This is a genomic window from Streptomyces sp. NPDC079020 (assembly GCF_044542225.1).
In the GTDB taxonomy this organism is placed as follows: Bacteria; Actinomycetota; Actinomycetes; order Streptomycetales; family Streptomycetaceae; genus Streptomyces.
On record NZ_JBITUB010000018.1, the window covers coordinates 1 to 57,671 of the forward strand.

General features: G+C 68.8%; 49 protein-coding genes and 1 pseudogene (1 of these 50 running past the window's edge). 24 read left to right on the plus strand and 26 right to left on the minus strand.

Annotated elements, in window-relative coordinates; all coding sequences use genetic code 11:
- The first annotated feature begins 1,696 nt into the window (after nt 1–1,696).
- From ACIGJO_RS29875 to ACIGJO_RS29900, 6 genes are all read left to right on the plus strand, one after another.
- Nucleotides 1,697–2,446 carry a hypothetical protein gene (locus tag ACIGJO_RS29875; protein ID WP_399963421.1) on the plus strand — a complete coding sequence of 250 codons (750 nt, stop codon included), beginning with the start codon at nt 1,697–1,699 and terminating at the stop codon, nt 2,444–2,446.
- A 715-nt stretch (nt 2,447–3,161) separates the two neighbouring features.
- Nucleotides 3,162–3,992 carry an IS5 family transposase gene (locus ACIGJO_RS29880; protein WP_399963423.1) on the plus strand — a complete coding sequence of 277 codons (831 nt, stop codon included), beginning with the start codon at nt 3,162–3,164 and terminating at the stop codon, nt 3,990–3,992.
- 189 nt (nt 3,993–4,181) lie between these two features.
- Nucleotides 4,182–4,412: a hypothetical protein gene (locus ACIGJO_RS29885; RefSeq protein WP_399963425.1), complete on the plus strand. Its 231-nt coding sequence runs from the start codon at nt 4,182–4,184 to the stop codon at nt 4,410–4,412.
- A 304-nt stretch (nt 4,413–4,716) separates the two neighbouring features.
- A complete protein-coding gene (locus ACIGJO_RS29890; RefSeq protein WP_399963427.1) occupies nt 4,717–5,556 on the plus strand; it encodes an IS5 family transposase in 840 nt (279 codons plus the stop codon).
- Nucleotides 5,557–6,132: 576 nt separating this feature from the next.
- On the plus strand, nt 6,133–6,645 hold the full coding sequence (locus tag ACIGJO_RS29895; RefSeq protein ID WP_399963429.1) for a DUF6232 family protein: 513 nt from the start codon (nt 6,133–6,135) through the stop codon (nt 6,643–6,645).
- Nucleotides 6,642–6,992, plus strand: a complete 351-nt coding sequence (locus tag ACIGJO_RS29900; RefSeq protein WP_399963431.1) for a hypothetical protein — start codon at nt 6,642–6,644, stop codon at nt 6,990–6,992. Before ACIGJO_RS29895 ends, ACIGJO_RS29900 begins: the two co-directional genes overlap by 4 nt.
- Here the strand turns inward: ACIGJO_RS29900 and ACIGJO_RS29905 are convergent.
- The 3 genes from ACIGJO_RS29905 to ACIGJO_RS29915 all read right to left on the minus strand — a co-directional run bounded on the left by ACIGJO_RS29905 (nt 6,952) and on the right by ACIGJO_RS29915 (nt 8,241).
- Complete coding sequence (locus tag ACIGJO_RS29905) at nt 6,952–7,455, minus strand: DUF2264 domain-containing protein (protein WP_399963433.1); 504 nt, start codon at nt 7,453–7,455, stop codon at nt 6,952–6,954. The genes ACIGJO_RS29900 and ACIGJO_RS29905 overlap by 41 nt on opposite strands.
- A 271-nt stretch (nt 7,456–7,726) precedes the next feature.
- Entirely contained in the window at nt 7,727–7,918 is a 192-nt protein-coding gene (locus ACIGJO_RS29910) for a hypothetical protein (protein WP_399963435.1), read from the minus strand.
- Nucleotides 7,919–7,968: 50 nt separating this feature from the next.
- A complete protein-coding gene (locus ACIGJO_RS29915; protein WP_399963437.1) occupies nt 7,969–8,241 on the minus strand; it encodes a hypothetical protein in 273 nt (90 codons plus the stop codon).
- Nucleotides 8,242–8,935: 694 nt separating this feature from the next.
- Here ACIGJO_RS29915 and ACIGJO_RS29920 point away from each other — a divergent pair.
- Together ACIGJO_RS29920 and ACIGJO_RS29925 are read left to right on the plus strand one after the other, a co-directional pair.
- Nucleotides 8,936–9,202: a hypothetical protein gene (locus ACIGJO_RS29920; RefSeq protein WP_399963439.1), complete on the plus strand. Its 267-nt coding sequence runs from the start codon at nt 8,936–8,938 to the stop codon at nt 9,200–9,202.
- 141 nt (nt 9,203–9,343) lie between these two features.
- On the plus strand, nt 9,344–10,324 hold the full coding sequence (locus tag ACIGJO_RS29925) for a CehA/McbA family metallohydrolase (RefSeq protein WP_399963441.1): 981 nt from the start codon (nt 9,344–9,346) through the stop codon (nt 10,322–10,324).
- A gap of 8 nt (nt 10,325–10,332) precedes the next feature.
- On the opposite strand, the pseudogene ACIGJO_RS29930 reads toward ACIGJO_RS29925, so the two are convergent.
- Both ACIGJO_RS29930 and ACIGJO_RS29935 read right to left on the minus strand, forming a co-directional pair.
- A pseudogene (locus ACIGJO_RS29930) lies at nt 10,333–10,626 on the minus strand (IS5/IS1182 family transposase); the annotation flags it as partial.
- A gap of 764 nt (nt 10,627–11,390) precedes the next feature.
- On the minus strand, nt 11,391–11,609 hold the full coding sequence (locus ACIGJO_RS29935) for a hypothetical protein (RefSeq protein ID WP_399963443.1): 219 nt from the start codon (nt 11,607–11,609) through the stop codon (nt 11,391–11,393).
- A gap of 758 nt (nt 11,610–12,367) precedes the next feature.
- On the opposite strand from ACIGJO_RS29935, the gene ACIGJO_RS29940 reads away from it, so the two are divergent.
- Together ACIGJO_RS29940 and ACIGJO_RS29945 are read left to right on the plus strand one after the other, a co-directional pair.
- Nucleotides 12,368–12,943: an RNA polymerase sigma factor gene (locus tag ACIGJO_RS29940; RefSeq protein WP_399963445.1), complete on the plus strand. Its 576-nt coding sequence runs from the start codon at nt 12,368–12,370 to the stop codon at nt 12,941–12,943.
- Nucleotides 12,940–13,893: a hypothetical protein gene (locus ACIGJO_RS29945; RefSeq protein WP_399963447.1), complete on the plus strand. Its 954-nt coding sequence runs from the start codon at nt 12,940–12,942 to the stop codon at nt 13,891–13,893. The genes ACIGJO_RS29940 and ACIGJO_RS29945 overlap by 4 nt, the downstream gene beginning before the upstream one ends.
- A gap of 381 nt (nt 13,894–14,274) precedes the next feature.
- Here ACIGJO_RS29945 and ACIGJO_RS29950 read toward each other — a convergent pair whose 3' ends face one another.
- Nucleotides 14,275–15,012 (minus strand): VOC family protein, encoded by a 738-nt coding sequence (locus tag ACIGJO_RS29950; protein WP_399963449.1) that lies wholly within the window; start codon nt 15,010–15,012, stop codon nt 14,275–14,277.
- A gap of 624 nt (nt 15,013–15,636) precedes the next feature.
- Between ACIGJO_RS29950 and ACIGJO_RS29955 the strand changes: the two genes are divergently transcribed.
- Nucleotides 15,637–17,322: a CocE/NonD family hydrolase gene (locus ACIGJO_RS29955; RefSeq protein WP_399963451.1), complete on the plus strand. Its 1,686-nt coding sequence runs from the start codon at nt 15,637–15,639 to the stop codon at nt 17,320–17,322.
- Between the two features lie 314 nt (nt 17,323–17,636).
- Nucleotides 17,637–18,605, plus strand: coding sequence for a WD40 repeat domain-containing protein (locus ACIGJO_RS29960; RefSeq protein WP_399963453.1), 969 nt, complete (start codon nt 17,637–17,639; stop codon nt 18,603–18,605).
- Nucleotides 18,606–19,074: 469 nt separating this feature from the next.
- Here the strand turns inward: ACIGJO_RS29960 and ACIGJO_RS29965 are convergent, their stop codons facing one another.
- Nucleotides 19,075–19,668 (minus strand): helix-turn-helix domain-containing protein, encoded by a 594-nt coding sequence (locus tag ACIGJO_RS29965; RefSeq protein WP_399963455.1) that lies wholly within the window; start codon nt 19,666–19,668, stop codon nt 19,075–19,077.
- Between the two features lie 99 nt (nt 19,669–19,767).
- On the opposite strand from ACIGJO_RS29965, the gene ACIGJO_RS29970 reads away from it, so the two are divergent.
- Nucleotides 19,768–20,508, plus strand: coding sequence for a nitroreductase family protein (locus ACIGJO_RS29970; protein WP_399963457.1), 741 nt, complete (start codon nt 19,768–19,770; stop codon nt 20,506–20,508).
- 37 nt (nt 20,509–20,545) lie between these two features.
- A complete protein-coding gene (locus tag ACIGJO_RS29975) occupies nt 20,546–21,157 on the plus strand; it encodes a group II intron maturase-specific domain-containing protein (protein WP_399963459.1) in 612 nt (203 codons plus the stop codon).
- Here the strand turns inward: ACIGJO_RS29975 and ACIGJO_RS29980 are convergent.
- From ACIGJO_RS29980 to ACIGJO_RS29995, 4 genes are all read right to left on the minus strand, one after another.
- Nucleotides 21,147–22,088: an IS5 family transposase gene (locus ACIGJO_RS29980; RefSeq protein WP_399963461.1), complete on the minus strand. Its 942-nt coding sequence runs from the start codon at nt 22,086–22,088 to the stop codon at nt 21,147–21,149. The two genes, ACIGJO_RS29975 and ACIGJO_RS29980, sit on opposite strands and share 11 nt — an antisense overlap.
- Nucleotides 22,089–22,441: 353 nt before the next feature.
- The gene (locus ACIGJO_RS29985; protein ID WP_399963463.1) at nt 22,442–23,008 is read right to left on the minus strand and encodes a dihydrofolate reductase family protein; all 567 of its coding nucleotides are present in this window, start codon (nt 23,006–23,008) and stop codon (nt 22,442–22,444) included.
- Nucleotides 23,009–23,420: 412 nt separating this feature from the next.
- Nucleotides 23,421–23,768, minus strand: coding sequence for a DUF6233 domain-containing protein (locus ACIGJO_RS29990; RefSeq protein WP_399963465.1), 348 nt, complete (start codon nt 23,766–23,768; stop codon nt 23,421–23,423).
- A gap of 41 nt (nt 23,769–23,809) precedes the next feature.
- Entirely contained in the window at nt 23,810–24,010 is a 201-nt protein-coding gene (locus ACIGJO_RS29995; RefSeq protein WP_399963467.1) for a hypothetical protein, read from the minus strand.
- A gap of 580 nt (nt 24,011–24,590) precedes the next feature.
- Between ACIGJO_RS29995 and uvrA the strand changes: the two genes are divergently transcribed.
- Nucleotides 24,591–27,437, plus strand: coding sequence for an excinuclease ABC subunit UvrA (gene uvrA / locus ACIGJO_RS30000; protein ID WP_399963469.1), 2,847 nt, complete (start codon nt 24,591–24,593; stop codon nt 27,435–27,437).
- Nucleotides 27,434–28,441: an RNA polymerase sigma factor gene (locus ACIGJO_RS30005; RefSeq protein ID WP_399963471.1), complete on the plus strand. Its 1,008-nt coding sequence runs from the start codon at nt 27,434–27,436 to the stop codon at nt 28,439–28,441. Before uvrA ends, ACIGJO_RS30005 begins: the two co-directional genes overlap by 4 nt.
- Nucleotides 28,442–28,841: 400 nt before the next feature.
- Here the strand turns inward: ACIGJO_RS30005 and ACIGJO_RS30010 are convergent, their stop codons facing one another.
- The 6 genes from ACIGJO_RS30010 to ACIGJO_RS30035 all read right to left on the minus strand — a co-directional run bounded on the left by ACIGJO_RS30010 (nt 28,842) and on the right by ACIGJO_RS30035 (nt 33,809).
- Complete coding sequence (locus ACIGJO_RS30010; protein ID WP_399963473.1) at nt 28,842–29,603, minus strand: aminoglycoside adenylyltransferase family protein; 762 nt, start codon at nt 29,601–29,603, stop codon at nt 28,842–28,844.
- 475 nt (nt 29,604–30,078) lie between these two features.
- A complete protein-coding gene (locus ACIGJO_RS30015) occupies nt 30,079–30,342 on the minus strand; it encodes a metal-sensitive transcriptional regulator (RefSeq protein ID WP_399963475.1) in 264 nt (87 codons plus the stop codon).
- Between the two features lie 46 nt (nt 30,343–30,388).
- Nucleotides 30,389–31,315, minus strand: a complete 927-nt coding sequence (locus tag ACIGJO_RS30020) for a sulfite exporter TauE/SafE family protein (RefSeq protein ID WP_399963477.1) — start codon at nt 31,313–31,315, stop codon at nt 30,389–30,391.
- The gene (locus ACIGJO_RS30025) at nt 31,312–31,896 is read right to left on the minus strand and encodes a rhodanese-like domain-containing protein (RefSeq protein ID WP_399963479.1); all 585 of its coding nucleotides are present in this window, start codon (nt 31,894–31,896) and stop codon (nt 31,312–31,314) included. The genes ACIGJO_RS30020 and ACIGJO_RS30025 overlap by 4 nt, the downstream gene beginning before the upstream one ends.
- Nucleotides 31,897–31,994: 98 nt before the next feature.
- On the minus strand, nt 31,995–33,383 hold the full coding sequence (locus ACIGJO_RS30030) for a rhodanese-like domain-containing protein (protein ID WP_399963481.1): 1,389 nt from the start codon (nt 33,381–33,383) through the stop codon (nt 31,995–31,997).
- 102 nt (nt 33,384–33,485) lie between these two features.
- Nucleotides 33,486–33,809, minus strand: coding sequence for a rhodanese-like domain-containing protein (locus ACIGJO_RS30035; RefSeq protein WP_399963483.1), 324 nt, complete (start codon nt 33,807–33,809; stop codon nt 33,486–33,488).
- A 235-nt stretch (nt 33,810–34,044) separates the two neighbouring features.
- Here ACIGJO_RS30035 and ACIGJO_RS30040 point away from each other — a divergent pair, with 235 nt between their 5' ends.
- Nucleotides 34,045–35,328, plus strand: a complete 1,284-nt coding sequence (locus ACIGJO_RS30040; RefSeq protein ID WP_399963485.1) for an MFS transporter — start codon at nt 34,045–34,047, stop codon at nt 35,326–35,328.
- Nucleotides 35,329–35,859: 531 nt separating this feature from the next.
- On the opposite strand, the gene ACIGJO_RS30045 is transcribed toward ACIGJO_RS30040, so the two are convergent.
- Nucleotides 35,860–37,566 carry a hypothetical protein gene (locus ACIGJO_RS30045; RefSeq protein ID WP_399963487.1) on the minus strand — a complete coding sequence of 569 codons (1,707 nt, stop codon included), beginning with the start codon at nt 37,564–37,566 and terminating at the stop codon, nt 35,860–35,862.
- A gap of 331 nt (nt 37,567–37,897) precedes the next feature.
- Here ACIGJO_RS30045 and ACIGJO_RS30050 point away from each other — a divergent pair, with 331 nt between their 5' ends.
- Entirely contained in the window at nt 37,898–38,857 is a 960-nt protein-coding gene (locus tag ACIGJO_RS30050) for an MFS transporter (protein ID WP_399963489.1), read from the plus strand.
- A 578-nt stretch (nt 38,858–39,435) separates the two neighbouring features.
- On the opposite strand, the gene ACIGJO_RS30055 is transcribed toward ACIGJO_RS30050, so the two are convergent.
- From ACIGJO_RS30055 to ACIGJO_RS30065, 3 genes are all read right to left on the minus strand, one after another.
- Nucleotides 39,436–40,710 (minus strand): APC family permease, encoded by a 1,275-nt coding sequence (locus ACIGJO_RS30055; RefSeq protein WP_399963491.1) that lies wholly within the window; start codon nt 40,708–40,710, stop codon nt 39,436–39,438.
- A 143-nt stretch (nt 40,711–40,853) separates the two neighbouring features.
- A complete protein-coding gene (locus tag ACIGJO_RS30060; RefSeq protein WP_399963493.1) occupies nt 40,854–40,982 on the minus strand; it encodes a hypothetical protein in 129 nt (42 codons plus the stop codon).
- A gap of 294 nt (nt 40,983–41,276) precedes the next feature.
- Nucleotides 41,277–43,250: a heavy metal translocating P-type ATPase gene (locus ACIGJO_RS30065; protein ID WP_399963495.1), complete on the minus strand. Its 1,974-nt coding sequence runs from the start codon at nt 43,248–43,250 to the stop codon at nt 41,277–41,279.
- A 92-nt stretch (nt 43,251–43,342) separates the two neighbouring features.
- Here ACIGJO_RS30065 and ACIGJO_RS30070 point away from each other — a divergent pair, with 92 nt between their 5' ends.
- The gene (locus ACIGJO_RS30070) at nt 43,343–43,729 is read left to right on the plus strand and encodes an ArsR/SmtB family transcription factor (RefSeq protein ID WP_399963497.1); all 387 of its coding nucleotides are present in this window, start codon (nt 43,343–43,345) and stop codon (nt 43,727–43,729) included.
- 684 nt (nt 43,730–44,413) lie between these two features.
- Here ACIGJO_RS30070 and ACIGJO_RS30075 read toward each other — a convergent pair.
- The 4 genes from ACIGJO_RS30075 to ACIGJO_RS30090 form a co-directional block, all read right to left on the minus strand.
- On the minus strand, nt 44,414–44,845 hold the full coding sequence (locus ACIGJO_RS30075; protein ID WP_399963499.1) for a DUF5958 family protein: 432 nt from the start codon (nt 44,843–44,845) through the stop codon (nt 44,414–44,416).
- Nucleotides 44,846–45,304: 459 nt separating this feature from the next.
- Nucleotides 45,305–45,988, minus strand: coding sequence for a hypothetical protein (locus tag ACIGJO_RS30080; protein ID WP_399963501.1), 684 nt, complete (start codon nt 45,986–45,988; stop codon nt 45,305–45,307).
- Between the two features lie 520 nt (nt 45,989–46,508).
- Nucleotides 46,509–46,838 (minus strand): hypothetical protein, encoded by a 330-nt coding sequence (locus tag ACIGJO_RS30085; RefSeq protein WP_399963503.1) that lies wholly within the window; start codon nt 46,836–46,838, stop codon nt 46,509–46,511.
- A 378-nt stretch (nt 46,839–47,216) separates the two neighbouring features.
- Nucleotides 47,217–48,218 (minus strand): helix-turn-helix domain-containing protein, encoded by a 1,002-nt coding sequence (locus tag ACIGJO_RS30090; RefSeq protein WP_399963505.1) that lies wholly within the window; start codon nt 48,216–48,218, stop codon nt 47,217–47,219.
- A 770-nt stretch (nt 48,219–48,988) separates the two neighbouring features.
- On the opposite strand from ACIGJO_RS30090, the gene ACIGJO_RS30095 reads away from it, so the two are divergent.
- Together ACIGJO_RS30095 and ACIGJO_RS30100 are read left to right on the plus strand one after the other, a co-directional pair.
- Nucleotides 48,989–49,342, plus strand: coding sequence for a hypothetical protein (locus ACIGJO_RS30095; protein ID WP_399963507.1), 354 nt, complete (start codon nt 48,989–48,991; stop codon nt 49,340–49,342).
- Nucleotides 49,343–50,053: 711 nt separating this feature from the next.
- On the plus strand, nt 50,054–50,323 hold the full coding sequence (locus tag ACIGJO_RS30100) for a transposase (protein ID WP_399963509.1): 270 nt from the start codon (nt 50,054–50,056) through the stop codon (nt 50,321–50,323).
- On the opposite strand, the gene ACIGJO_RS30105 is transcribed toward ACIGJO_RS30100, so the two are convergent.
- Nucleotides 50,284–50,823, minus strand: coding sequence for a hypothetical protein (locus ACIGJO_RS30105; RefSeq protein ID WP_399963511.1), 540 nt, complete (start codon nt 50,821–50,823; stop codon nt 50,284–50,286). The genes ACIGJO_RS30100 and ACIGJO_RS30105 overlap by 40 nt on opposite strands.
- A gap of 722 nt (nt 50,824–51,545) precedes the next feature.
- Here ACIGJO_RS30105 and ACIGJO_RS30110 point away from each other — a divergent pair.
- From ACIGJO_RS30110 to ACIGJO_RS30120, 3 genes are all read left to right on the plus strand, one after another.
- The gene (locus ACIGJO_RS30110; protein WP_399963513.1) at nt 51,546–54,554 is read left to right on the plus strand and encodes a S8 family serine peptidase; all 3,009 of its coding nucleotides are present in this window, start codon (nt 51,546–51,548) and stop codon (nt 54,552–54,554) included.
- Nucleotides 54,555–56,224: 1,670 nt separating this feature from the next.
- Nucleotides 56,225–56,584, plus strand: a complete 360-nt coding sequence (locus ACIGJO_RS30115; protein WP_399963515.1) for a hypothetical protein — start codon at nt 56,225–56,227, stop codon at nt 56,582–56,584.
- 49 nt (nt 56,585–56,633) lie between these two features.
- Nucleotides 56,634–57,671 carry the 5' portion of a radical SAM protein gene (locus tag ACIGJO_RS30120; protein ID WP_399963517.1) on the plus strand. The gene runs 219 nt beyond the window's last position, so only the first 1,038 of its 1,257 coding nucleotides appear in the window; its start codon is at nt 56,634–56,636; the stop codon falls past the right edge of the window.

A 57,671-nucleotide genomic window follows, 5' to 3' on the forward strand; every position in this document is an offset into this window, starting at 1 on the left:
TTTCCGGGGAGCAGCCATGGTCGATGTTCCTCTCATGAGTCCCATCTGACCTGCTGTCAACCGACTCCGCATCTCGGGGGAACCTCACCGGTCCGGTCCGGTCCGGTCCGGTCCGGTCCGGTCCGGTCCGGACGTGGTGCCGTTGTCCGTCACGGCAGCAGGCCGTCGTGACGTCACCGGTTCCGTCGCTCTTCGCGCTGTGGGCGGTGGCGCCTGCGGCAACGCCAGCGCGGCGCGGGCCGCGCGCGGCGCGCGGCGATAGTGGACGCGTGCGCACCCACCCCCTAGACCCTCACTCACAGTTTCCACGGCGTCACCTGAAACGGACAGGCCGGGCGGCACGGGCCGAGCAGGACCGATCAGGAACGACATGCCGCCTCCCCAACCGCCCGGGGACCGCGAATCTCTGCGACGGCTCCTCGCAGAGAACACCTTCGTCCACGCGGCCGATGGTCACGACCTGCGCGGTCACTCCGGCACCCAGGTTCCGTGGCTCCACTGCGGGGCGCGGTGAGCCTCCCCCCGCGAGGTGCGCGGCTGATGGCCGCAGCCGTCCTTGACCGGCTCGGCGGGTTCGAGGCGACCCAGCTCGCGGCCCCTCGGGCGGGCCCTCGTCCGGAGGTCCCTCATCGGGCGGTCCCTCGGGGAGCACGGCGGGGTCGCGGAGCGTGTCCCGCTCGGCGGGCGTCAGGGCGTACGGAGCCAGGGCCGCGTCAGGGCCGGACCGTACGCCAAGGCAGAAGTCGACGTCCGACTGCGCGCGATCGACAGCGTCGTCAAGAGCGCCCACGCGAAGCACCTTTGAACGGGTGATCGCTCCTGCGACCGGCGGCGGATGCCGGCGAAGGCCCCGCCCGGCGCCGCCGATGGCGAGACGACAGGCCGCGGCCGGCGACCGAGGGGGCAATCTCCTCCAGGAGCGTCCAGACAGTCGGCCGGATGAGCTCCTGACAGTCCTCGATCAGGTCTTCTGCATCGCCGGACACCAGATCCGACAGGAGCTCCAGGGAGCACCCACACGCGCGGCGCAGCAGGGGCAGCGCCACCATCAGGATCTCCGCGACCCGGCCCCGACCCCGACCGCCGGCGCGGACGGCGGACGGCGGACGGCGGACGGCGGACGGCGGACGGTACCGGAACTCCCCGCTGACGGCATGGCCTTCCATCCACCTCCGCTGGCCGCGGAGGCCGGCCGTCGGGATCCGTGGCCAGCACCTCGAAGGACCCGTCGAACACATGGAGAGCGCTCTACTCACCGCACTCGCAGCGGAGCGTCGTGATCCCGCTGTCCTCGCTCGCGGCGCGAATCAGACCGTTCTTCGGCATCTCCCGTCCCGCCTCGGGGGGGGCGGTCACCATGCCCGGCCATGCGGCGGCACGTACGACGAGCGGACCGAGCGCCGGCTTTCTACCATGGAAATAGGCGGACCCCTGGCTCGACATGGCCGCCCGCACTCGCTCGGAGCGGAGGACACACCTCTAGGAATCTCTCTTCCTCCCTGGCTCTGCCTCCTCGCCTCGACGGGGCCTCCGGCAGCATGCAGCGCGACAGCCAGGATTCCGGTGGCCAGGGGGCCGATCTCCGCAGAACGGAGGGCCGACCATCATGCGTACCGCGGTGCGCGACAACTTCTCCGCCTTCTCCACACGGTTGGAGGGGCGGGTCAGACACATGTATCTGGACAGCCTCGGCAACGTGACCATCGGCATCGGCAACAAGATCGACCCCGTTGCGGACGCCCTGGCGCTCGCTTCCCTCGGCGCGCCGTTGCTCCGCGACAGTGACAACACCAAGGCCTCCGACTTCGAGATCGCCGCCGAGTGGACCGTCGTCAAGGCCGGCGGCACCGCCACGACCCTGCATCTCAGCGACGCGGGGATCGACACCCTGGTGACGAAGCGGCTGAACCAGAACGAGGCCGTGATCCGCACCCTCTTCACAGGGTTCGACACATGGCCGGCCGACGCCCAGCTCGGCGTCCTCAGCATGGCCTGGGGCCTGGGGCCGAACGGCCTGGGCCCGTCCCAGTTCCCGAAGTTCCATTTGGCCGTCGGCGCCAGAAATTGGTTCGCCGCCGCACTGCAGTGCAACATGGGCGGATCGGGCCTGGGGAAGCGCAACGCGGTCGACCGGGGCCTGTTCCGGAACGCGGGCGTTTCGGAGGAGCCGCCGGCCAGCGACCCTGACATTCTCTTCCTTCCCGTCCCCGGCAATCGCCCCAATCGCCAGCTCGGGGACATCGACCAAGCGGGCGCGGACGATATCGGCGTCATACAGAGGATGTTCGGCCCGACGCGCCTGAATCTCCTGGTCCCTGGCACCTTCACCCCCGGAACCTTCGACGCGGCCACACTCGTCGCGGTCACCGCCTTTCAGACCACCGAGGCGGCTCTGCCCAACTCGGGCCCCTTCCCCGTCACGGGCGTGGTGGCCCAGCTCACCTAGGCATGCCTGGGCGAGCACGTCCCACAGGCCTGAGACACGGGACGGCCTGCGGCAGGGCCGGCCTGGATACTGCCGAATCGGCGCGCGTGCCGCCCGACATCCCAACGTCCCGGCCGCCCGGCAGCCTCCGCCCGCTCGCCGTGGCCGCCTGATCCGTCAGGATGCACGTGTTTCCTGCGGTGCCCGCCACCGCGGGGAACAGACACGGCACTCCCTGACGGCGCAGGTCGGACCACCTGGTTCCCGCGCCGGGGGGGTGCTACGTCGTGGAGCAACGCAGCGGCCGGGACGCGGCGGGTTACCGAAGGGAGGTCCTGTCTCGGCGTCGATGGCCACGCGCGTGGTCCAGGCTGGCGCCCCCGAACAGCGCGTTGCCGAGCTGCGGCGATGACATCCGTGTCGGGTTCCTGTCAACGGTGCCCCGATTTTGCGCGCTGGGTTTGTCACGTGGTCCGCAGTGTCATCCCCTGGCGCTGTGCGGCACCTCGGGCGCACGTCGGAGGTAGAGGCCAACGTCAACGATGACCGAAACGGTTTCCGCGACGGCCGGCCCGCAGAACCCGCCCCTCGCAGGGCGTCTGCTGAATCGCCTTCGCCCTGCGGCCCGGAACTCAGAGTGCGGGATGTGGCGTTCTGTCGGTCTTGCCATCGCTCGATGGTGTGACGTTGAGGCATTGCTGCCGGTCAGGCGTTCGGGGTTCGCTCGGGTTATGGCATGAGCATGCGCAAGCCGTACCCGAGCGATCTCACCGACGAGCAGTGGAAGCTCGTCGAACCCGTGATCACGGCGTGGAAGGCCCGGCATCCGTCGGTCAGCGGGCATCAGGGCAAGTACGCGATGCGGGAAATCGTGAACGCGATCCTCTACCAGAACCGCACCGGCTGCCAGTGGGAGTTCCTGCCGCACGACATGACCCCGCCCGGAGCGGTGAAGTACTACTTCTGCCTCTGGCGCGACGAGGGCACCGACCAGGACATTCATGACCTGCTGCGCTGGCAGCTGCGGGAGAAGCGGAAGCGATTGGCCGACCCGAGTCTGGTGGTCCTGGACACGCAGAGCATCCACGCCGTCGTCGGCGTCCCCGCCACGACTACCGGCAAGGACGCCGCGAAAAGGGTGCCGGGCAGGAAGAGATGCCTGGCCGTGGACGTACTGGGCCTCGTCGTCGACTGCGTCGTCCTGCCCGCCTCGGCACACGAGGACACCGCCGGCATCGCCCTGCTGGACGGTGTCGCCGGGCAGTGCGACACGGTGACCAAGGCCCTGGTCGACCAGGGCTTCAAGAAGAAGGTCGTCGAGCACGGCAAGAACCATGGCATCGACGTCGAGATCGTCGAGCGCAACCCGGCCGACAAGGGCTTCGTCCCGCAGGCCAAGCGGTGGATCGTGGAGCAGACGAACGGGATCCTGATGTGCTACCGCCGTCTCGTACGCGACTACGAACACCGCCCCGCATCCTCCCGCTCCCGCGTCCTGTGGGCGATGACCTCGGTCATGGCGCGCCGCCTCACCGGTGCCACCCTCCCCTCCTGGAGGACCACATGAGCGAGAACCCACAGGTCAAAGCCATCCTGGAACACATCGAGACCCGTGAGCGCGAACTGGCCGACCAGGCTGAGCAGTTGAGGACCAGTGCCGAGGAACTCGCCGCACAGCTCAGCGAGTTCGACGCGGAGTGCGAGAATCTGCGCATCACCCGCAAGACGCTCCTCGCCCTCCCCATGCCTCCACCCGTTGCCGAGCCCGGAGCGTCCCGGCATCCCGGACCACCCCGCCTACCAGCAGATCCTCACCGCCCTGACCGACGCGGGCCGGCCGATGCGCGCCCGCGACCTCTGCCAGGCCCTCGACCTGCCGATCCTCCCGAAGAACACCGAAGGCATCCGCTCCACACTGAAACGCCTGGTCAGCCGAGGCATCCTCGTCGAAACCGAACCCGGCTTGTTCGCCCGCCCCGAAGCTTGAGGGCCAGCCTCACTCCGTGACCAGCGCTCCTTCTCCAACCTCAATCACGAAACGGACAAGAGCTTACGTTCCACACTCTCAGAGGGCGTTTACGTAGATTTATTCCGGAAAGCCGCTTTCGCTACTGCCCCTTTTTGCTCAATTTTAGGAAGTATAAGAACTTCATCACATCCCGCCGCACAGGGCCTGCCGTCCGTTTCGCTCACTTCTGCTGCCGGGATTCCGTCTGGTTTAAAGATGTGACAGAACCTCCTGGTAGTCAGAGGAACGGCACCTTCCGGCCCTCCCGTGTCAAGGCTGCGGCGTGAGCCAGCCGAAGCCGTACCCCAGCGACCTGTCCGACGCCCGGTGGGCCTTGATCGAGCCCACCCTGACGACATGGAGGAAAGCCCGACTTGACCGCAGACCCACCGGCCAGCCGGCGAAAGTCGAACTCCGCGACGTGTTCAACGCGATCCTCTACGTGAACCGCACCGGAATTCCCTGGAAATACCTCCCGCACGACTTTCCAAATCACGGCACCGTCTACGCGTACTACGCCGCCTGGCGCGACGAGGGAATCTTCGCCCAGATCAATTACGACCTCACCGCCCTGGCCCGCGTGAAGGAAGGCCGCAAGCCCGAACCGACGGCATCCGTCATCGACACCCAGAGCATCAAGACCTCCACCAACGTGCCCGTGACCAGCCAGGGAACGGACGCCGCGAAGAAGATCGTGGGCCGGAAGCGAGGCATCCTCACCGACACAATCGGTCTGATTCTCGTCGCGACCGTCACCGCCGCGAGCCTCTCCGAGAACGCCTTGGGAATACGCCTCCTCGACCAGGCCAAGAAGACGTACCCGACCATCGCCAAGAGCTGGGTAGACACCGGCTTCAAGAAGTCCGTCGTCGAGCACGGCGCGCAGCTCGGAATCGACGTCGAAGTCGTCAACAGAAATCCCGGAGTTCGCGGTTTTCACGTCGTGAAAAGGCGCTGGGTAGTGGAGCGGAGCATCGGTTGGATCATGATGCACCGCCGCCTCGCCCGCGACTACGAGACCCTCACCGCCAGCTCCGAAGCCATGATCCACGTTGCGTCGATCGACAACCTCGCCAAGCGCATAACGGACGAGACCACACTAACCTGGCGAGGAACCTACTAGGGCATAAGCGGCAATCCACTCACGCTAAACGCCCTCTCAGAGCGACCCAACGCCCCTCCCCGAGCCAACTCAAGCACCAGAGGCCACATCGGCTACTCAGTCACGGATTGCGCCGGCACTTCGACTCTCATCTGACACCCAGCCACGCACCCAGAGAAACGCATGCACTTCACCTACAGGGACATCGTCACCACGGAGAAGCAGGGCTCGAAGAACAACGCAGCATTGAAGGAGTCCGGGTTCGGCAAGGCCTGACCCCTGGGACGCAGCTGCGTCCCAGGACCGAGAACCCCGTCCCGCCCCTACGCCGCCGTCACCGCCAGACGTCTTTGACGTAGCGTCAATTATTGGCCGCAGAAATGAAATTGGCCGCATCTTGTCTGCCGTCCCACGACCCCCCACAGGCTTAATGATGCTCCCGCGCCGCGCGGGTGGTTGTGACGACAGCACGGGGGGACCATGGATCACACAGGCGGCATCGGCGTACCACCGCCCGGGAAACCTCCCGGGCCTCCGCCACAACTTCCGCCCCGGCCGCCGTCTCAGCCGCCTCAGCCGCATCCGCAGATCCCGCCGATGCCGCTGCCTCCCCGCAGGGGCAAGCCGCTGGAACTCAGGGTCCAGCGGCAGATCCTGTGGGTGGGGTCGGCGGCGGTTCCATTGCGCAATGTCAGCTGGATCGAGGTGTTCAGGCTGAAGCCCGCCTGGGGCAAGGCCGGCTTCTACTTCCTGCTGTTGGTGGTCTTCGCCTTCGTGGTCTCCGCCTGGCTCGATTCCGCGGACGGGGGCGGCGGGGGCGGCGGCCCTGCCCCGGGCGTTCTCACCCTGTTCACCCTGGTCGTTGTCTGCGCCGTCCTGCTCGGGTCGAGGAAGCCGGTGTTGGTCGTCGAGCTCAACAGCGGTTCCAGGGTGGTCCTGACCTTGCCGACCATGGATGAACTGCGGTCGATCGCCGGGCAGATCGTCTATGCGATCGACCACCCGGAGTACGAGTTCTCCGCCGTCGTCGAGCAGCACAACACCACGAACAACTTCGGTTCCGTCGTCAACATGAACGGCGGCAGGGGAAACACGGGGATCAAACTATGAGCGACACGTCGAACTACTACGGAGACGTCGTCAACGTGAACGGCGGCGAAAAGGTCATCGGCATCAACCACGGCACCATCGTCCACAACGACGGCACCGCTCAGGACGCCGAGCTCCAAGCCACCTTGACGGACCTCACCCGCCTTCTCAAGGAGCTGCGCCCGGAGCTCACCCCGGACCAGGCCCGGACCCTGGAGAACGCGCTGCCCGCGCTCACCCCCGACCGGGCCGCCCTGCGTGAGCGCGGCATGATCCTGGCGTCCGTCTCGCAGATCGCGGCGACCGTGGGCGAGGTGGGCAGGCCCGTCACGGAGGCGCTGGCGCGGCTGCTCGCGCTGCTGGGCTGACGGGCCTGCCTTGGTGGGTACGGTCAGGACCTACGCCGTAGGCGAAGCAGCGAACCCGGGCCTTGAGATTCCGGCCGCGTTCCACGAAGGGAACGGCAAGGACCCCGCGGACCTGACCGAAGCCCACGCCGCGTCCGCCGTCGCCGTACGGGCCCGCCATCCGCGCCCACAGCAGCGGGTACGGATGCAGGGCCCAGCCGGTGCGGCAGTCGATGTCGCGGCCGTCGCCATCGCTGTACCAGCCGTCGCCGACGTACCAGTCGTCGGTCCGGTCGAGGCCGCCGCAGATGCCGGGCTCCAGTGTTCCGGTGGGATTCAACCGCGAAGCCAGGACCCGGCTGCGGCTGCCTTCGGCCAGGCTGCCCAGGAGTTCGTGGCCGGTGCCCTCGTGGAGAGTGCGGCGCTCATCGGTGGCCTTCGAGGCTGGAAGACGTACGGATCTCCACCTCGCGCTGGAGGCCACGCAGGACGGCCGTGACGACCTGGCAGCCCTCCCCCGGCGCGGCGGCTGAACCTACCGCCACCTGTCATCTCCGCCGATACCTGAGAGCGGTTCATCTGCCGGTGATGACCCTGTCCAGGCGCTCGTCGAGTGGTAGTCCGGCCGTTGCGCCGGGTGCCCACGCCTCTGGGGACGGGCAAGGCCGTGGGCCGAGCGCATGGGCCTTCACCTGCGGTCGAGCGGCCCCTCGCCGAGGTGTACCTGGGCGAGGGGCCGCTTGTGTGTGCGGGTGTCAGATGTAGACGGCGCGGACAACAGTGAGGGTCTGGACGGACTGACTGACGTAGTAGCGGATGACAACGCCCGCGACGACGGCCTGGCGGCGGTCGGGGACGTCCGTGACCCGAGTGGAGCCGGTGCCGTACGGGTCGGTGGCGGGGCGCTGGATACCGGCATCGAACTGCGCCCGCCGCGTCGGCGTCATGGCGTAGCGTGCTCGGTCGGCTGGTGCTGCGTATTGGATGCGGTAGCGGCTCACGCCACCTCCGGGCGGGCGGTGACGGTGCGGGCTCCGATGTCTTCGCCGCAGGCGAGGCGGTCGAAGAGGGCCTCGTCCTCATCGTCGGCGGCAGTGCCGGCCAGGGCCCAGTGGACGAGCGTGACGGGCAGCTCGGGGGCGGGGACGTGGTCGATCTCGCGGTCGAAGGCGGCGGCCTGGTCCGGGGTCATGCCGGCACGGATCGCAGCGATGGTGCAAGGCAGTTCCACGAGCTCGCCGTCGATGACGGTTCTGAAGCTCGCGTCCACGGATTCTCTTTTGCTCCTGGTTGCTACGGTACGCCGCCGGCCGGGGCCGACAGTGCGGGTTCGGGAATCACACGGTGAGCTGTGCGCCGGCTGCGGCAACGAGTGCACCACAGCGGCGAATCGCGTGCTCGCGGGCCGTGTGAAGGCTGGTGTCGGTCGGGGTGTGCCGCAGTGCGTAGCTGGCGGTGGCCTGCACGGCGTGGGCGAGGGCGGGCACCAGGACCGAGACACGAAGAGGCTCGGTGCGGTGACCGCGGAGCGGGTTCGGTGGGAGGCGGACAGGGCAGCAGCCAGTCCTGCCCGCGCAGCCGAGTCCCTTCCCCGGTGGCCATGGTGTGGCGGTGGCCGGCGAGTGCGGTCACAAGGTCGGTGACACGTCCAGGGCCTGGGTGCGGTGGGCGATCTCGGCAACGGCGCGGCGGACCCGTCAGGTGGTGTGGTGAAGGGTGCTGATGGTGTGGCCACAGCGGTGACGAGGGTGTCGGCGGTACGGATCGCGTGTTGCAGGGCGGCCTGGAGGGTGGTCTCGTCGGTGGCGGACCGCAGTGCGCAGGCGGCGTCGGCGTCGGTCTGTGCGGCCGGGTGAGGGTGCTCGCCACCGGCGAGGCATACAGCCGACCCGCGCACCACAAGGCCGGCACCGAACCCCGCAGGACAGGCTGACAGCGACGGTGAGGATCAGCACACTGAGCGCATGCGATACGAGGAGAAGGCGAAGCTCACCGCCGCGAGAGCCCTGGTCCCGATGGCCATCCTTATCGCCTCACCGGTGCTGCTGATAGCCGGAACGCCGATCCGCCGCCGGTACCTTCGCTACGTCTACCGGGATGAGGCACCACTGATCCTGGAGAAGGAGCTGGGCCGCATCAGTATCCACTGGTTCGTGGTCACCAGCCCTCTCCTCGACTGGCTCTGCTGGCCGACAGAATTACTCGCCCGACTCATCTCGCGCCGAGGTTAAGCGGCAAGCTCAGAGGTCGTTTCAGAATGAGATCTTGAGCTGACCTCTTGACTGGGACGGCGCTCAGTGACGTGACGGAACCGGTCGCATTGCTTGCGCGTTGACTCGACAGGACTTTGAGGGGAGAGAACCTTGTCGGGTATGAGTTTCCCGCCGACGCGGGCGGTCGGACGTGGGCCGGCCTGGTACCGCGGGGATTGCCATGTCCACTCCATCCACTCGGACGGGGAGCTCACTCCTGAAGAGCTGGCCGTTCGGGCGCGCGCTGCCGGGCTCGACTTCATGGCGACAACGGAGCACAACTCAGCTGCGAAACCCGATGCATGGGAGAAACTGGCTGCCGATGACTTCTTGATCGTTCTCGGTGAGGAAGTGACCACGAAGACCGGGCACTGGCTCGCGCTCGGCATCAACCCCGGCGAGGTCGTCGACTGGAACCACCAGGTCGGGGACGGACTGATCGATCATTGCCTGGATCAGGTCCATCGGGTGGGGGGCCTGTGCGTGGCCGCCCACCCCCACGCGCCCTACCCGTCCGGCGACTTCATGTTCCCCTTCCGAGGCTTCGACGTGGTGGAGGTCTGGAACGGATTGTGGATATCGGACCGCCCCTGGAACGCTGACAACGAGGCCGCCCTGGCGGAGTGGGGGCAGGGCCTCGCAGTGGATGTCCACACGGGCTCGTGGCGGCCGGCGATGGGCAACAGCGACACCCATTTGGAGGGGCAGATCGGGATCCCCCACACCGTGGTCTTCGCCGAAGAGTTGAGCACCGAGGCGGTCCTGACCGGAATCCGTGCCGGCCGCAGCTGGATCGCCGAGTCGGCCGACGTGGAAGTATCGTTCACCGTCAATGCCGATGGTCGCACTGCCGGGGTCGGAGAACAGCTCACAACTCATGGCAGGCAGGTCGAAGTGCAGGCGGCAGTACGAGGTGCGCCGGTCGGCACCATCAGCTTCCACACCGATCGAGGGACGGTTCACCGGGCGTCACTCCCCAGTGACGGGGCAGGTGTGGTGCAGTGGGACACGACAGCAGCGGACTCAGCGTTCGTCCGCATCGAGGTCCGCCATCCCCATGGGCACGTCGCCGCACTCACCAATCCGATCATCCTCATCTGACTCCTCGCTTACCGTACGGTGCGCAGGCGACAAAGGCAGATGACGCTGCAGGCGAGTTCGAGCAGACCCTCATGGAGGTCGGCGCCACGTTCGTAGCGGATCCGGAGTTGTTTGAACTGGTGCAGCCAGGCGAAGGCCCACTCGACGGCCCGACGCACCTTGCCGAGCCCCGCGCTGTGGGCCACGCCGGGTCGGGCGATTATCGGCTTGAAGCCGCGTTTCCATAGTAGGCGGCGATACTTGCCGAAGTCGTAACCCCGGTCGGCATACAGGTTCCGCGGCTTGCGGCGAGGCCGTCCCCGCAGTTCGGCGGCGTTCTGCGCCGCAGGGGTGGGTGCTTCGGTGCCGGATCATCCTTGCCTGGACCCAAGGCGCTTCCAACAAGGACGTCGCGGCTCGGCGCGACTCCTCATGCGGTGGGCCGCCGGCGGGCGAGGTCCGTTGAGCATCGGATCGCCGGCCTGGGAAGGAACCTTCACCATGAATCTCCGGATGGCCCTCACAGTCCCGGTCGTTTGCCCTGGCACTGGGCTCCGGCCTGGCAAGTGCTCCTGAGCCGGCTCGTGGCCTTCGTCCGGATCAGGCCGGATCAGGCACCGTGGCACGCGAGCCCGCTACGAGCCGTGTGAGCGGCGCGGTGGGGCACGTGAGGTCGGGTACGTGGCCGGCGAGTGGTCCGGCCCGAGGCTACCTGCCGTGGGGATCTCCCCCACGCTCAGCGACACCGGACAGGTCACGCCCACGGTGATGTCAGCGCTGCGATGTCAGCGCTGCTCGGTCGCGCCTCGTGCGGCGCCGGCCTCGCCGCGACGAGCGGGCGTGAATGCCTTCTGCCCCGCAGGGACCCGGCCCCGCCTGTGGGGCCAGGCATGGACGATCACGCCCTGGCGATTCTCCAACTCGTGCCGCAGGAACTCTCCGAACCCGGTCCGGCAGGCTCCACCACGGAGCCCTGAGTACGGGAGTATTCCGGCCCCACCGCGGAGCCCGGAGTGCCCCCGCCCGGAGTCGGGGGCTTCGCCTTGCGCTCAGTCGTTCAGCCTTCCCGCAGTCGGTGGCGCCGGTCTCAGACTCCGCCACCGAGTCCTGCACCGCCGTCACCGTTGATGTCGCCGGATCCGCCGCCATCCATGTCGACGAACGCGAACACGGCGGCAGCGATCGCCCCGATCGTGAGGTAGATACACAGGGTCAGCCAGGCTGTGCCCCATGTCAGGAGAGCGACGGCGGCGTCGGCGGCGGCCAGCCCGGCTGCAAGCAGGAGAAGCCCGGCACGATCGCTCATCGTTCTCCTCCAGCATGGTGCGGTGTCCGGTGTGTGCCCTTACGGCACGGCCGGAACACCTCCGTCCGCCGTGGGATGCCGAACGCACCCGTGCAGCCACTCCTCCACGTCCGGGCCGATGGGGATCCATGCCCCTCCCGCTTCTTGGGCTCCTGGGCGCACGGCGCTGTCCCAGAAGACCTGCGCTGGGAGCTCGCCCAGCACAACCACACCGCCGGCAACAGCTCAGACCTCGAGTCCGACCATGTGGCCTCACGTACCGGCCGGTCTGAAGACGCCGGAGCACAGGGTGACTCCCACAGTCTTCCGCTCAACCGGCAGACGGCCGGACTTGGCTCCGCCCCTTCCAGGACCGGTTACTTGCACGGCCTGATTGTGGGCCCCGCGGCGGGGTTCCTCTCCCCTGCCTGGGGCCCGGCCGGGGCTCGGGGGCCGGCCGGGGCATCCGCCTGCAAGTTCTCAGCTCTCGGATGTCACAGTGCGGCCTGCCGGCAGCACTAGTCAGCGTGGCGCCCGTTCGGACGCCACCAATGCTCGAAGAGGCGGGAGCGCAAGGGTGGATCCGGTGTTGATCACGAGCGCAGCGATCGTGTTTCTAGGGGCTGTGAGCAGTATCCTGCGGTTCGCTCGGAAACGGCTGAAGCGTGAAGTAGGGCTTCATGTGTCCCGGCTGCTCGCTGAGCACGCTCGGAACAGCCTGCTTTCACGCTCTGCGGCCTGCGGCTCCGGCTGCCTGGCGGAGGCCGGGGTGAGCCGTCATGGAGGACGCGGCCGAGGCTGAACTTCGGGTGAGTGACCCGATTGACCGGTTGACTCCTGTCGATCTGCAGGGGAGGGACTTGGCCGAGGATCTCCACCATGCCGAGTTTCCGGGCCTTGTGCGTTTTCTGCTGCTGCACGGGGCGTCCTGGAGTGAGGCACAGGACGCCGCGCAGGATGCGTTCACGCAGATGTGCCGGCCGGGAACGAGTATTCGCTACCCCAAGGCGTGGCTGCGCACGGTGGCCTGGCGCTCCTGGTTACGTCAACAGGTGCGGGAGGAGCCTTGCGAGGAGGTTCCGGACCGGCCGACCGCACATTGGGATTCGCCTGCGCATGCTGTGGAGCTCGGCGTCGAAGAACGGCGCGTGATCGAGATGCTGCTGTTGTTGCCGTCCAAGCAACGTGCGGCGCTGGCCTGGACTCTGGACGGATTCACCACACAGGAGAGCGCCGAGGCGATGGGTATCTCGCCCGAGGCCGCCCGTCAGAACCTCTCCCGGGCGCGGGCGACTCTCAAAGCTCGGCTGGGACTCGAAGGGCTGGGCCACGAGGCTGCAGAGGAGGAGCGATGAACCGCGACCGGACATCCGAACAGCTTGAGGCTTTGCTGGCAAGAGCACACGCGCAGCTGGGGATCGCCGTCTACGACGGCCTTATGAGTAGCGGTGGGCCGCCGGAACTGCGGGACCCCGATCAGACGCTGGGGCGCCTGCTCGCGGCGGCGTATCGCCAGACAGGGGATGCGGTGGCGGTGCGTCTGGCCCGTACGGGGCGCAGAGCGCCTCGCGAGCGTGCCGTAGCCGACAGGGAAGGGTCTTCCGAGGGGCTCTTGATACAACGCCCTGCGTTCGTACGGCTCAAGTACCGCAAGCAGGCCTTGAAGTGTGCCCGGCGGTACTGGCCCCTGGACGCTGTTCGGGTCATCCGGGATGCAGTGGACACCGTGCACCGACTCATTGCCGGTCTGGAGGAGGAAATACTCCCGGACACCGCCCGCGACCAGCTCCTGCGAGTAAGCAGCGGCATGGGCCACGTGCTTACCTTTCCGCAGTCGGCCCAGGCTCCCCAACCTGCTCTGGGCGGATTTGACTACATGGAAGAAGTGGAGGACTTCCTGGCCACGTGCACGTGGCGGCTCGTGGCAGAGGCCCGCCGCTCCAAGCAGTTGATCGACAACGAGCTGCTACTCCATTTCCGCTGGACGGACATGTCGTGGCTCGGCGTGCTCGAGGTGTCGCAGGACCTGGCCGACGACCTCGACCTGGCCTACCGGGAGGCTCTGGCACTGGCCACGGCCGTGACAGCAGTCGAAGAAGCCAGCACCGACTTTCGGGGGGCCGACCTCCAGTCGGTCGACCTGGACGGAGTCGATCTTGAGGGCATCCGGTGGGACACCACGACCAGCTGGCCCCCGGAGTGGAAGGAACGGATCTGGAGGGCTTCGTTGGCCGCCGGCACTGGACACGGGGAGCTGATCGTCGGCGCGGAACCCCGCGACAGCACGGTCCCGGTGGACATCTGAGCGGGCGCAGCCAGCGACTGAACGAAGCAATGAGGGTGAACGCCCAGAAACTCAGGGCTGCGGACAGCGCTGGCGGTGGTTTCGGAGGACCAGCGTGTGGCTCTACTCACGAGTGGTGCCGTTGGTTGTTCACGGGTTGGGCAGGCACCCAGCTCCACGGTCGGGTGATGTTCAGGAGTTCTGCCCGACTCACCGCCTTCTGCAACACGCTTTGGGCGCCGGAGCCGTACGGGCACCGCTGACGACTACCGCCTGCTCGTGGGCTTCTTGCCCCCAAGGACGCGCACCGCCGGGGACGCCATCCCCGTCTCCGGCGGCATGGGCTGACGCCACTCGGTCTTCGCCGCTGCCCCCGGAACCAGCCGGAGTCGTTGCTCAGGATCAGCGTGGCGTGAGAAGGCAGAACTCGTTGCCTTCCGGGTCGGCCAGAACCGTCCAGGAGATTGCGGACTGATCGATATCAGGGTCGGTGGCACCCAGGGCGCGCAGTCGGGCTGCCTCTGCGGCCAGGTCGTCACCGGGGTAGGGGCGGACGTCGAGGTGGACGCGGTTCCACACACTCTTGCTGTCGGGAGTGCGGAGGAATTCCAGGTAGGGGCCGACGCCTTTGGCGGAGCGCATGGTCGCGTGGTCGTCGGTGACTTCGTGCAGCGTCCAGTCCATCGCCTCGCCCCAGAACCGGGCCATCCGTCGTGGGTCGGTGCAGTCGACCACCACCGCGGCGATCGGCCCGGTGTCCTGGTAGATCGGACGGGGCTCCAGGACGCAGAACTCGTTGCCTTCCGGGTCGGCCATGACCGTCCAGGGGACGTCGCCCTGCCCCACGTCGGCGAGCGTCGCGCCGAGACGCTTCGAGCGCGCGACCAACTCCGCTTGATGAGCGGTCGAGGTGGTGGCCAGATCAAGGTGCACGCGGTTCTTGACCGTTTTGGGTTCCGGGCGGACGACAATGTCGATGCAGACGGCCACGGGGTCGGGATAGGCGAACCCCACGGGTTCGAGGTTGGTCACGCCGGGTCCCTCGCTGTCGACACCCCAACCGAGTACCTCCGCCCAGAACCGGCCGAGCGCGGAGTCGTCCTGGGCCTTCATGTTGATCTGCACAAGTCGTGTTGCCATGCCGCAGATCCTAGAAGCTCCGCCACCCCAGGCCGCCGCGATCAGACATGTGCTCGACCAGATGCTCATCGTGGTCGCGCTTGCCGAGACTTCCAACCGGAGCGACAGGGGCGAGTCCTTGTGAACGAAGGCAAGCCCCGACGCCAACACCGCTGACCGATCGAATGCTGCTCAAGACTGCGCCAGCCCCTCGGCCTACACGCGCCACGCGCGGGCGACACCGCCCGGCCCGGTAACGCGGCGCGGCACCCTGATCGGTCGCGAACGATGTCCCCGCCGCGCACACCACAGGGCATGGCCCGGAATGGGGGACGCCGTGACAGTTCCGTCGTAGCAGTCAGTGATTGCTTCCGAGACGGCCAGTGCGTCGAGGATCTGTCCTGGGGGACGTGTCCACGGCCCTGCTGGCGTCGGAATGTCCGTGACGAACGTTCCGTTGCCGAATCTCACGACCGGTGGCCACGGGAGTGGCAGTCCGGCCAACTGCCGGTCGCCGGGACGTTTAGATCACCCCATTCACTCGAACGAGGGGGCGAAGCCGGTCCCTCCTCCGCTGTGATCACCGCGCGGAGATCATGACGTTGTCACTTCGACACTCCCCTGCCACAGAAGGCGGCCACAGTCATGCCCGTTGACGACAACTCGACGAACCCGTTCGCGATCAGCGCCGACGACAGCGCCAAGCTGGAAGCGATCGAGCAGGCGCTGCTCGACCCGTCGCCGCGCCGCATCGGCCGGCTCGACCAGTGGGGCCTGGCCGACACCTACGAGACGTACACGGAGATCGCCGGGTACCAGGAGCTCTCGATCGCCATGGCGGACGGGACGCTGATCGACGCGTCGCTGAGCGTCCCGCGCGACGTCCCGGCCGAGAAGTGTCCCGCGCTCCTCATGCCCGCCCCGCTGTCCCCGCTCGGCCGCCTGTCCTACCTGGCCATGCTCCCTCGCTGGGCGCGCGGCGGATACGTCGTGCTGACCTACAGCCAGCGCGGCCTGGCCAAGTCCGGGGGCGAGATCCACGTCGCCGGACCGCAGGACGTCGAAGACGCCATCGAGATCGTCACGACGCTGTCCGAGCTCGACGCCGTCGACCCGGACCGGATCGGCTGCTTCGGCGCCTCCTACGGCGCCGGAACGAGCCTGCTGCTCGCCGGGAACGACCGCCGGATCAGGGCCGTGGCCGGCACCAGCGCCTGGGCCGACCTGTTCGCCTCGCTGTACGAGAACGGCACACGGCACCTGGCGGCCTTCGAGGCGCTCGTGAAGCTGTTCAAGGAGGACCGGTGCTCGGAGGAGTTCCGGGACGTCATCCAGAAGATCCGCGGCAACGTCATCGACGACGTGGTCAGGGAGTTCGCCGAGGTCAGGTCGCCGAAGAACTGCCTCCAGGCGTACAACGACAACCAGATCCCGATCCTGATGACCACCGCCTGGCACGAGACGATCTTCTCGGTACCGGCCGTCGTCGACATGTTCAGCCGGCTCACGGGCCCCAAGTCGCTGCTCGTCCAGGTCGGTGACCACGGCAACGGCGAGCTGCCCGGCCTGGCCGGCCTGGTCTCCAAGCCGACCGAGATGGCCTACCGGTGGATGGACCACCACCTCGGCGGCAGGGCGAGCGACGGCGCCACGCCCTCGTACGGGGTCCGCTCGGAGTACATGCACAACCTGCTGTCCGACCTCCACCACCCCGACTGGCAGAGCTACACCCTGCCCCCGAAGCGGTTCCACCTCGCCGACGCGGCCGTCGGCGAGCGCGACGGGCGGCTGACCGAGGGTGCGCCGCAGACGGGCTGGACCCGCCCCGTCAAGGCCTCCGTCCAGAACACCGAGGTCGTCGTCGCCCCGAAGCTCATCGAGACCGGCCTGGCCGAGCGCACGGGCTTCCCGCACGTCTACCAGACCGCCGAGGTCGAACGCGGTCTCACGGCGATCTGGACCACGGAGCCACTGGAGCAGCCCATGCGCGTCCAGGGCGAGCTGGAGCTCCGGGTGACCGTGACACCGCAGGCCCCGGAGGCCACGATCGTGGCGTACCTGATGGACTGCGACCCGGCCACCGGCAAGGCCGCGATCATCACCAACGCCCCCGTCACCGTCGCCAACGAGCAGCCGGGCCAGGCCACCACGGTGACCGTCCCCCTCCAGCCGGCCCACTACGTCCTGAACAAGGGCCGTCAGCTCCAGCTGATCATCGACACCCACGACCCGTTCTACGCGGACGCCAACCGCGCCCCGTCCGCGATCGAGCTCAGCTCGTCCCCGGACGCCCCGTCGTACATCGCCATCCCGATCCACCCCCTGTCGTAACACGCGCACCCGTGAGTCCACGCCCTGCCCCCGACGGGCCGGTCCGCAGGCACGACTGCCACCTGCGGCCGCAACCGTCGAGAGCGACAACCGAGCAGTCATGCGGCAGGAGTCCTTGGATGACCACTGCGCACGGGCACCAGGACGAGGACTAGGAAATGGCCACGCTCCTGAGACAGGGGCGTGGCCGTTGGTGTGAGGCCGGCCGGACATCCACAGGCACCAAATCCCTTTCGCTGTCCCTGGGTTGAACGCACACAAGCGGATCCGAAGGACGCACACTGCCCTCTGCTGGGGAGCGATATCGTGTCCGGATGACCCCCAATCAGTCAGACAGCGGCCGCCGGACGGGTGTTTGCCAGGTGACCCTCAACGGGCACTCCGACGCTGTCCGGAGCGTGGCGTTCAGCCCTGACGGGCGGACGTTGGCCACTGCGAGTGACGACGCCACCGTGCGGCTGTGGGATCTCGCCAGCGGCTCGGGTGTTCTTCTGGCCGGCCATGACATCGAGGTCTACAGCCTTGCCTTCAGCCCCGACGGGCGCCTTCTCGCGACGGGTGGACTGGATCACACGGTGTGTCTGTGGGCAACGGACACCCACGAGCGCGTCGACATTTTCACCCCGGACGCAGACGAGATCTACCGGGTTGCTTTCAGCCCCGACGGGCGCCTTCTCGCGGCCGGAGGCAACGACGACCGGGTGCCGATGTGGGACGTGGCCAAACGCGAGCCGGCTGTAGCCACCATCAACCGCACCGGCGGTCGCATCCAGGCTCTGGCGTTCAGTCCCGACGGGAGGACACTCGCGACCGGAGTCGACGGATGCGGCTGTTGCGGCGACGAGCCGGTGGTCCGGCTCTGGGGCGTGGACTCGGGCGAACTGGTGACGACCGTCATCGACGCCGACCACCCTGCCGAGGTTCACGCCGCGGCATTCAGCCCGGACGGACGGCTCCTCGCCACCGGCGGCAAGGGAGGTTACGTTCGCCTGTGGGAGGCGGAATGGAACGCGAGCGGAGCGCTCGCGACGCTCCGAGCCGGCGCGTTGCTCGTCGGGCACGTCGGCCTGGTGGGCGAGTTGGCGTTCCGGCCCGACGGCCGGATCCTCGCCAGCGCGAGCCGGGACGGTACGGCCCAGCTGTGGGACCCGGCTACCGGTGATCCGACGATCACCCTTGCCGGACACGTCGGCGAGGTGCACAGTGTGGCGTTCAGCCCCGATGGGCAGACCATCGCCACAGCGGGCAACGACGGCTCCGCACGACTGTGGACGCTGCCTTGACCGTGCGCGAGTGGATGGAACGGCTGGGGGCCGAAGCAGGTTCGTGACGCCCCTTGGCGGCGGCGCAGCATGCTGGTCACGCCTGAAGGAATGACACCGATCCGAGACAGCCGCTGGCCGACACGTCGTGAGACTGGTGAGGAACGTCCAGGTCACAGCGTCGGCAGATGACACTGAAAGTGAGAACCTGCACCTGTAGGTCTCAGATCTCGCGGCACAATCTCAGCCCCGATGACACATCGGTGGCACCTACGCCGTCTCCTTGAGGCTCACTGGTCGAGGAGTTCACTTTTTCGGGTGAGCGCGATTCCGGCCTGCTCCTCCCGCCAATGTTCCGCCGACGCCCTTGGCTGTGCGGTGCAGTTGCCCATCGGCTAGGGCCTGCTGCGAAAGGCCCGCCCTTCACTCGGTCGAGCGACGGGATCGTCGCATCAGGCGCCAGGCGTACCGGGCAACCCGGCGGGGCCGGTCAGATCGTGGTCGGCAGCGCGTTGGCCAGGAGGAGCTCCGCCGCCGTCCGCGCGTGCCGGCCGTAGTCCGCCTCGCCCAGCACCATGGCGCGGCTGGCGGCGCCGTCCGCGAGGGTCACGAGTTGCTCGGCGAGGACAGCGGGCTCGCGACAGCCCAGTTCGGCTACGAGCTCGGCGACCAGTCGTACCATGAGCAGTTTCCGTTCGCGGGCGTAGGAGTGGACCGCGTTCTGTGGGTCGGGGAACTCCACCGCGGCGTCGATGAAGGGGCATCCACGCACGGGATCCGCGCCCGCCGGGAGCGGGTCGAACAGCGCGAGGATTCGCTCCCTGGCGGGGATGTCCTCGCGCACCAGCGTTCCCTCCAGGGTGTGCCCCGTCGAGGAGAGGTCCTTGAGGTGGGCGAGGACAAGCTCCTCCTTGCTCCGGAAGTGCGCGTAGAGGGTGCGCTTGGACACAGGCGCCCGCTCCGCGATCTGTTCCATGCCGGTCGCGTTGATCCCCTGGACCGCGAACAGTCCGGCCGCGGCGGCCAGGATGCGCTCCCGTCCCCCGCGCCCCTGTCGTCGAGACGCCGTCGTCACCGTTGCCATGACGTAAGTATACGTTCCCGTTTACTTCGCAGGTGCTCGCTGACTACAGTGCTCCAGGTAAACGATTCTGTTTACTTAATCGATCCTGAGGAGAGTTCCATGAGCGGTCCGGCCTTCACCCGGACGCGCACGAGCGAGGCGCCCACAGGCGGAACACGGACGGGCGGGACGCGAACGTGGGAGTACGCCGAGCAGTTGATCCGCGGGCGCCGCGCGACCCGCGCGTTCCGTCCCGACCCGGTGCCCGAGGACACTCTGCGCGCCGTCTTCTCCCTGGCCGGCGCCGCGCCGTCCAACTCCAACGCACAGCCGTGGCGGGTCGAGGTGGCCGGCGGCGCACGGCGAGACCGTCTGGCCCACGCCCTGCGAACGGTCCACGCCGAGCGACGCATCACGGCCGACTACCCGTACCCCGAGGACATGTACGCCCCCGTCCACCAGGAACGGCGGGCCGCCTTCGGTGCCGATCTGTACGGAGCGCTGGGCATCGGCCCCGAGGACCACCCGGCCCGCGCGGCCTACGACGCGGAGAGCCTGGGATTCTACGGGGCACCCCATGCCGCGTTCCTGTTCGTCACCGGCGACGGGGGGCCGCGACTGGCCGCCGACGGCGGCGCCTACCTGCAGACGCTGCTGCTGGCCATGACCGCGTACGGCGTGGCCAGTTGCCCGCAGGGCCTGCTCAGCTTCTACGCCGACACCGTCCGCGACCAACTTGGAGTGGACGAGGGGAAGCTGCTCGTGGGGATCTCCTTCGGCTACGCCGACGAGAACGCGCCGGTGAACCGGGTCGCGACCGGCCGGGCGACGCTGGAGGCAACTACCACATTCCACGTCTAGGGCCTGGTGTGAAAGTGCTGGTCACAGCCACCGGGGATTGCCCAACTACCGGCTGGTCCGGTATGCGGATGATTTCCTCGTACTCGTCTTCGGGCGCCGTGAGCATGCCGAGGAACTACGCGACGAGGTCGCGGAGGCATTGAAGCCGATGGGCCTTCGCCTGTCGGTGGAGAAGACAAAGATCACACACATTGACGAGGGCCTTGATTTTCTCGGATGGCGCATCCAGCGCCACCGGAAACTGGGCACTGACCGGCAGTACATCTACACCTATCCGGCACGGAAATCAGTACGCTCCGTCACGGGCAAGGTGAAGGAACTGACCGGACGGCAGAACGTCGGCTTGTCGCTGGAGTCCTTGCTCCACCGACTGAACTCGGTGTTGCGACGATGGTGCGCGTACTTCCGCCCCGGAGTGTCGAACGTCGCTTTCTGTTACCTCAGCCACTACACGTGGATGAGGGTGACACGATGGATCCGACGCAAGCACCCCGGGATCACTTGGAAGCAGCTCCGTCGACGTTATTACGGCGGCGGCTGGTGGCCGGTCATGGAGGAAGCGGAACTGTTCAACCCGGCAAAGGTAAGCACGACCAGATACCGATACCGGGGAACACTCATACCGACCCCGTGGCCCACTACGGCATGAGGAACTGAACACCCCGAAACGGGATTTGTGGAGAGCCCGGTGCTCGGAGACGGGCACGCCGGGTTCGGGAGGCGGCTCGGGGAAACCCACTGGTGGAAACACCAGCAGGGCGCCCCGAGTCGACCTCACCGACGGCCCGGTGGCGCTGGAGCCGGTTGATCCCGCACTCGACCGCGTGCCGCTGCCTGTAGTCGTCGTTGTCGAATCTCGACGGCCGTCCGCCACGCGATCCATGCTCGAGGCGGTTGCGGACACGGTCCGCCGGTACCGGGATGGTGGCTTTGATCCCGCGTCTGCGCGGGTAGGAGCGGATTGCCGCGGGAGTCGTACGCCTTGTCGGCCCGCACCCGGTCCGGTCGCTCGCGCGGCCTGCCGGTCCCGGCCTCGGAACCCGGATGGCCTCCAATACCGCTTCGAACTGCGGGAAGTCGCCCCGCTGCCCGCCCGTGACCACGACGGACAAGGGCTTCTGCCCCTGCTCGACCGCGAGGTGGATCTTGCTGGTCGGTCCTCCGCGCGAGCGTCCGAGGCCATGGTCGGCGGGCTCGACGAAGATCCCGCCGGGCGGTTCCTTCTGAAAGTCCCCTCTTTTCGCTGCCCCGGCAGCGTGCTGGTGGGCCCGGCAGACAGTCGAGTCGACGCCTACGTCCCAGGCGATCAGGCCCGTTACGTCCGCCTCGGCGTGGAGCCGGGTGAGGATCCTTGCCCAGGTGCCGTCCCGCTGCCTGCGTCGAAACAGGTCATGGACCCGGACCCACGGCCCATAACGTTCGGGCACGTCCCGCCAAGGCGCACCGGACCGGGTCCCCCACCGGATGCCGTCCATCAGCTGCCGCCGCGTCCACAGCTGCGGCCGCCCCGGCTTGATGCCCCGCGACAGCAACGGCTCCAGCCGGACCCACTGGCCGTTCGTCAGATCCCCACGCCCCACAGAACGTGATCACCAACGAACGAGATCCACTTTCGCAACAGACCCGGCTGCGCGATGGACGGCGCCACTGCGACGGTCGGCATCCGCCAGCAGCATGGTGTTCACGTGGAAGGCCGGGACCGGAGTACGGCGCCTGTCGACCATTTGCAGTCGGCTCGTCCGTGGCGAACGCTCGGTTGGGCTGGCTGGTGGGCCTTCATGAGAAGTCGATCCCGAAGCCCGACGGCACAGCGGCGCGCAGCGCCTCCTTGAGGGTCGGCGGTCGGGCCGGCGGGTGGGAGCGCTGAGGTTCTGCTGCCCGCACCGCTGCGCACATCACTTCGCGACAGCCCCCAGCGCGTGGGGGCTGCTGCTCAGCGCCTCGTCTCGTACCTGGTCAGGACCACGCCGCCGGGAAACGTCCGCGTCTCCACCAGGTTCAGGTTCACCCAGCTGTCCAGTGCGGTGAAGAACGGCGTGCCGCTGCCCACCAGGACCGGATGGGCGGCGATCACATACTCGTCGATCAGCCCGGCGCGCATGGCCGCCCCGGCGAGCGTCGCGCCGCCGATGTTCATCGGACCGCCGTCCTCGGCCTTGAGCCGGGTGATCTCGGCGATCGCGTCGCCGGTGACCAGGCGGGTGTTCCAGTCGACCGTGTCGATCGTCGAGGAGAACACCACCTTCGGCGTGTCCCGCCAGTTCCGCGCGAACTCGATCTCCGCCGGGGTGGCGTCGGGCTGCTGGTCGCCGGTCGGCCAGTAGGAGCTCATCGTCTCCCACAGCTTGCGCCCATACAGGGACAGGCCACTCGCCTGCTCGTGGTCGAGCCACCACTGGAACAACTCGTCGCTCGGCGGTCCGCTCCAGCCGATGTCGTCGCCGACCGCGGCGATGTAGCCGTCCAGGGTCAGGTTCATGCCGTAGATCAGTTTCCGCATGGCCCAGCCTTCCGTCCGTGGATGTCCGCCGTATGGACCAGCGCGGCGCGGGAAACTCATCGGTGCGCGATCCGGGCTCGCCGGCAGTCCTCGTGCTCGGAGCTCAGCGTGGCGTACGCGGCCAGCTCGGGCAAGCCGCCCGATCTCGACCTTGCCCTCGCGACGGAGAGCCACGGTTCTGAGACTGATCATGGGTGACAAGGCCGTGAGACGGCCAAAACGCCCAGGTCACACACGATCGACAACTCACGAGCGGCGAGGTGCTCCAGGACCGGGAAACAAAACCAGAAAGAAAGGAATCCGGCCGCCACCCGTACTCCGATCCTCACGCGCCACCCAGACCACCGCATCCGGGCCCGCCGACGGCCCGCCCCTCCTCGGCCGGCACAAGAAGAACACCCACCGGCAAGCGCTACAGCATGCCCAGCTGTATGTCCGCACGGCAGTGAGTACACACCCGGATACCCTCCGCCAGAGCGCCCTGCGCCTGCTCCCGGCTGATCACCTTGAGCCGGTCCCCCGCCGCGCAACACCCTCCGATGTGGACCGCCGCTACCGGAGCACCGACACCGATACCGTGCTCCATCACCCAGTCGGGAACGGGAGGACGCGCCTGCTCACCCCGCCGCTCCTCCCGCTCCCGCAGTTCAACCACTGCGATGACCCTGTCGATCTCGGCGGCCCACAGGGCGTGCCAGGTCCGCGGTGTCCGCAGCCGCGGCAGGTCGGCCGGGAGGACGGGGATGCCGGAATCGGGCACGGCTGCGCCGCCCCCATCCCTGGCCTGCCCCTGGGCGTCCTTCAGCGCGGTACGGGCCTTCCCCGGTCGGGGCCGCTCAGCGTCTCCCCGTACGGATGCGTGACCACGGTGGTGCCGAGCTCCAGCAGACGGCGCCCGTACCCGGCGAGCCGCTCCGCCTGCCCGTCGGTGTAGCCAGAGCGGTCCTCCTTGGCGGACCGGCAACCGCTGTGGAGCTGCTTCTCCGCCTCCCACCCGGGCATCGACGCGGGACTCCGCCCAGCGTCCGCAGGGCGTGGACATGCCCTTCGAAGAACGCCTCCAGCGGAGCCTTGCCGGACTCGACCAGGAGATCGGGCTTCCGGGCCGCGATGCAGTAGCGGCCATCCCGTAGGAGACGTCCGCACCGTGCTCCTCGACCAGCCGGGGCACAGATCGGATCAGACGCGACACGGCGGTGGGCCGGCCAGGACAACCGTGGCGCACTGGGTGCCCGGGCGCTGCCACGGTCCGGTCGCCGGGCCCGATGGCGTCAGGCCGTCTCGGGATGCCCGCATACCGGGCCGACAACAGCTCCATTAGCTGTCGACCATGCGGTCCAATCACCTACCGGCACTCGGAATTAGCTTTATTGCTCACAGCTCCGGCGGGAAGTCAAGCGCATGCCATACAGCGCTTCCCACCCCTTCAGGATCAGCCTCCATTTCCTTTGCTCACACAATTGACTTTCCTGTCAAGGGCGATCTTCACCACAGCGGAACGGGGATGAACAACGGCCACGACCAGTAATGTTGCGGTGTTACGGTTGGCCTCGGACAGCTCTCAACACCTGAGGTTCACGAAATGAGAAATCGACTCGTCGTCAAGGGCGCCCGTCAGCACAATCTCCGTGACGTTTCCGTCGATCTCCCCCGAGCCGCGCTGATCGCATTCACGGGTGTATCCGGGTCCGGAAAGTCAAGCCTGGCGTTCGACACCATATTCGCCGAGGGCCAGCGGCGTTATGTCGAATCCCTTTCGGCATATGCGCGGCAGTTTCTCGGGCAGCTCGACAAGCCCGACGTCGACACCGTGGAGGGCCTGTCCCCGGCGATCGCCATCGACCAGAAGACGTCGAGTCACAACCCGCGCTCCACGGTCGGCACCGTCACCGAGGTCTACGACCGCCTGCGGCTGCTGTACGCCAGGATCGGACACCCCCACTGCCCCGAGTGCGGGGAACCGGTGAGCCGGCAGACACCGCAGCGCATCGTCGATCTACTGCTGGACGAAGAGGAGGGGACCCGTTTCCAGCTGCTGGCCCCGGTCGTCCGCGACCGCAAGGGCGAACATGCCGACATCTTCCGACGGTTGTCCGCCGACGGCTTCAGCCGGGTCCGGGTGGACGGAACGGTCTTCGCGCTGGCCACACCGCCCGCGCTGGACAAGCGCAAGAAGCACAACATCGACGTGCTCGTGGACCGGCTGGTCGTCAAACCGGGTGGCCGACAGCGACTGACGGAATCCGTGGAGACCGCCCTGGGCCTCGGCTGCGGTGTGCTCCGGGTCCAGTTCGTGGACCGTGAAGCCGGTTCCACCGGGCGCGAGCTGGTCTTCTCCGAGGCAATGGCCTGCCCGCACTCCCACGACATCGGCGTGGAGTCGCTGGAGCCCCGGCTGTTCTCCTTCAACGCGCCCTGGGGCGCCTGCCCCACCTGCACCGGCCTCGGCTCGGGCATGGAGGTCGACCCTTCTCTCGTCGTGCCGGACGACACGAAGTCTCTTGCCGAGGGAGCCATCGCCCCGTGGACCAACACCAGCGGCGCCGACTACTTCACCCGCCTGCTCGAAGCCCTGGCCGCCGACGCCGACTTCAGCACCGCCACCCCCTGGCGCGAACTCCCCGTCAGCATAAGGAAGATGGTGCTGTATGGCGCGGATCGGCAACTGCACCTCGCGTACCAGAACCGGTTCGGCCGTGATCGCTCGCACCTGGCCCGCTACGAGGGCGTGATCCCGCACATCGAGCGGCGCCATGCCGAAGGCATCGCGTCCGGAACAGCCACCCGGTTCGCCGGGTACATGCGCGAGGTGCCCTGCGGAGCCTGCGGGGGCGCCAGGCTCGCCCCGGGGGTGCTGGCGGTCACCGTCGGCGGCCGCAGCATCGCTCAGACCTCCGCGCTGCCGCTCGGTGAACTCGCCTCATTTGTCGAGAAGTTGGAGCTGAATGAGAGCGAGCGGCGAATCGCCGAGGCCGTGCTTTCGGAGATCGGTGAGCGGCTGCGCTCCCTGCTGGACGTCGGCCTGGACTACCTGTCGCTCGACCGGCCCGCCGCCTCCCTCTCCGGCGGCGAGGCGCAACGGATCCGGTTGGCGACCCAGATCGGAGCGGGGCTGACCGGTGTTCTCTACGTCCTGGACGAACCGTCCATCGGCCTGCACCAGCGCGATAACCAGCGGCTCATCGAGACCTTGAAGCGGCTGCGCGACCGAGGCAACACGGTGATCGTGGTCGAGCACGACGAGGAGACCCTTCGGGTCGCCGACTGGGTGGTGGACATCGGTCCCGGCGCCGGCACGCACGGCGGCCGGATCGTGTGCTCGGGCACAGTGCAAGAGCTGTCGGAGCACCCGGAGTCCGTCACCGGTGCCTATCTCTCCGGGCGCCGCACGATCCCCCTGCCCGCGCAGCGCAGAGAGCCGACGACGGGCCGTGCCCTCACTGTGCACGAGGCAACCGAGCACAACCTGCGCAAGGTGACGGTGTCCTTCCCGCTCGGGGTGTTCACCGTGGTGACCGGCGTCTCCGGCTCCGGTAAGTCCACCCTGGTCAACGACATCCTGCACACCGCCGTGGACCAGCGCATCCACCGCGCCCACAAGGTGCCCGGACGGCACCGCACCCTCACCGGCATCGAGCACATCGACAAGGTGGTCCAGGTGGACCAGTCGCCGATCGGCCGCAGTCCCCGCTCCAACCCGGCGACGTACACGGGCGTCTTCGACCATCTGCGCAAGCTGTTCGCGCAGACCCCGGAGGCGAAGGTCCGCGGCTACCAGCCCGGCCGGTTCTCCTTCAACGTCAAGGGCGGCCGCTGCGAGCACTGTTACGGCGACGGAACCATCAAGGTGGAGATGACTTTCCTCCCCGACGTGTACGTCCCGTGCGAGGTCTGCGACGGCGCCCAGTACAACCGCGAGACCCTCGACGTGCACTACAAGGGCAGGTCCATCGCCGACGTCCTCTCCATGACCGTGGCCGACGCCCTGGACTTCTTCGGCAGCCATCAGATCATCTCCCGGCATCTGCGGTCCCTGGACGACGTCGGGCTCGGCTACGTGAAGCTCGGCCAGGCCGCCACCACCCTGTCCGGCGGTGAGGCACAGCGCGTCAAGCTCGCCGCCGAACTCCAGCGACGTACCCGCGGACGAACCCTCTACGTCCTGGACGAACCCACGACCGGCCTCCACGCCGCCGACGTCGACCGGCTGCTGACCGCGCTCCAAGGCCTGGTCGACGGCGGCAACACAGTCGTCGTCATCGAGCACAACCTCGACATGGTCAAGTCGGCCGACTGGCTGATCGACATGGGGCCGGAGGGCGGCCTGCGGGGCGGACAGGTCATCGCCGAAGGCACTCCGGAACAGATCGCGGTCGATCCCCGTTCGCACACCGGACGATTCCTGCGCCCCCTGCTGGAGCCGCGGTGAACGCCACACATGTGCGGGCACAGGAGGAACTCCTGCTCGCGGAGGACGACGAGACCGATGCCCCCGCTCCCCGGCTCACCTCCGGTGGCGGCACGATCGACCCGGTGAAGGACTATTTGCGGCTCATTGCCCGGGTCCGGCTGCTGACTGCCGAGCAGGAGGTGGAACTGGCCAAGCGCATCGAAGCCGGTGTGTACGCCGAGTACCTCCTTGCCGAAGCCCCCACGCCGGACCCGCACTCGCGCCGGGAACTGGTTCTGCTCGCCGAGGACGGCCACCGCGCGAAGAACCACCTCACCGAGGCCAACCTCCGCCTGGTGGTCTCGGTCGCCAAGCGCTACACCGGACGCGGACTGCTGTTCCTGGACCTGATCCAGGAAGGCAACACGGGGCTCATCAGGGCGGTGGAGAAGTTCGACTACGCCAAGGGCTTCAAGTTCTCCACGTACGCGACCTGGTGGATCAAGCAGGCGGTGACCCGAGCGCTCGCCGACAAAAGCCGTACCATCCGCATTCCGGTTCACGCCGTGGAGATCATCAACCGTGTGGCGCAAGTCCGGCGCGAGCTGATTCAGGACACCGGGGCCGAGCCCACCCCTGAGGAACTGGCCGAGAAGGCGGGCATCCCGGTGGATCGGCTGGCCAAACTCAATTCCTACACCAAGGAACCGGTGTCGTTGGACAGCGAACTGTCCGACGAAGGCGATACCTCGTTCGGTGATCTCATCGTGGACAGCGACTCGCCCTCCCCCTGGGACGTGGTCACCTTCGGCCTCCTCCAGCAGACGATCCAGACCGTCTTGGCGGGGATGACACCTCGCGAGGCCGGCATCATCTCCCTGCGGTTCGGCCTCTCCGGCGGCCGTCCGCGCACCCTGGAGGAGATCGGACAGGTCTACGGAGTGACCCGCGAGCGCATTCGTCAGATCGAGGCCAAGACGATGAGCAAGCTGCGCCACCCGTCGCGTTCGCAGCTTTTGCGCGATTACCTCGGCGACGGGTGACAGGAGTGTGCTCGTCGGCCGGCCGACGCTGGCCGGCCGGCAAGCCGGTCGCTCCGCTTCCTGGCATTCGCGCAGAGTGCGCTGTCGTTCGCGCCGGGCAGCATGCTGATCGCGCGGCCGACGGCTGTCTGAACCGAGCACCACGGCAAGCCGCTCCAGGATCGCCGGCCCTCACCCCTGATCCGGAACGCATACGAACCCCACGGACAGGAACACCCACCTCGAACTGTGTCCGGACCGAGCCGCCGCCGACGATGGTGCCCGGCCCGCGCACCCCCGAGGACCAGTCGGCGGCGGCCCGCACCTGACCGGGGCACGGCGCTGTCGGTATCTGCCGTCGCGGCCCGGCGTGGCCGCTCACCAACACTGCCGGTGGAGTGAGTGAGCGCCCGGGAGCGGTTCACGCCTGTCGGCGCAGGTGGTCGATGCGAGTGAGCACGTCGTCCACGTGCGGGCGCACCTGGGCCTTCAGCCCTTCGCTCCAGACCTCGTCCTGATAGTGACAGGTGAGGTACAAGTTCCTGGCGTGCTCCAGGACAGTACGGTGTTCCGGGGGCAGACGGGCCATGGCCCAGTCGGCGGCGGCGTCCTTGGTCCTGATCTCCCCCGTGGCGAGGGTGGTCCAGACGCGGGCGAGGGTCAGCAGGACGTTGCGGGTGTCATCGTCCAGGCCGGCCAGGAGTTCGGGGATTCCCGCAACGCTCGCCCGGACGAGATCGGCGTGCGGTACCGGATCCAGGAGCTCGGCGGGAGGCGGCCCGGTCAGGGGGTGATCGCCTGCCAGGGCCGCCGTGAGAACCAGGGCCAGGTCCGGCACCGGGCCGGGCTGCGGAGAACCGCCCGTCCGGAATTCGTCGCGCAGCCACTCGCCGTAGAGGAAGTCTCCGGTCGGCGGGAAGCTCCAGGGGCGGACCTCGGACTGAACGACGACAGTGAGTTCGACCGGCCGGACGGTGGGCGTGAGGCCGGAGATCTCCAGCAAACCCTCAACGAGCGCCCGCCTCTTCGGCTCTTCAAGACTCCGCCGTGTGACGGCCAGAACGTCCAGGTCGCTGGCCGGGGCGAGACCTCCGAGCACGGCGGAACCGTGGAGATACGTCCCCAGGAGCTCCGTCCCCACGACGTCACGGACGAGTCCGACGGTCTGCTCAAGCTGATCCATCACATGAGTATCGGACACCCCCCGCTCGCAGGCACGGCCACCGACGTACCTGCTCAACGATGCTCTGCCGCAAACGCCGGTTCAGCCCCGCCGGGCCGGCCGGGGCCTACTGGACGACGCGCGGCGACCGCGTCGACGCCCGAGCGGCGGACTCATACAGCGACTCCCTCGCGTCTTCTTCCGCAAGGTGCCGTCCAAGCGCCACGGAGCAGCGGCCGGGTTCTCTACGAGGACCTCGGTACGGTCCGGCGGCGCCGACTGCCGCTCGGTGCCGGCTGTCGGATCGCATGCGATCCAGCAGCAATCGATACCGACCGTCACTGGACGTGCCGGTACTGCCCGATGGCGCGGGTCCGGCGAGCGGGACGGAGAGGTGTATTCCTCCTGTTCCCTGCCGGACGGCGGGTCACGAGACAACCGACCGGAACAGCCCGTCCGGCCGGCACATGATGATGTGGCGGCCGGGCGGAAGGGGTCAGGCGAGAGTGAGGAAGAGTTTCTCCAGCTCCTCCTGCGTCATGGGTGGAGTGTCCGAGTCGTCGGCGAGGCACTGGCGCATTCCGCTCGCCACGATCTTGAACCCGGCCCGGTCCAGGGCCCGGGACACGGCGGCCAGCTGGGTCACGACGTCCTTGCAGTCACGGCCGGCCTCGACCATCGTGATCACTGCGGCCAGCTGTCCCTGCGCCCGTCGCAGACGGTTCAGGACTGGCCGTACGGTTTCTTCGTCTACCTGCACGAGTTCCTCCTCAACCCCCTCACAAGAATACCCCAGGGGGTATAAATCAGGACTTTACCGCGTGGTGCCCGTGTCCCTCCCTCCGCGTGGAGGGCTGCGGCACGGAGACAGCCTCTTGCGGGCGCGGTGAGCGTCGGGCCCGCCGGAGCCGGGCGGCGAGCGCGGCGAGCAGGGCGGCGCCGAGCGCGGCCCAGGTGGCCGGGTGGGCCCAGACGGCGGTGTCGAGCTGCTGGGCGAGGACGAAGACGCCCATGACCACGACGAACCAGCCGAACACCGTGCGCAGCGCGTCCTGCGGGATGCGGTCGGCGAGTCGGCCGCCGACCAGGCTGCCGACCACCGCGGCGGCGGTCACGATCAGGGCGAGTCGCCAGTCGATCTCGACGCCGGAGAGGTGCCCGGCGAGGCCGGCGAAGGACTTCATCGCGATGACGAGGAGCGAGGTGCCGACCGCGATGCCCATCGGCAGCCCGCCGAGGATGGCGAGGGCGGGGACGACGAGGAATCCGCCGCCGGAGCCCACCAGCCCCGTCACCGCGCCGACGACGAGCCCCTCCACCGCGATGTGCTTCAGGGGCAGATCGTGGTGCGCGGGCCGCGCCTTCTTCTTCTCGCCGTTCCGGGGCTTGCGGAGCATCGCGACCGCCGTGGCCAGCATCATCAGGGCGAAGGCGACGAGCAGGACCGTGCCGGGGATGTACTCGGCCAGCCGGCCGCCGCCGTACGCGCCGACCATGCTGAAGGCGCCGAAGAGCAGGCCGGTCCGCCAGCGCACCCGATGCGCCCTCGCGTGCGGGATCAGCGCGGCGAGGCTGGTGACGCCGACCACGAACAGCGACGTGGCGATGGCCTCCTTGGTGCCCTGTCCGGCCAGGTAGACCAGGATCGGTACGGTCAGGATGGACCCGCCGCCGCCGAGGATGCCGAGGCTGACGCCGACGAGCAGGGACGCCGCGAGGACCAGGGCGGTCACGAGGTGCTCCGCAGCCCCGCGATCACCGTACGGATGTCGGTGCGCGGCCCGCGGTTGTAGGGCAGCTTGGACAGCAGGACGCCCATGGCGCAGGAGTTGCTGACGGCCGCGTAGGTCAGGCCCGCCCCGACCGCGGTGCCGATCAGGTGGGCACCCGGGACGAACACCCCGACGAGGCCGGTGGCCAGGACGATCGAGCCGGCCACGAGCCGCACCTGGCGCTCCATGTCCCATCGCTCCGGCCCGCGGTTCACCGGCGCTCCGGCCGCCTCCCAGGCGACGATGCCGCCCTCCAGGACGCGCAGGTTCGGCAGCCCGGCCTCGGACAGGGCCTTCTCGGCCTCCGCGGCGCGCTGCCCGGAGCGGCAGACGAGCACGACGTCCTCGTCCAGGTGGGCCAGAAGCTCGGCTCGGTGCTCACGCAAGGTATTCAGGGGCACGTTGTACGAGCCGGGGATGTGCGCCGTTCGGAACTCGCCGGGCGTCCGCACGTCGAGCAGTCGCGGCGCGTGCCCTTCCTGGACAAGCCGGTGCAGCACTGCGGCACTGAGGGAGGAAGCGGGGGCGGGGGTGGTGCTCATGGGATTCCTTCTCATGGTCCACATAAACCCAGGGGGGTATATGTGAGAGCTGGTGGGACCCGGGGGGATTACGGGCCCCGGGGGTCGGACCGCGCCGGTCAGACGCTCGCTGTCTCGGCCGCGAGGGCCCAGGCGGCGTAGCCGCCGAGGATGTCGGAGACGTCGGCGAAGCCGCGGTGGCGCAGGAGACTGGCGGCGATGGAGGAGCGGTGGCCACCGGCGCAGTGCAGGACGAGGGGCCGGTCGGCGGGCAAGTCGCCGGTGCGGGAGGGCAGTTCGCTGAGCGGGAGGTGCAGAGCCTCCGGGATGAAGCCGTTGGCCTCGCGCTCGCCGCAGGTGCGCACGTCCACCACGAGCGGCGGGTTCTCCCCGGCCAGGGCGGCCTTCAGGTGCGCGGCGGTGACCCGGCTCGCGGGAAGGACCTCGTCTGCCAGGGCCTCCAGGGCGTCCTCGGGGTTGCGGACGTAGCCCACGGCGCGGTCGAAGCCAATGCGTGCGAGGCGGGTGACGACCTCCTCCTCCCGGTTCTGCGGGGCCATGACGACCAGTTCCCCGGCCGGGTCCAGTACGGTGCCGGCCTGCTCGGCGAACCGCCCGTCGGCGGGCACGTTCACCGCTCCGCGCAGGTGACCGGCCGCGAACTCCTGCGGGTCGCGGGCGTCCACGACGATCGCGCCGGCGGCACGCAGTCCGGTGAACTCGGCGAGCGTCAGCGGCCGGGGGGCCGTCGTGGCGTCGTAGCGGGCGCGGTCCTTGCGGTTGAGCTCGGCGTCGTAGGCGAAGTAGCCCGGCGCGGCGGACTGGCCGGCGGTGACAAGCGCGACGAACTCTTCGCGGGGCATGGGGGCGCAGGCGTAGTTGGTGGCGCGCTGCTCACCTATGGTGGACTGCTTCTCGGTGGACAGGTTCTTGCCGCAGGCCGATCCTGCGCCGTGTGCGGGGAAGACCCGCACCTCGTCCGGCAGTCCCATCAGCTTGTTCTGCACACTGTCGTGGAGCATCGCGCCCAGCTCCTCGGCGGTCACGCCCACCGAGGCGAGCAGGTCGGGGCGCCCGACATCGCCGATGAACAGCGCGTCGCCGGTCAGGACGCCGTACGGGACCATGTCGTCGGCCCGCTCGTACACGAGGACGCTGATCGACTCCGGCGTGTGCCCGGGGGTCTCCAGGATCTCCAGGGTGACGTCACCGAGGGAGATCCGCTCCCCCTCGGCGAACGTACGGATCGGATACTCGGTCTCGGCCCGACGGCCGTACCCGATCCAGGCACCGGTCTCGTCCGCCATCTCCAGGTGCCCGGCGACGAAGTCCGCGTGGAAGTGCGTATTGATCACGCCGACCACCGTCAGGCCGTGCGCGGCGGCGTCGGCCAGGTACTCCGAGACGTCCCGGCGCGGGTCGACGACCACCGCCCGGCCGGTCTTCTCGTCGGCGATCATGTACGACGCCTGGGAGAGGCAGTCGAGGTAGTACTGGGTGAAGAACACGGCAATCCCTTCATCAGGAACGCACGCCCCGAAGTGGGCGCGAGTGCTGGGGTGTGGGGCGCCGGCCGGCCGCGATGGCAGGTCCGGGCCCCGGGGCAGGGTTCAGGCGGCGTGAGCGGCGTTGCCGCGCACAAGCGGCCGACCGGCGCGGGCCCAGGCCGCGGTGCCACCCGCGACGGAGACGGCGTCCACGCCGAGAGCCGCGAGCTGTTCGGCGGCCCGGGCGCTGCGGTTGCCGCTCGCGCAGATCACGTACACCGGCCGGTCGCCCGGCAGCTCTCCGAGAACGGACCCAAGGCCTGACAGCGGGGCGCTGAGTGCTCCCGGCACATGGCCTGTCGTGTACTCGTCGGGCTCGCGGACGTCGATGACGAACCCACCGTGAGCGAGCTTGGCCGCGAAGACGTCCACATCTGCTTCACGCATCGTTGTATCCCTTGCTTCAATACCCCCCCGGGTATTTACTTACTCGACCGTAGGACGGTTCGCGAGGGAAGTCAAATACCCCCCTGGGTATCCCGGATCACCAGGGGCATGCACGCAGGACCGCTCGATCCATATACGGGTGGGGGTATTCTGAAGTGCAGGTTTGAGGCGCGCAACAGCTCAGGGCGCGCCCAGCACCTTCCCCACCTCGTCAAGGCACGGAGGACATCCGCTCGTGAACGCCCTGCCTACGGCCACCGTGCCGACCGACGCCTCAGGGCGTCCCGTCCGGCTCGGCCTGCGGGAGAACCGGCTTCAGTTCTCCCTGCTCGTCGTCGTCAACGTCGCCGTGGGCGGTCTGGTCGGTCTGGAGCGCACCACGGTGCCACTGATCGGCACCGACACCTTCGGTCTGACGAGCGACCTGGCCGTCTTCTCCTTCATCATCGCCTTCGGCCTCACCAAGGCCCTCACCAACCTCGCCGCCGGAACACTGACGGCCCGCTTCCGCCGCAAGCAGCTCCTCATCGCCGGCTGGCTGATCGGCATCCCCGTACCCTTCGCGCTGGCCTGGGCGCCGTCCTGGGGGTGGGTCGTCGCCGCAAACGTCCTGCTCGGCCTCAACCAGGGCTTGACCTGGTCGATGACGGTCAACATGAAGATCGACCTCGTGGGGCCCGCTCGCAGGGGCCTGGCCACCGGGCTGAACGAGGCCGCCGGCTACACCGCCGTCGGTGCCACCGCCCTGCTCACCGGGTACCTCGCCACCTCCTACGGTCTTCGCCCCGTGCCGGAACTCATCGGCATCGTCTTCGTCGTCGCCGGCCTCGCCCTGACCCTCGTCGTCCGTGACACCGCCGCCCACGTAGCCCTCGAACTCGCCCAGCACACCAAGCCCCTGCCCAGCAACGAGGACACCGGCCTGAAGGCCACGTTCACCCGTACCTCCTGGCACGACCGCTCCCTGCGCGGCGCCAGCCAGGCCGGACTGATCAACAACCTCAATGACGGCCTCACCTGGGGCGTCTTCCCCCTGCTCTTCACCGACCACGGCCTCGGGCTGGCGGCCGTCGGCCTGATCAAGGGCCTCTACCCGATCCTGTGGGGTCTGGGGCAGATCCCCACCGGCCACCTCGCGGACCGCATCGGCCGCAAACCGCTCATCGTCTACGGCATGCTCGTCCAGGCCGCGGGCTTCGTCCTCGCCCTCGCCCTGCTCGACCGCCCGCTGCTCGCAGGCGTCCTGTCCGCGGTCTTCCTCGGCCTCGGCACCGCCATGGTCTACCCAGCCCTCATCGCCTCCATCTCCGACCACGCCCACCCGGCCTGGCGGGCCAACGCCCTCGGCACCTACCGGTTCTGGCGCGACATCGGCTACGCCGCCGGCGCCCTCGTCGCCGGAATCCTCGCCGACGCCCTCGGCCTGAACGCCACCGTCATCGCCGCCGCGGTACTTACCGCCGCTTCCGGGCTCCTCGCCGCCCGCTGGATCACCGAGCACCGGCCCGACACCCGATGAACGAGCAGCCCGTCCCGGCGGCTACCGGGCAGGTCTGGGTGACCCGCCACAGACACCGCGGCAACTCCCCCTCAGCCAGAGAAAAGCTGGGCGCTGTGGGTTCACAGGCATGCCCGAGCTGAGGCTGATACAGCGTTCAAGCGTCTCCGCATCCGCTGGAAACGGTGCGCAGACGTCCACGAAGCCCTCCTCTGGCTCGCCCGCTGCCTCATCACCCACCGACGGACGACTCATGGTGTCTGGTCCACAGTGGGTTGGTTGCCCGGACCTCATGGCAGGGCCCCCTGCGGAAACTCCGCGACGCGCGCACGCACGCGTGTGCTCAGTACGGCGGCTGCGGGCTCGAAACCGTCAAGGCAACAGGCGAAGCACACACCTCGCGGGCACCAGCTCGAATCGCCATGGTCGCGTCTCCGCCGGGTGGTCAGCGGGTGCGGCCGTTCGTCGGGGCGGCGCGGCACCGCGTCGGCCGAGAACCGTGGTGATCCCCGTCCGTACCGCCCGACTCGGGTGTGGTGATGCTCCGGCTGCTCACGCCTGCGTCTCCGGCGCTGCGGCCAGGCTCGCCTCGATGGCCTCCTCGTTCGACATCCCGCTCCGCGTCAGGTCGCGCGAGTGCCACGGATTGTCGCTGCTCGTCCAGGTGCGGTTGATTGCCTCCTGCAGTCGGGACAAAAAGGCCTCACCGTCGCGTTCGTACTGCCGCACCTCGGCGGCATCCAGGCGGATCAGTATCGACCGCTCCACGGCGCTGTACCAGCAGCGCGCGTTCATGAAGAGATGCTCGTCCCTGGAGAACAGCACCCAGGTGTTGCCGTCGGTCGCGATCTGTTCCGGGCGCTGCGCTTCCCGCGCGATCCGGGCGGCATCACCCCACCGCTCCACCGACGGGACCCGCTCCGGGGTTCGCCGACAGGTGTCGTTGATCGAGACGTATGCGAAAGTCGGGTCCGCGTCGCGATGCAGCGCGAAGAAGATGTGCCGGTGACAGACCGTGCATCCCAGCTGTGCCACGACGCGTTTCATCAGTCGGGAGTCGTACAGGCTGAGCATGTCGTCCAGCGCCACCCATTGGTGCGCCTGGCGGAGACGGCCTGCGGCGACCCCTTCGCGCAACGCCGCGATCGTTGCGTTCACGTCAACTCTGTCGGACGCCGATGCCGTCCTGATCAACATGCCCGCGCAGCCAGGGCAACGCTCGTCGGCAGGATCGGTCTTGGCGTACGTGTCCTCCGCTGTCATCTGGATGAGCTTCAGATGACCCGGCGCATCCTTCTTGGCCCACCCGTCGTAGAAGACCTTCACGAACCCGCCCCCGACGGGGTGGGTCGGGTTCGGGCCCGGGCGTCCGGCCATCGGCTCGCCGAGTGCCTCCTCGACCTGACTTCTTGAGGCGTCCCGGCTCAGCCCGGGGATCAGGGTGCCGAGCCCCGCGAAGCCGCGCGGCGCGGCCGCGGTGGGCTGGACATGGAAGAGGATCGCCGTCACCACCCCGTCCCGGAGCATGATCTCGCCGCCGGAGCCGAACGTGAGATACCGGTCGTGATGTGCGGGTGCACCGACCCCGAACTCGCTGATCACCGGGTTCGAGCCGAGCAGATCGATGGCACGTCGCACGGCCTCGTCGCGCTCGGCCATCAGGAGAGCTTCGCTGTACGGCCCGAAGGCCTGCCGCACCGCGGTTGCCCTGGCTGCTGCCCCGTGTTCCGCCTCCTGCGCACGCCGGGAGCGTTCCGCGTCGTTGATGATCAACGACTCAGCGCCGAACCACAGCCGCTTCTCGAACGCCTCACGGTCCCGGGAGCGTGTCAGATCCGCCTCGCACAACAACGCCAGTGAATCCCGGAGACCGCCCAGGAAACGCTTGTTCATCATGGTCAAGTACCGCTCGACCTCGGAATCGGTGCCATCGAGGATCGTGTCGATCACCCGCCGGCACTCTCCCGGCGGACGTGCCGGGGCGGCATCGGGGTGGAAAACAGCGAGTTCACCGAAGAGTACTGCGAAGACGGCCCAACGCCGAAGTGCGCTGCGGTCCGCAGCGGCGATGTGCCGTGCGGTCAGCGCGAAGCAGAAATGATCGTGCCGTCCGTCCCGGGCGACCCACACATTCAGCGTCCCGTGACCGTCCTTACGGACGTCGATGAACGGCTCGTCCTCACCCGGGTCGGGCAGCAGCCACATCCGCCGTACGCCCTTGGCGGGCGCCTGCACCTGCGGGCTTCGCTTGCTACTCATGGCTCCTCCTGGTGCATTTCACGCTCGCGCCGCTCCCTCTCCCCCGCGAGCTCCGGCCGCCTTCCTCGCGAGGTCCCGCCGCGTGCTTCGCGAGGAAGGCGCCTGCTTCGCGAAGTCCCGCCGCATCTCCGCGTCTCGACCCTAAGCGCCGGCGCCCAGACAGTCGCCGCTGGGCTCGGCATCGTGCCGGCGCGGCTCTGTACGGTTCGACGGCATCCTCGGTTGTTCTCGTCGATGACCACCGGAACACGGTCGAGTTCGGGTCGGCCGCCGGAGGCCCTCAGGAACACGGCAGAGGCGGCAGTGGCGTCGCACCGGTTGTGCGTGCGTCGTGCGCCAGCGCCTCCGCCAGCCGGAATCGGCCCTCCAGCCGGCCGGGACCCTGGTCGCTCAGGCCGTGGTGGGGGCGGCGTTCCTGCGGCGTCAGCGCGTGTCCCGGAACCCGATGATCGATCTCGGGCTCTTCCGCACCCGCCGGTTCAACGTGCCCCTGTTCATCGACGCCCTGGCCACGTTCGCCCTGGTCGGCTTCAACCTCTTCTCCTGGCAGTTCATGCAGCTCGTACTGGGCCTGGACCCCTTCGAAGCGGCCCTGTGGTCGTTGCCCACCTTCCTCGTGATGCCGCTCGGCATCACCCTGGCCACCGTGCTCGCCCCGCGTGTCGGCAAGCCCAACGTCATCGCCGCCGGCCTGCTCGTCGCGACCCTCGGTTTCGTCGTACTGGCCCTGATCCGGGGCGATTCGGGGGTCGTCCATCTGGCCGCGGGCCTGACGGTCGCCTCGCTCGGCATCGCCGCGGTCTCCGCGGTGGTCACCGAAGTGATCCTGTCCGCCGCCCCGCCGGAACGGGCCGGGGCCGCCTCCGCACTGGCGGAGACCTCCGCCGAGTTCGGCGGGGCGCTGGGCATCGCCGTCCTGGGCAGCATCGGCACCGTCGTCTACCGCGCTCAGATGGCGGCCGACGCCCCCGCCACCCTCACCAGCGGGCAGTTGGAGGCCGCGAGCGACACCCTCGGCGGCGCCCTCGGCACAGCCGCGAAGCTCCCGCCCGAGACCGCCGAGGCGGCGCGGGACGCGGCGTTCGACGCCTTCGCCCGGGAGACCCGGATCGCCGCGGTGGCCAGTGCGGTGCTGATGGCGGGGGGCGCGCTGCTCATCACGACCCTGCTCCGCTCCACACGCACCCCGTCCGCGGTCCCCTCCGGAGCTCACGAGGCTGCGCCGCAGGGCAGCGAAGGCCGGGGAAGCGACGACCAGCAGTCATCCGGAATCACACCTGCTCCCTCCTGAACAAGCCCTCGCAGGGGCAAGGCCTCCACCCGGAGCCGGGCCCCGGTCGGCGCGCGCTGCGGCCGGCACGGCCGCGGCCGTGCCGTCGTCCCGCACTGCGGTGGGTCCGTCGCCCCGGTCGCCTCGCACCGGTCCAGGAACCCCTTCGGTCATCCCAGGGACCCCTTCGGTCATCTGCTGCCCGAAGTGCTTGACTGTGAGTTTCCGAGGGTGCAGAACTTCTCTGCCGCCACCACATGCCGGTGCGGCCGGACCGTGTCCACCCGTACCAGGAGCCGTCCGGGCGCTCCGCCCGGTTCAGGACCGGGCAGCGCTGGTGCGGGAGGAGAAAGCCGTCGCGGTTTGCCGAAGCTCCGCAACGCCGCTGCGACCCGGGGCCGGCGCTTCCGCGCGCTCCCGGGCTGACGGCCACCACGGGGCCTCCGCGACCTCGTCCCGGCCTCCTCGAAGCGCGCGGGTTCGCGGATTCCTGTACTGGAGAAGCGCCGAAACGCCCCGCTACTGCCTTGGGCAGCCGTTCGCGGACGGGTTCGTCACGGACCCGGTGTGGGTCCAGCCCGGTGCGGTGGAGGAGACGGCTACCGCCAGCGGGCGGCCACACGGCGGATGCCGTACACGGCGGCACCGACGATGAGTACAGCGGTTCCGGTGGCCACGGAGGGCAGTGGGAGGGCGAGGGCCACGACGAGGCAGCCGACGAGGCCGACCGCGGGGATGATCCGGGCCGGACGGCCTTCGGCGGGGCTCAAGGTCCAGGCGGAGGCGTTGGCGATGGCGTAGTAGGCCAGCACCCCGAAGGAGGAGAACCCGATCGCTCCGCGTACGTCGGCGGTCGCGGCCGCTGCGGCGACAACGGCGCCGACAAGGAGTTCGGCCCGGTGAGGGACCTTGGACTTCGGGTGCACGGCGGCGAGGGCATGGGGCAGGTGGTGGTCGCGGGCCATGGCCAGGATGGTCCGGGAGACACCCAGGATGAGGGCGAGAAGGGAACCGAGGGCGGCGACGGCGGCGCCGATGCGTACGACGGGGACGAGCCGGTCGGCGCCGACCGCTCGCGCGGCGTCGGTCAGCGGTGCGCCCGCCGCGGCGAGACCGCCCGGGCCGAGGACCAGCAGGACGGAGACGGCGACGGTGGCGTAGACGAGGAGGGTGATGCCGAGCGCGATCGGGATGGTGCGCGGGATGGTGCGGGCCGGGTCGCGGACCTCTTCACCGAGGGTGGCGATGCGGGCGTAGCCGGCGAACGCGAAGAACAGCAGGCCCGCCGCCTGCAGCACCCCTCCGGCCGTCGCGTCGGAGCCGATGTCCAGGCGGGCCGCGTCCACGGCGCTGGAGCTGAGAGCGGCGACCACCACGGCGGCCAGCACCACGAGGACGATCGCCACGATGGCGCGGGTGAGGAGCGCGGATTTCTGGATTCCGGTGCAGTTGACCGCGGTCAGGGCAACGACGGCGGCGACGGCGATCGCGTGGGCGTGGCCCGGCCAGAGGTAGGTGCCGACGGTCAGGGCCATGGCCGCGCAGGAGGCGGTCTTGCCGACGACGAATGCCCAGCCTGCCAGGTAGCCCCAGAACTCGCCGAGGCGTTCCCGCCCGTAGACGTAGGTGCCGCCGGAGGCCGGGTAGAGGGCGGCGAGCCGGGCGGAGGCGGTGGCGTTGCAGTAGGCGATGACAGCGGCGAGGGCGAGGCCGAGCAGCAGGCCGGAGCCGGCCGCGCGGGCGGCCGGGGCCAGGGCGGCGAAGATGCCGGCGCCGATCATCGACCCCAGCCCGATCAGCACCGCGTCCGGCACCCCCAGGCGCCGCTGAAGCTCGTCCGGCAACCCGGATACGGGTGAGGGTGCGCTGCTCAAGTTCGTGGCTCCTTGCCGGACGCGCCCGCGGACATGTTCCACGGGCCGCGGGCACCATAAGGGACTGAATTGAACACCACATGGCTCGCCGGGCCCGCGGGACAGGGCCAGGTGACCGGCTGAGTGTGGGCGTTGACGGCGTTTCACTCGTCGTGGCGTCCGGCGCGGACGCGGCGGGACGGCTGGACGGCGTACGAGTCGAGGACGCCGGGCGGTTCGGCCGGGCCGGGGCCGCCCGCGCGGACCCAGGCGGTGATGCCGGCGGCGCCCATGGTCGTTGACCTGGCCGATCCGGACCGGGCGGCCGCCGGCCGCGTGTCCTTCGGCGGAGGGCTGGATGACGATGACGCCGGCGCGCTCGCAGGCATCGAGGCAGTCGGTGCGCCGGACCGCCGCGACGCCGGCGGGCGCGTGGCGCAGATGGGCGAGTTGGGCCTCGTGGTCCGGGCGGGGCACCTTGGGCGGGGTGCCGCAGCAGCATCCCCGGCAGACGGTGACGGTGCACCGGGCGGCGCCGACCGCCCCGGCGGGGGCGGAGACCGTACGGTCGCGGCCGGTGCGGCCGCTCACACGGCGTCCTGGCCGAGCGGGTTCGTCCAGGCTCGTTCGCGCAGCAGGCGAAGGCCGTTGAGGCCGACGACGACGGTGGAGCCTTCGTGTCCGGCGACGCCGAGCGGCAGAGGGAGCGTGCCGGTCAGGTCCCAGATCACGAGCCCGGCGATGAAGATCCCGGCGATGACCAGGTTCTGGATCACGAATCGGCGGGCCTTTCGGGACAGGTCCACGACGCCGGGGATGGTGGCGAGTTCGTCGCGGACGACGATGGCGTCGGCGGTCTCCAGGGCGAGGTCGGAGCCGGCCTTGCCCATGGCGATACCCGTGTGTGCGGCGGCCAGGGCGGGGGCGTCGTTGACGCTGTCACCGACGACCAGGACCCGCCGCCCCGCCGCCTCCCACTCCTTGACTGCGGTGACCTTGTCCTGGGGCAGGAGTCCGGCGCGGACGTCGCTGATACCGACCTGGGCGGCCAGGTAGCGGGCGGCGCGTTCATTGTCGCCGGTCAGCAGGACCGGGGTGCGGCCGGTCAGCTCGGTGAGTGCGGCGACGGTGGCGGCGGCATCCGGCCGCAGCCGGTCGGCGATGCCGATCACGCCGACGGGGGTGTCCTCGCGCAGGACCAGCACCGCGGTCTGCCCGGCCTCCTCCAGTTGCTCCACCGCTTCTGACGCGGTTTCGGTGGCGACCGGGAGGCGGCCGGGCGATCCGACCTCAACGGTGCGCCCTTCGACGGTGGCGCGCACACCCAGGCCGGGGGTGGAGGCGAAGTCGAGCGCTTCGGGCAGGTGCAACCGGCGTGCGCGGGCGGCGTCGACGACGGCGCGGGCGAGGGGGTGCTCGCTGGGGTGCTCGGCGGCGGCCGCCAGCGCGAGCAGCGCGTCCTCATCCAGCCCGGAACCGGGCAGAGGGCGGACGGCGGTGACGCGGGGGGCGCCCTCGGTGAGGGTGCCGGTCTTGTCCAGGGCGACGGCGTCGACCTGACCCAGGCGCTCCATGACGACGGCGGACTTGGTCAGCACTCCGTGGCGGCCCGCGTTGGCGATGGCGGACAGCAGCGGAGGCATCGTGGACAGCACCACCGCGCACGGCGAGGCGACGATCATGAAGGTCATCGCCCGGAGCAGGGCGGGCTGGAGTGCGGAGCCGAAGGCGAGGGGGATGGCGAAGACGGCGACGGTCGCGAGGACCATGCCGATGGAGTACCGCTGCTCGATCTTCTCGATGAACAGTTGGGTGGGGGCCTTGGTCCCGGAGGCTTCCTCGACCATTTTCACGATCCGCGCGATCACCGAATCGGACGGATCGCGCTCGACCCGCACGCGCAGGGCGCCGGTGCCGTTGACGGTGCCGGCGAACACCTCGTCCCCGGCTTGCTTCGCGACCGGCAGGGGCTCGCCGGTGATGGTGGCCTGATCGACATCGCTCGCCCCTTCCAGGATCAGGCCGTCGGCGCCGACCCGTTCGCCGGGCCGCACCAGGACGATGTCGCCGACTTTCAGGGACTCGGCGGCGATGATCTCCTCGCCGCCGTCCGGCAGCATCCGGGTCGCCGTGGAGGGCGCGAGGTCGAGCAGACCGCGCACGGAATCCGCCGTCCGCGCAGTCGCCATGGCTTCCAGGGCGCCGGAGGTCGCGAAGATGACGATCAGCAGCGCCCCGTCCACGACCTGCCCGATGGCCGCGGCGCCCAGGGCGGCGACCACCATCAGCAGATCCACGTCCAAGGTCTTGTCCTTCAGCGCCTTCAGGCCCTCCCACCCCGGCTCCCAGCCGCCTGTGATGTAGGTGGCGGCGAACAGCGGCGCCCACAGCCACACCGGAGCGCCGAGCAGGTTGAGCGGGAGGGCGATCAGGAAAAGGACCAGCGCGGCCAGCGCCCACCGGGCCTCCCGCAGTGCCAGCACCCGCGTACGCCGGCTGGAGGCCGCCGGGCGCGGCCCGGCCGCGGCCGGGGCGGGCCGCCGATCCAGGACAGAAGACATGACAGAACGACCCTTCGCGGTCGGACGGGGCAACAGCCCACCACACAGGAACACCTGAACAGTTCTTCATGTGTCATGGGTATGATGTCCGCATGGGCCACGGAACCGACACCGCCAGCAGCGCCACCACCCGCGAGCGCCTCGACGCCGTCGGCACGGCCGACGTCGCCGCCACCCTCCAGGCCCTCGCCACGCCCTCGCGGCTGTACATCCTGGCCCGGCTCCAGGAAGGCGCCTGCTCGGTGAGCGAGCTCGCGGAGGCCGTGGGCATGGAAGCGTCCGCCTGTTCCCACCAGCTGCGCCTGCTGCGCAACCTCGGGCTGGTCACCGGCGAGCGCCACGGCCGCTCGATCGTCTACGCCCTCTACGACAACCACGTCGCCGAACTCCTCGACCAGGCGCTGTACCACGTCGAACACCTGCGCCTCGGTGTCCGGGACGCGCCCGCCACCATGCCCAAGGCTGTCGCCGCTGATTGAGGCGACCGGCTCAGCCGGCCACCGGGGCAGCTTCGCGGTGCGCTCGGGGTGGGGTCGGGGTGGGCTTCGGTGACGTAGCGCATGGCCGCCTTCTCCTTGACCCCGCGGAGCCCGTCAGCCTGAGCGGAACGGTGGTTTCGGCCGGCTCATTGAGAATGCGGTCCTGGCGCAGGCCGCCCAGGTTCAGCCCTTGCGGACCCTCTTGACAGAGCAGGGTCTTCCCGACGGTCGGATGGTCGGGGTCGAGCGCTGCTCTCCGGCTGACGGTCGGCCACGGGCCGGCCGCGGCGGACCGGTGGCGGTGGCTGGCTGGCTGGCTGGCTGGCTGGCTGGCTGGCTGTTGATGAAACTCCGGACCGGGAATCGGTCCAGCAGTTCCGGATTCCCACAACCATCGGTGTGACGTCCGCGAGCGACGGTGGCAGGACGGGGACAGGACAGGGACAACGTCTTCCGCCCCGACCACGACAACGCCCGCTGTCCATGCTGCGGTACCTCTTGCGGGACGTGCGCCCATGACTGCCTGAGCCGGCTGCGCGACACGCAAGGTGGGCCCTGGTACGAGCGTGTCGGCCGCAGCGTCACCATCGTGCCGGTGTTCGAAGACTGTCTCCGGCGGTACGAGTACCGACGCAGGGAGACTCTTCCGCAGGAAGAATGGTCCGCTGCTGAACTTCAGTGCCGCTACGGCTGCTCGACTGCCGTCGGCAGGTGGTGCCATGCGTGTCCGCAGGTGCCCTTGCAGTACATCTCCCTGCGACGGGTATCGGCGACGGCGAACACGGAGACGAGTACACGGAACGCCTTCACGTGCTCGTCGGCCGGGAGGTTGGCGAACCCGCTGCGGGGCGGGTCCATGCAGATCATCACCGAGGGGTTGGCCGTGGCCTTCACCTCGGAGCGGGCCACGCCGGTGCGGCCGTCGGCGACAGTGATGTGCGCCTGCATCGCGTAGCCGCCGGCCTCCCGCAGCGCGTCCTGCCGGCCCGCCGGCGAGAGACCGGAGAACCAGGCTGCCCCGTCGTCCAACGTGCGGAGCCCCTGGGCGATCTCGTTGACGACCTGCTCCGTCTCGCGCCGGACGACGCGGCCGTCCTCGCTGCTCGCTTCGGTCATCTCCTGCTCATTCCACGCTGCCGGTTCGGGGGCGGGGGCCTGGAAGGCGACCGGCTTTGCCGCGTCGCCCGGACCATGTCCGCCGACAACAACTCTGCGCCGTACTGACATTCGCCCTGCGGCCAGCATCCTCCTGAGCACACAGGCGACTCCGCATTATCGGCGCCGGGGGTCACACCGGTGTACGGAGCAGGGCCCGGCGATCGGCCGGAGGATCGGCCCGCCCGCCAGGAAGAGCAGCCCTTCCTGGCGGAGCAGTAGCTCGCGCGCAGCCCCACTCACGGACCATTCCTCGCGGTCAGCCGTGCCAGGGATGCCTCCGTTTCATCGAGCTGCCCCGCCGCCGGGTCGTCGAACGCAGCCCCGTGTGGATGACGCACGCACGCCGCCGCGCGAGGACCACGAACAACTCGTCCAGCACTCCAAAGTGTTGATCTTGCGCAAACCGCCTGACCGATGTCAGTGGTTCATTCCGAGAGCGCTGGCTCCAACACCGTCGCGAAAGAGAGGGAGCCCCCTCCGCACCGTCGGCTCAACCTTGCGGCTATCCACACCTCGCTCCTCGTCGATCAATTCCGGCAGGAGCAGGTCGCTGAGCGTGCCTTTCCCGTCGACTTCCATGCCTTGGTCGGTAATGTCGACCGGATGGGAGAACAATCCAGGCATCCCCGCCAGGGTTGCCTGGGGCCGGGTGGCAGCGCGTAGACGGAAGTCGTCCAGGAGGACAATGGTCCTTGCCTGCGTTTCTCCGAGAACGGCGAGGTAGCCGCCATCGTCACCGAGGCGGCCCAGCACGGTGCCCTCCACCGCCAGGTTTCCCCGCACGACAACGGTCGGGTTTCCGCGCAGAATCAGGTTGCGGACTCGCAGGTCGCCGGTGACGAGCAGGAAGCTTCCGTACCCCTCGTCGCTCCACTCCAAGTTGCCGTCGGCCACGAGATCGCCATCAACGATCACGTTGGTGTAGCAGAAGTCGTCCTCGTCGGTCTCGGCCGTGAAGTCACCGTTCAGCCGCAAGCCACCCAGGTACTGGCGGATCTCCTGTTCGTCGCCGTAATCCTGATATGGATAGTCGACGTGGTCGGAGACGCTGAACCGCGCCTCAGCTTCTGCGGGCTCAAGGATGTCGTAGTGACCGGCCACCGATCCACCTTCTTCTCCCCTGACGGGTCCACTGCTCGATGCGGAGTCGGCACTGCTCATCCGGACGCCCGGCACATCAGGAGGACTACGTGAGCTTCACGCAGGGCAGGGCCCAGGCGCTTGACTGAGAGAGCCTCCCACACGCCCTCCGCAAAAAACACGCTCTGAGCCCCTCCTGGACTGAGGCGAACCGAGGCGCTCAGCGCGCCCTCGCCAGTACGGTCCGGGAACGGCAGTCCGCATCGCGGCTGCAGATCACCCCCAGCCGATCCCCACACACTCCGCAGCGACCCACGCCTCCCTGCCGTTGGCCTTCACTGTCATCCAGCCGTTCCCGCCACCACAGGAGGAGCAGCTCCGACCGCTCGTCACCGTGTCCTTGTCGACGCCACAGGGCAGCTTTCCGCCCTTCGCCATGGATGGATGCTTCTCGGCCGAACCCCGAACCGGGCGGTCGGCCCGGTCGTCGGTGCGGCGGGGGGCAGCGATGACCAGCACATCACCTGGCTCGGGCCGGAGTTCATCCCGGGTCCATCATGGAGGGCCGCCCGTCCCAGGCCAGTACCGCGGCGTGCGCCGCATTGGTCCCGGCCCGGGGCGGCGGCGGGCTGATGGTCCATTCCCTGGCCAGGTCGAGGAACTCATCGCCCAGATCGGCGAACAACGGAGGAGTCACTTCCCGCCGCATGGCGCGCCACAGGGTCCAGGCCGCGTGACTGGAGGCGTGCATCGCCGCAGTGGCCATCGGGTCCAGTTCGCGCCCACCGCGCCGCCGCAGGGCATCCAGCCGCGCCACGACCCCCAACAGCTCCGTGTACGTCTGCTCATACCCCTGCCTCTGGTCATCCACCACATGCTCCCAGCCGTCGAACAGCCGCCACGCGGCCCGGTCAACGCCATCTTCGCCCCGGGCGACCCCACGGGATCCGAACGACACCAACCCCCAACCGCCGGATAAACATCACGACCGGGGGAACCGGGTCTCGAATCCCCCAACACCCTGGAGGGATTGGGGGATTCGGTACAGCACGACCGGCCGGATGAAGATGAGACGCTGACGCGTTCGAGGCGTCAACCATGTGCCCCTCACGGGCCAGGGTGCCGCCGCGTGTTCACCCTCGGGCCGCCTTTCACGCAAGGGTCCGACAGAGCAGCGGCGCGGGTCACACCCAGACGTAGAGGTCGTACATGCCTCCGGCGTTCCGGACGCACTTGGCCTCGGGACTTGTCATTCCGCGCAGGAGTGTTGACGATTCGCGCACGTCCGGGGAGGCAGGTTTCCGTAGTCCTGCGGCGGTATCCCGTGGGTGGCCCGGAACAGGCGGCTGAAGTGAGTGGGATCGGTGAAGCCCCAGCAGGCTGCGATGGTCTGGATCGGGCGGGTGTTCAGGCAGGGGTTGCCCAGATCCAGGCGGCAGCGCTCCAGACGGCGGTGGCGTATCCAGGCGGCCGGCGATGTGTCGTCCTCGGCGAGCAGCTGCTGGAGATGGCGCAGGGAGATGTGGTGGGCGTCCGCGATCGTCCGGGGAGTCGTATCCGGGTCGGCGAGGTGCTGCTCGACGAACGCGTTGATCTGGGCTTTCAGGGCACTGCGGCGGGTCTCCGGCGTCAGCGTCTTCTCCACCTCCAGGCAGCCGGCGAACGCGGACGCCAGAAGGCCCACGGCGACCGAGGCCAGGGTGGGGATGTCGTCCGGGGTGAACTCCGTTGAGCGTGTGGTGAGGTCGGTCAGCCGGCCGGCGAACACCCCGGCCATGCCACGGCGCCCGCTGATCGGGACCGCGATCAGGCGCTGAACCAGCTTCTCCGGCAGCGGCAGCAGTTCTCGGGGGAGCCGCACGGTCACATGCGACCAAGCACTCGGGGCGGCCTGGACTTCGCCGCGGCAGGGACGGCTGCTGCCCAACAGCAGGAGGTCGCCGGGCTGCAGCGGCGTGTCTCCACCCGCCGGGGAGACAGTCCCCCTCCCATCGAGAAAGTAGTTGATCTGGTAGACCTCTGGGTCGAACTGCCGTATCAGCTTTGCGGTCCGCGCGATCTCCAGATGCGGGTAGGTCGGCGCACACACCTGCGCCTCCCCCAAGTCCAGGCCGCGCGTCCTGGCACGGAAGTCGTTACTGTCGTTGCTCCGCAGCCGGTTGCGCATGTGTGATCGCGCTGTGACTTCTTCCCACAGCGCGAACTGCTCCGCCGCCGCCACAACCTCCGTGCTGAACTCCGTCACCAGCATCCTTGTCCCCCGTAGCCGGTTCCCCCCGCGACTTCGAACGTGGCACGGGAGAGCCGCACGGTCCAGCAGCGCTTCAGCCACATGCGCCGCCGCACACCTCATCGAAGGCAGCAAAGCCGGGCAAGGCCACAGGGACCGGTGGGTCGCCAGGGAAGACCCGGTCCTCCGTGCACAACCAGGAGCAGGTCCCGGCCATGCGCCGACTGCGTCTGACGGCGACTTCGTAGATCTGCGTGGATCGGCCGCCGCGTCGCCGGTCGCGGGCGACGGAAGACGAGAGACAGGGGGCGGGAGGCAGGATGCGGGAGACGGGAGGCGGGAGGCGGGAGGCGGGAGGCGGGAGGCGGGAGAGCCTGTGGCGCTCGATCCACTACCGCGGAAGATGGTCTGTTCCATGGCGGACCAGAGGATTCACGGGACGCACTGTCGTCGATGACTTCGTCGGACGCCATCACCCGAGAGCTGCTGACGTGATATCAGATCGTGGTGGTCGAGCTGCCCGACGAACGCCTCACTTTGGAGCGCTCCTGTACGGGAGCGGAACGAGCCCGAGCCCGGAACTCCCGCACAGACCGAGGGCGAACCGAACTCCGTCGCCGTCCGGAGGTCCAGTCGCACCACCCCAGGACTCGCAGCCGGGGACCGGACGTTGGGGAAGCACGTCCGCAGCCGTTCTCGCCAGTTGCGATCAGCCACACAGGCAAACACGCTGGAAGGTGAGGAGCGAGGAGCGCACCATTCCTCATTCAACCCTGACAACAGGGGGCGACATGCAAGAGGAAGCAGAAGAAATTCCGGTCACCAGAATCTCATTGGACGAGGTCAAGACCTTCGCGATCGGCCCGAACTCCTTCGGCGGGCGAATCTACCTGGGTGGCGGACATGGCGTGCAGGACCTGGAACTCTTCACTGGCGCCGGTCAGAGAATCCGCACAACGTCACTGGTTTTCGCCTCCATCGGAGAATACCCGCCCACCACTCCGGGGGCGCCAAAATTCATGGTCGCCGCGAAAATGAGCGTCCTCAACCTCATACCGTATGACGGCGGCGTCTTCACACGAGTCTTCATCGACTGGCCGGAATCCCTGACGGCCGCTGTCGATTTCCTGATCGTCAACGACTGACTTCGGCGACGGTTGGCTGGCTGGCCGGCTTGCCAAGGACGCTGTCGGCGGTGCGGGATGACGAGTCCGGTACGACTGGGGCTGCCCCATGCCCGGGTGCGGGTGTCCTCGTCGGGAGAGGCCAGGTCGCAAAGCTGGGTCGGGACGCCGGTCGCCGGACCGTAGCAGTGGGTGAGTTCTGCCCAGGGCACCTGGTCGAGGCCGGCGAAGGGCCGCGTGGCCGGTCGCGGAGAAGGTCCGGTTGTCATTGGCCGCCCGAGGATCCGGTAGATGCGCCGGGCTCGCCGCCGGTACGGGAACCTTGACCACGCCGCGATGTCGTTGGGGCCACTGAACAAGGATTCACTGGTGAGGACTTGGCCGGCCGCCCGGTAGGAACTATCCGTGCGGCCGAGAGCGAGCCGTACACCGGCCCGGGTGCATCGAGGGGACGAAGGTGTCACCCCCAGGCTGCCGGGGCTGCGGGCGGGGGGTGGCCACTGCTCCTCGTGGCAGCTGAACTCGGCGGTCGGTTCCGGGAGGGCGGCGTCGTACGCCGCCCATGTGTGCGTCTGAGAGCCTGTCGGGCGGCTGATCATGCGTGAGACGTGACGGTCGTGATCTGCCTCCCGGGCATGGCGACTGCGCGGGAATGAGCACGTGGTTGTGTGCCGGCACGACAACTCCGAGGCCGTCAGCGGCCCATGCTGTCCGTCCAGCCCGGCCGATGAGATGCGGGAGCTCATCCAGCCGCTACGTCCCGTACGTGACCTGCGAAAAGGCGGCGGGATGCGCAAGTACGGAGAACGGTGGCTGCTCGGCTCGGTGTTCCACGTGCTGCGGTCGGGATGCCGGTGGCGGTTGCTTCCGCGCGATCCGATGCCCTGGGACGCGGCCCACCGCTGGTTCACCAAGTGGCGCGGGACCGGGACGGCACTCGGGAGCGCATTCATGGGGGAACTTCACACCCACCCCCGCTCCCGGGCCTTCACCCCGGCCTGAAACCGCGTTCCCGCATCCAGCCTCCCCATCAACGCCGCCACCCGACGCGTCGCCGTACGCACACTCACTCCCGGCTGCCGGGCGATCGCCTTGTCCTTGCACCCGGCGTGCAGCAACCGCAGCAGCAGCAACTCCTTCTGGCTGGGCCCCTCCACCGGATCCGGACATTCGGTGAGCAGCGGCTCGGCCTGCTCCCAGTAGGCCTCGAACAGCTCCATCAGCCCGTCCAGCAAACCTGACGGATGCACCAGCACGATGGAGTCCTGGCTTCCCCCCGCCAACGGCACCACCGCAATTCGCCGGTCCACGATCCGGGCCTTGAACGGAAGATGCGGCAGCAACCGTGACCGTTCCCCGAGCGCCGCCAGATTCAGAAGCGTCTCCAGCCGCCCGGGCGGCTCCATCGACTCCAGGCAGTACATGCCCCGGATGTCCACCCCACGCTCCGCCCACTCCCGCGTCGTCGCCGTCTCCCGCTCGTGGAAATGCGGCTGTCCCACCGGCTCCAGATACGGCGTTTTTGTCCAGCGTCCACAGGTGCGTGGTGACGGACCGGTTCAACTCCTCGATCTTGCGGGTCATCACCTCCCGACCCGTCAGTACCTCCACCAAGGCGCCGGGATCCGAACGCAGTTGCCCGGCCCGGTGCAGGCGATGCAGATCGGCGAACTCCGTCTCCACCCCCCGTGAACACCGTCTCCGCCTCGGAGCGGCGCCGATTCAGCAGCACGGACAACGCGGACCGCGGACTCACCGCCTCCCCGTGGCCCCTCCCCACCCGCCGCACCAGCCCCAGACCGGCAAGACGCCTCAACGCCTGTCCTGTCCGCGCCACCCCGGCCCCCGCGTTCTCCGCGAGATCACGCACCGCACTCTGCGGTCGTGACAACACCGCCCGGTACACGTCCTCGTCGAACGCGCTCACGCCCGCTGCTTCCAGCACACTCAGCCTTCCCTGCCACACGTCTGGGACGTCCCCGGACAGGTACGAGCAGTCGCGTCCGGCCGACCGTCCCCTCACAGGTGGCGCGTTTGGCCATCAGACCAAAGACGCCAACAAATTATCTGGACATCAAGTGATCGCACAGCGTTCACTTCTCCCGAATCGCCTATCAACCCCCACGTGAAAGGCGGTTCATCCACCCCAGCCGTCGGCCCACGCACCCGCCGGGCGAGCACTCCTGCTCGCCACCGGCATGTCCGGACACCTGTGAGGAAACCCGTGACACCTCAGCCACGAAGAGCGTCCCGCACCCGACGCGGCGCCATCGGTGCCCTGCTCACCACTGCCCTCGCCGCCCTCAGCCTTCCCCTTGCCACCCCCGCCACCGCCACCGGCCGGACCACCCCGCTCGCTGCCGGCACCTACCTGATCACCCTTGCCGACCAACCCCTCGTCACCTACGACGGCGGCATCGACAGCCTGCCCGCCACCAAGCCCACCGAGGGCAGGAAACTCGACGTCACCACCACCAACGCCAAGCGCTACCGCACCCACTTGGTCGACGAACAGAAACACATGGCCAAGAAGGTCGGCGCCACCGTCCGCCAGCACTACGCCGTCACCACCAACACCTTCAGCGCCCAGCTCAACGGCCGCCAGCTCGTCCAGCTGGCCGCCACGGAGGGCGTCACCGGCATCGCCCCCGACCGATTCCACCACGCCACCGACGACAAGAACTCCACCGACTTCCTCGGCCTCTCAGGCCGGAAGGGTCTGTGGGCAGCCCTTGGCGGTACCGCCAAGGCCGGCAAGGGCATCGTCATCGGCGTCATCGACACCGGGGTCTGGCCCGAGAGCGCCTCTTTCCGGGCTCCCGCACTCACGGCCGAGAAGCCCACCGGCAAACCCGGCAGGAAGCCCGCCAAGGGCGACCCCTACCGGCCCTACCTCGACGGCACCACCACCGTCATGCACAAGGCCGACGGCACCACCTTCACCGGCACCTGCCAGACCGGCGAGAGCTTCACCGCCGCCGCCTGCAACCAGAAGGTCATCAGTGCCCGCTATTTCGGGGACGCCTGGCTCCAACGCGTCCCCGAGTCCAACCGCGCCGGCTACCTCTCCCCCCGCGACAGCGAAGGCCACGGCACCCACACCGCGTCGACCGCAGCCGGTAACGCCGGTGTCCACGCCACCGCCGACGGCAAGGACTTCGGTACCATCTCCGGCGTCGCCCCCGCCGCCGGCGTCGCCGTCTACAAAGCCCTCTGGCAGAGCAAGGACGGCACCCAGGACGGCGGCCTGACCAGCGATCTCGTGGCCGCCATCGACCAGGCGGTCGCCGACGGCGTGGACGTCATCAACTACTCTCTCGGCGGCGAAACCGAAAGCACGTACGACGACCCGTCCCAGACCGCGCTCCGTAACGCCGCCACCGCCGGTGTCTTCGTCGCCACCGCCGGGGGCAACGCCGGCCCCGAGGCCTCCAGCCTCGACAACACCGCCCCGTGGACGACCACCGTCGCCGCCGGAACCATCGCCTCCCACACCGGCACCGTGACCCTCGGCAACGGAAAGAGCTACACCGGCATCAGCACCAGCGTGCACAACACCGTCGGCTCCGCACCCCTCGTCCGCGCCGCCGCCGTCAAGACCGCCGACGCCGACACCGCCGACGCCAACCTCTGCTTCACGGGCACCCTCGACCCCGCACGGACCACCGGGAAGACCGTCGTCTGCGACCGAGGAACCAACGCCCGCATCGACAAATCCGCCGAGGTCGAGCGAGCCGGCGGCATCGGTATGGTCCTGGTCAACACCGCCGACGCGAGCACCGACGGCGACCTGCACTCCATACCCACCGTCCACCTGAACGCCGCCGACGCCACCGCCGTACGCGACTACGCCGCCACGGACAACGCCACCGCCACCCTCACCAGGGGCGGCGACAGCGCCGCCTACCCGCAGGTCGCCGGCTTCTCCTCCCGCGGCCCTTCCCTCACCGGTAACGGCGACCTTCTCAAGCCCGACATCACCGCGCCCGGCGCCACCATCCTCGCCGCCGTATCGCCGCCCGGTAACGAGGGCCGCGACTTCGACTTCTACTCCGGCACCTCCATGGCCGCCCCGCACATCGCCGGCCTCGCCGCCCTCTACTTCTCCGAGCACCCCGCGTGGTCCCCCATGAGCGTCAAGTCGGCCATGATGACCACCGCCACCCCCACCAAGACCGCCGACGGCAAGAACAGCGACGACGTCTTCGCCCAGGGCGCCGGTGAGGTCGACGCCCGGGCCATGCTCCGGCCCGGACTCGTCTACGACTCCACCGAGCGGGACTGGCTCGCCTACCTGGAGGGCGTCGGCATCGACACCCGGACCGGAACCAGGGCGATCGACCCCAGCGACCTCAACTACCCCTCCATCGCGATCGGTGAACTCTTCGGCACCCAGACCGTCACCCGCACCGTCACCGCCACCTCGGCCGGCACCTACCGCGCCAAGGTCGGCCTTCCCGGTATCAAGGCCACCGTCTCCCCGTCCGTCCTGCACTTCAGCCACCCCGGGCAGAAGCGCACCTTCACCGTCAAGCTCGACGTGACCACCGCTCCCTCGGGAGTCCTCAACACCGGTTCCCTCACCTGGACCTCCGGCCGGAGCACCGTCCGCAGTCCGATCGTCGTCACCCCACAGAGCGTCCACGCCCCTGCCGAGATCAAGGGCACCGGCACCAACGGCGAGGTCACCTACTCCGTCACCCCGGCCGCCACAACTCTCACGGCCACCGCCCACGGTCCGGTCTCCTCGCCCCCCACCAAGGGCAGCCTGACCGGAACCGCCGAGGTCTACTACGAGGCGACGATCCCGGCCGGCACCAGGGCTTCCCAGATCTCGGTCCACTTCGACCTGGCCGCAGGCAACATCGCCGGCGTCGTCTGGGGACCCCTGGTCGACGGTGCCCCGCAGGAACTCCAGATCGCCGACACCGACAGCAACGGAACATCCACCATCACCCTGCGCCGGCCGAAGGCCGGGAAGCTCTTCCTGGCTGTGGTAACCGTCGACGAGACCAGCGGCGACAGCGTCACCCCGTACACCTACCAGGTGAACAACATCACCGAGGACAGCCCGGCCAGGGGCACGGTCACCGTCACGCCCGGCCGTTCCCGTGTTACTCCTGGTACCCCGATCGACCTCACGGCCACCTGGTCCGGCATCCCGGTGGACGCCCGGTCCACCGCCTGGATCGAGTACTCCAACGGCGCGGGCACCTTCCTGACCCTCAACTGACCCCGGTGCACCGATGCGGTGGCGGCGCCGCCACCGCACAGCCATGCCCACACACCATCACCACCTCCCGGATTCGGGAGGCCGTCCACCGACTCGTCGCCGCAGGCCAGTGGCAGGTGGGTGATCCGGGCATCATGATCGTGGTCGATGCCTGCCAGGCCCCCCTGCTCTGCCCACCGGCCGACGGATGGCGGTGAGTTCGCCGAAGCCGACCGGTTCGCACAGGTTCAGCGGTGACCGGCACGTGTCGGGTCCGGTGGCGCATTCGGTGGCGCATTCGGAAGTGAGTGAGGCCGCCGGTCCTTCAAAGGTGTGCCCGCCGCAGCCCGGCCGGAGTTGAATCCGGCGCTCCGGCCACAGGGGCGACGAGTCGTCCCAACTGTGCCCGTTCGAGGCGGAGCCGGCATCGAGCCGCGCCGGCGGAGTGAAGGCGACGGCCGCCTATGTGACGACGATTACCGTCTAGTTCCCGTGGAGTCCTGTCCGGCACCCAACGGCGTGCGATGTTCCCGCCGGGTGCCGGACGGCACTCCGCGACGATGAAGCTCCTGGTGGGCGTGTTGCCGTCCGGGACCACCCGCAACCACCAGGAGCTTTTCCGCGCTCGGCCGCCCTGCGGCCCTGTCCGGTCGGCATCGGGCCCATGCAGAGGATCCACCCCGGCCCCCCGGACGTCACCACCCGCCTCGCATGCAAGCGGACGCCGCGTTTGGGACCTCGGCGACCTGGCCCTGGAGAATCGAACCGGCCCCAGCCTTCCTTCGCCTCGCGGCACCGCCCCGTCCCGTCGGCTGGCCGACGCGCCCTCACCGCCCACGGCCCCATCGCCCGGGAAGCAGGCCCCCGCACCGGCAGCCATCGGGCCGAAGAACGCCGGGACCCGTGGCGCCGCCGCTCCCCCCGGGGCCGCCAACGTATCGAACCCGTATCGCCGCCCGTTCCGGATGCCGGTGGGGGCGCGGACGAGTACAGGCCGAAGCGATGGCACCGAACGTTCCGGACAGTTCCTCGGGCGCCATGTGGTCATGCGGCCATGCGGGCGCCGGGACGCCGATCACGATGCCGGTGGTGGTGATGGTGATGGTGCGCCGTTTTGCTCATTGATCAGAAACTCACGAGTTCTCCTTCTTCTGACCAAGAGGTCGGCAGCACATTTGCGCCAAATATGCCCCTGCAAAAGTCCGCCAATCCGATCGACGTGGGGCGGAAGTGGCGCGGGGGAATACGCAGACTGCCCATGAGGCGTGGGAGACGATTCCGCTCTGCCCGCAGTCGGGCACGGTTCACCTTGGGTTTCCCAAGGTGAAGGTGGGGTGAAGGTGGGGTGTAGGCAATTCGGGAGCGGTCGATCGTGCCCTCTCGCGAACATTCGTCGTGGCCCATCAGGCCATGATGAGCCGGTAACGGGAGGGTGTGATTCCTGTTGACCGCCCGGAGGCGTGACGCTTCAATACCGGCAGCGTCAGGCGCACGGGGCAACCTCGTGTTCCCCCGGGAATTCCCCGTCCAACCGGCCGGGGGTATACCGGCGTCGGCGCTCCGGTTGTTCGGCCATGAGGTACGTGTACCACCGTGACGCAGAGTCGTGCTCGCACCCTGGCCTCGTAGCGCCGTGTGCCGACCCCGACTCCTCGCGTCCAACGGGCGCGTTCCCGGAAAATGGAGGAGTTATGAGAGCAGGCGATTCCAAGCGCTATCTCGCCTATCTGGCGACCATCGCCGCCGGGTTGAGTGTGCCCGTGTTCGCGGGAGGAGTGGCCCAGGCCGCCGACGAACCCGCGCAGACGGTCACCGTCTCCGACTCGGCGCGCACCGCCCTCGCCGCCCAGGCGGCGGAGGCGGACCAGGAGGCACAGTCCGCCGATGGCCTGTTCGGGCAGTTCAACGAGATCTACAACAGGGTCTACAACGAAGTGGTCAATCCGTACCTGCAGCGGGTCCAGCCGTATCTCCAGGGGTTCACGCCAACGCCGTCCGAGCGGACGTCCGCCGTCGCGCCGTTGAGCCGCATCCTCGACGACCTGGCCTGACGTCACCCGCCGGCGCTCCCGCGCCTGTTCACCACCGGCTCCGAACCGGATGCGGACCGTACGTCCCGGCCGCATCCGGTGCTCCGCAGTCCTGAGATCCCGAGATCCCGAAGCGCGAGGAGGCCCACCAGTGGCACGGGAAACGTCCAGGCAGGTTCAGTTCGTCATCAAAATATCCAAGTTCTGCAATTTGCGGTGCACCTATTGCTATGAGTTCGCCGAGCTCGGACAGCGCGAGCGGATGAGCCGTGAACAACTGCGCTCCATGTACACGCATATGCGTGACTACTACGTGAAGAAGGACCAGGAGGACGGGGTGCGCACGCACCTCCACATCGTCTGGCACGGTGGCGAACCGCTGATGATCGATCCGGAATACTACTGGCGCAGTCTGGACGACCAGCGTGAGATCTTCGGCACTTCGCTGAAGGTGAGCAATTTCGTCCAGACCAATCTCACCGTCCTCGACGACGAACGGATCCGGCTTCTCCGCGACGGTTTCGACCATGTCGGTGTTTCCGTGGACCTCTTCAGTGGGCTACGGGTCAATATCGCCGGCAGGAACCAGCAGAGGAACGTCGTCGCCAACATGGAACGGCTGCGTTCCGAGGGCGTTCCCTTCGGCTGTATCACCGTGCTGACCAGGAAGAACCTGGGGCGTGTGAAGGACACCTTCTCCTTCTACGAAAAGGCGGGAATCGGTTTCAGGGTCCTCCCGCTCTTCGACGGCGCCTATGAGGACCAGCACGTGGCGTACGACATCACCGTCCCGGAGATCGTCTCCGCCCTCAACGAGATGGCCGACCTCTGGCTGGAGAGCGACACCCCCGTGCAGGTCTCCCCCTTGGACAGCCACTTCCAGATCGTGCTGCGCCACCTCAACCCCGACGCGCCCCGTGTCTATTTCAACCAGCGCGAATGGCTCTCGGTGATGGTCGTGAACACCCCCGGGGACATCTACGCCTACGGTGACCCCTACGAGGACCCCGAGGCCTCACTGGGCAACATCTTCACCACCCCGCTCGACGAGCTGCTCTCGGGGCCGCGTTTCGACGCCTCGGCCACCGCCTCCGAGGTCCGGATGGCC

What these genes read in the sequence shown, in the direction of transcription:
- ACIGJO_RS29880 (WP_399963423.1), top strand. Translation starts at nt 3,162, where the DNA reads ATGAGCATGCGCAAGCCGTACCCGAGCGATCTCACCGACGAGCAGTGG.
- ACIGJO_RS29895 (WP_399963429.1), top strand. Translation starts at nt 6,133, where the DNA reads ATGCCGCTGCCTCCCCGCAGGGGCAAGCCGCTGGAACTCAGGGTCCAG.
- ACIGJO_RS29900 (WP_399963431.1), top strand. Translation starts at nt 6,642, where the DNA reads ATGAGCGACACGTCGAACTACTACGGAGACGTCGTCAACGTGAACGGC.
- ACIGJO_RS29910 (WP_399963435.1), bottom strand. Translation starts at nt 7,918, where the DNA reads ATGACGCCGACGCGGCGGGCGCAGTTCGATGCCGGTATCCAGCGCCCC.
- ACIGJO_RS29920 (WP_399963439.1), top strand. Translation starts at nt 8,936, where the DNA reads ATGCGATACGAGGAGAAGGCGAAGCTCACCGCCGCGAGAGCCCTGGTC.
- ACIGJO_RS29925 (WP_399963441.1), top strand. Translation starts at nt 9,344, where the DNA reads ATGAGTTTCCCGCCGACGCGGGCGGTCGGACGTGGGCCGGCCTGGTAC.
- ACIGJO_RS29935 (WP_399963443.1), bottom strand. Translation starts at nt 11,609, where the DNA reads ATGAGCGATCGTGCCGGGCTTCTCCTGCTTGCAGCCGGGCTGGCCGCC.
- ACIGJO_RS29940 (WP_399963445.1), top strand. Translation starts at nt 12,368, where the DNA reads ATGGAGGACGCGGCCGAGGCTGAACTTCGGGTGAGTGACCCGATTGAC.
- ACIGJO_RS29945 (WP_399963447.1), top strand. Translation starts at nt 12,940, where the DNA reads ATGAACCGCGACCGGACATCCGAACAGCTTGAGGCTTTGCTGGCAAGA.
- ACIGJO_RS29950 (WP_399963449.1), bottom strand. Translation starts at nt 15,012, where the DNA reads ATGGCAACACGACTTGTGCAGATCAACATGAAGGCCCAGGACGACTCC.
- ACIGJO_RS29955 (WP_399963451.1), top strand. Translation starts at nt 15,637, where the DNA reads ATGCCCGTTGACGACAACTCGACGAACCCGTTCGCGATCAGCGCCGAC.
- ACIGJO_RS29960 (WP_399963453.1), top strand. Translation starts at nt 17,637, where the DNA reads ATGACCCCCAATCAGTCAGACAGCGGCCGCCGGACGGGTGTTTGCCAG.
- ACIGJO_RS29965 (WP_399963455.1), bottom strand. Translation starts at nt 19,668, where the DNA reads ATGGCAACGGTGACGACGGCGTCTCGACGACAGGGGCGCGGGGGACGG.
- ACIGJO_RS29970 (WP_399963457.1), top strand. Translation starts at nt 19,768, where the DNA reads ATGAGCGGTCCGGCCTTCACCCGGACGCGCACGAGCGAGGCGCCCACA.
- ACIGJO_RS29985 (WP_399963463.1), bottom strand. Translation starts at nt 23,008, where the DNA reads ATGCGGAAACTGATCTACGGCATGAACCTGACCCTGGACGGCTACATC.
- ACIGJO_RS29995 (WP_399963467.1), bottom strand. Translation starts at nt 24,010, where the DNA reads ATGCCCGGGTGGGAGGCGGAGAAGCAGCTCCACAGCGGTTGCCGGTCC.
- uvrA (WP_399963469.1), top strand. Translation starts at nt 24,591, where the DNA reads ATGAGAAATCGACTCGTCGTCAAGGGCGCCCGTCAGCACAATCTCCGT.
- ACIGJO_RS30010 (WP_399963473.1), bottom strand. Translation starts at nt 29,603, where the DNA reads ATGGATCAGCTTGAGCAGACCGTCGGACTCGTCCGTGACGTCGTGGGG.
- ACIGJO_RS30025 (WP_399963479.1), bottom strand. Translation starts at nt 31,896, where the DNA reads ATGAGCACCACCCCCGCCCCCGCTTCCTCCCTCAGTGCCGCAGTGCTG.
- ACIGJO_RS30035 (WP_399963483.1), bottom strand. Translation starts at nt 33,809, where the DNA reads ATGCGTGAAGCAGATGTGGACGTCTTCGCGGCCAAGCTCGCTCACGGT.
- ACIGJO_RS30045 (WP_399963487.1), bottom strand. Translation starts at nt 37,566, where the DNA reads ATGAGTAGCAAGCGAAGCCCGCAGGTGCAGGCGCCCGCCAAGGGCGTA.
- ACIGJO_RS30060 (WP_399963493.1), bottom strand. Translation starts at nt 40,982, where the DNA reads ATGGGCGCCGCCGGCATCACCGCCTGGGTCCGCGCGGGCGGCCCCGGC.
- ACIGJO_RS30065 (WP_399963495.1), bottom strand. Translation starts at nt 43,250, where the DNA reads ATGTCTTCTGTCCTGGATCGGCGGCCCGCCCCGGCCGCGGCCGGGCCG.
- ACIGJO_RS30070 (WP_399963497.1), top strand. Translation starts at nt 43,343, where the DNA reads ATGGGCCACGGAACCGACACCGCCAGCAGCGCCACCACCCGCGAGCGC.
- ACIGJO_RS30075 (WP_399963499.1), bottom strand. Translation starts at nt 44,845, where the DNA reads ATGACCGAAGCGAGCAGCGAGGACGGCCGCGTCGTCCGGCGCGAGACG.
- ACIGJO_RS30090 (WP_399963505.1), bottom strand. Translation starts at nt 48,218, where the DNA reads ATGCTGGTGACGGAGTTCAGCACGGAGGTTGTGGCGGCGGCGGAGCAG.
- ACIGJO_RS30095 (WP_399963507.1), top strand. Translation starts at nt 48,989, where the DNA reads ATGCAAGAGGAAGCAGAAGAAATTCCGGTCACCAGAATCTCATTGGAC.
- ACIGJO_RS30100 (WP_399963509.1), top strand. Translation starts at nt 50,054, where the DNA reads ATGCGGGAGCTCATCCAGCCGCTACGTCCCGTACGTGACCTGCGAAAA.
- ACIGJO_RS30115 (WP_399963515.1), top strand. Translation starts at nt 56,225, where the DNA reads ATGAGAGCAGGCGATTCCAAGCGCTATCTCGCCTATCTGGCGACCATC.